This window comes from [Pseudomonas] carboxydohydrogena (assembly GCF_029030725.1).
Lineage (GTDB): Bacteria > Pseudomonadota > Alphaproteobacteria > Rhizobiales > Xanthobacteraceae > Afipia > Afipia carboxydohydrogena.
The window spans coordinates 115,123-171,647 of record NZ_CP113162.1 but is presented as its reverse complement, the minus strand read 5'-3'; the positions used below and the strand labels follow the sequence as shown (position 1 = coordinate 171,647).

The window sequence follows — 56,525 nt, the reverse complement described above, 5'->3', positions numbered from 1 at the left end:
TCATGGCCGTTCAGTATATCCATCTTCATGGCAAAAAAAACGGCGCGAGCCTCACAGATTCGTAAATCAGGGACAGGGACTGCAAAGTCCGTATCCCAGACCAAACCGAAACCTGCCGGTAAGGTTACGAAAAAACCCGCTCAAAAGCTCAAACGCTGGAGCGAAGCCGAGGTTCACACCGCCTTCGCGCGATTTCGCGCCGCCAATCCCGATCCCAGGGGCGAACTCGAACACCTCAACCATTTCACGCTGCTGGTCGCGGTGGTGCTGTCGGCGCAGGCGACCGATGCCGGTGTCAACAAGGCGACCCGAAATCTGTTTCCGGTCGCCGACACGCCGGAGAAGATGCTGGCGCTCGGCGAGGCGGGCCTGCGCGAACACATCAAGACCATCGGGCTGTACCGGGCGAAAGCCAAGAACGTCATCGCGCTGTCGGAGCAATTGATCGCGATGCATGGCGGGCAGGTGCCGCGCACGCGAGAGGAGCTTGAGGCGCTGCCCGGCGTCGGCCGCAAGACCGCGAACGTCGTGCTCAACATCGCATTCGGCGAGAAGACCATCGCGGTGGACACGCATCTGTTCCGCGTCGGCAACCGTACGTATCTCGCGCCGGGCAAGACGCCGCTGGAGGTGGAACTGGAATTGCTGCGCGTGGTGCCGGACGAATTCATGCGCCACGCCCATCACTGGCTGATCCTGCACGGGCGCTACACCTGCATCGCGCGCAAGCCGCGCTGCGAGGTCTGCATCATCAACGATCTGTGCCGCTGGCCGGAGAAGACCACGTTCATGGAAGCCGCAGAAAGCGTCTAGGTCCTATTCGGTGAAGGTTTGCAGTCGCGCCTTGCGTTCCGGCTCCAGCAATTCCGGGCGCGGCCCGGACAGCCGCTTGTGGATGTGAACCATGAAGGCCATGCCGAACAAGGGCGTCGCGAGGTTCACGATCGGGATCGACACGAACGCGGCGATGAACAGTCCCGCGATAAACACCTGCGTGCCGTGATGCTTGCGCATCGCCTTGGCCTCGGCGGGCGAGCGGAAACGCATCGCGGCCAATTCGAAATATTCGCGGCCGAGCAGCCATGCGGTGGCGAGGAAGAACACCACGAGGCCGATGCCCGCGAAGAACAAAAACGGCAGCGCCACCAGATAGACCAGCACCGTCAATCCGGCGGTCTTGCCGCCCTCGATCAGCGCGCGCACGATCGGCAGCGCCTTGCCCGGCATCTCGGCGGGATAGTCCTTGCGCTCGACATGATCGGCGACGTCATCGACGAACACGCTGGCGACCAGCGAGGTCACCGCCGGCATCAGGAACACCGCGCCGAACACCACGCCAAGACCTGCCGCAATCGACACGACCCACGACAGCGTTTCCAGCAGCCCGTGAAAACTTCCGCCCGCCATCTGCTCGGCCCAGGCTTCGCCCGTACCCGCGAGCCAGTTCAGCACGCGCTGAAGCGCAATCGCACCGACCACGATCAGGATCAGGGCCAGTCCGATGGACTTCCACAGGATCGCGCGCATCGGCTTTGAGAAAATCTCCGCGAGCGCGCGGACGGCGGCATCGAGCATGGCTGTCTCCTCTCCTCGCGGAACAAGATGGCGACGCGCATGCGCGAGGGCAAGCCTTCAGGCGGGCTTGCGGTATTCTGCACGATGGAATTCTTGCGAAGATGTGGAGGCGACGTTACTCGGCCGCCTCGGCGGGCACGGTCCCGTTCTCGTTCGCCGGGACCAGCGTGGCGAGATGGCCATCTACGGCAAGCCGTAGGGCGAGTGCGCCCTCGGTGCCCTCGAAGACTCCCTCTGGAAAGGGATCGTCTTCAGCCGCCACCTCCCGGGGCGGTTTTGGCGTGTCCGCCCAATGCAGCCTGGTGTAGTCGAAACCGTATTCGATGGTCGGCTTGATGATCTCGAAATAGGGCGAGATGTCGAAGTCGCGCGGCGTATAGAGCGAGGAATCGCGGATATAGAGAATCTCGCGCCGGGCCTGACGGCTGCCCGCGCGGGTGATGCGCGGCAGGATCGGATAGCGCACCGCGCCGAACGCCTGCGCGATCAGCGCCGAGCAGATGATCTTGGTCGGATCGCCGGAGCCGAGCGCCAGCATCCGCCGCCGCCAGCGCGCCGGAACCGGCAGCGGAAACAGATAGCGCAGCAGGTCGACGATGTTCTTGGTGTCGTAACCGAAACCGATGCGATTGATCGCGTAGCGGCACACCGTGTTGCGGTCCTCGAACGACAGCCCGATCGGGCGGCAGATCCGGGTGTGATGGGTGAAATATTTCGACAGCGGCGCGCTGATGACGCCTTCGCCGACATAGGCCTCGATCAGAACGTGCGGCTCGCCATCCGGCTCGGAGGCGCCTTCGATCGGCCCGACATACAGCGCCGAGTGCGACCAGGTCGATTGCGTGAGATACTTGATGATGCCTGCGATGCGATTGTTGCCCTCGATCAGCAACACGTCGCCTTCCTGAAGGAGATTGCGCAGGCGCTCCGGATCGCTCGACGTGAACGGCTCGTAGTCGGGCGCTTCCTTCATCAGGTAGCCCGCGAGCATCTTGCCGACGGTATCGAGCACGAAGCCCATTCTGGTCTCCCCCGGGCATGGTGTGCGCATGCCAGCCAGTTTCGGTCCTAAGTGTTGCGGAAAGCGATTGCAACTTCGTTGATGGCACAGGGCCCGGGGTTCACGCACAATTCACCATGACCGTTGCGAAAGCCGTGTCATTGCGGCAAGTTGCCGCCAGACTTCCCCGCGCGATTGAAGTTTCGGAAACCATGACAATGAAATTGACGCGCCGCGAGCTGATGGCCGCGGCGGCCTTGCTGGCGGTGACAGCGCCACGCCGTGCATTTGCCGCCGGTCTGCCGCGCGAGGTCGATGTCGCCATTATCGGCGCGGGAGCCGCCGGAATCGCCGCCGCGCGAAAGGTCGCGGCCGCGGGCCGTTCGGTTCTGGTGCTGGAAGCGGCATCCCGGCTCGGTGGTCGCTGCGTCACCGATGCAACGACCTTCGGTGTGCCGTTCGACCGTGGCGCGCGGTGGCTTTACGGCAGTTCCTCCAATCCGCTCGCCGGGCTCGCGCGCCTCGAACGCATCGAGGTCGCGCAGGCGGCGCGCGGGCAACGCATCCGTGTCGGTCGCCGGAATGCGCGCGCGGGCGAGACGGAAGATTTTCTGGCGCTGATGGTGCGCGTCAATCGCGCGATGAGCGACGCTGTGCGCGGCAAGGGGGACCTCGCGGTCGCGCAAGCGCTGCCGCAGGATCTGCGCGAATGGCGCGGCACCGTCGAATTTCAGTTCGGTCCGCTGGCCAATGGCGGTCAACTCGACCGCATATCGACCGCGGATACATTAAGTTTCGCGCCGCGCGATCCGGCGATGGTCTGCCGTCAGGGGCTCGGCACGTTCATGACGCACCTCGCGGGACAATTGCCGGTTGCGCTCCAGACGCCGGTGACGAGCGTGCGCTGGAACGGTCGCGATGCGGAACTCGGAACGCAATCCGGCACGCTCACCGCCCGCGCGGTGATCGTTACCGCGTCGGTGAATGTGCTCAACGCAGGCACGATCAAATTCACGCCCGATTTGCCGAAGCGGCAGGCGGACGCGCTGTCGCATCTGTCGCTCGGCAGTTGCGACCGCATCGCGCTCGATCTGCCCGGCAATCCGCTCGGGCTTGGCCGTGACGAGGTGTTCATCGAGCAGAGTAGCGGGCCGCGCACGGGGCTTTTGCTCGCCAACACCGGCGGCTCATCCTTGTGTCAGGTCGATGTCGGCGGCGCGTTCGGCCGCGAATTGTCGGCGCAGGGCGAGGCCGCGATGGTGGACTTCGCGCAAGGCTGGCTGCGCGATCTGTTCGGCGGCGATATCCAGAAAGCGGTGACGCGCTCCAGCGCGACGCGCTGGAACGCCGAACCTTATGTGATGGGCGCGATGTCGGTGGCGTCGCCCGGCGGGCAACCGGCACGGCGGATTCTCGCCGAGCCGCTGGGGCCCTTGTTCTTCGCCGGCGAGGCGCTGCACGAGCAGCTTGGCGGCACCGTCGGCGGTGCATGGATCTCGGGCGAGCGGGCGGCGGAGGCCGCATTGCGCAAGGTCACGAGCGGCAAGGCGGAGCGGCCCGCGGCCGCAAAGCCTGCGAAGAAGCGTTCATCGAGTCCGAGGCATCAGTCGGCGCCCGCGCATCCCGCGCCATCCGGCGGCATGCGCTGGCCGGGCTTTGGCCGCTAGGTCCGTTCAATTGATGTGAAGAACTCCCGCACCGCCTGATTGAAGACATCCGGCGCTTCCAGATAGGCGGCATGGCCGACGCCCGGCAGGCTGACGGCGCGCGCGGACGGCAGATAATCCATCATCGCTTCGGAGCGTTGCGGCTTCACCACGGGGTCGCGGTCGCCGGTGATGATCAGCACCGGCAGCTTGAGCGCGGGAAGGAACGGGCGGTTGTCGGTCCTCTCGACCATCTGTCCGCCGTTGAGCAGCCCCTCGCGGCGCATCTCCGAGGCGACACAGGCGACCTGATCGAACACGTCAGGCTGTGGCGAGGACGGCAGCATCTTTCCGGCGCGGACCTTGCCGTATTCCTCCGCTGGCATGTCCTCAAGCTCTTGCAGCCGCCGCGCATATTTGGCGGCGAGCGGCGCGCCTTCGGGTGCTGCGTTGCCCCAATGCGTGCCGGACAGCACGAGCGATGTCGCGCGATCGAGATGACGGGCGCAGAACCGCTCGGCGATCACCCCGCCCATCGAATGGCCGACGACATGCGCCCGTTCGACCTTGAGGTGATCGAGCAGATGCGCGGCCTGCGCCGCATAGGCGTCGGCATCGGGCGCGACCGGATCGGACAGGCCGTAGCCCGGCGCATCCCACGCGATGACCCGATAGGAATCCGAAAACCCTCGAAGCTGCGGCGCCCAGCTTCGGGAATTGCCGTTCATCCCGTGCAGCAGAAACAGCGCCGGCCCGCGCCCGGCCTCGCGATAGCTGACGGCGCCGCCCGGCGTCTGAACCGTCTTCCGCTCCGGAAGCGGCTGCTCGACAACGCCCATCGTGACCTGATTCATGTCATCCCTCAAAATTAACGCAACAAACCATTGTGATCCTGCAAGCCCGGCGCATGACCGGCGCGCGCCTTCAGGGCAGGCATATCGATTTTCAGAACGGAGCCGAGCAGCGTCCGCGTATAGGGATCGCGCGGCGTCGAAAGAACATCGTTCTTGCTGCCCGTTTCGACGATGCGGCCGCGATGCATCACCGCGATCCGCGTCGCCACGCAGTCCACGACCGCGAGATCGTGAGTGATGAGCAGATACGACAGCCCCAGCTCGTCGCGCAGGTCGAGCAGCAGATTGAGAATCTGCGCCTGCACGGAAACGTCGAGCGCCGAGGTCGGCTCGTCGCAGATCAGGAGTTTGGGCTTGAGGATGATCGCGCGCGCGATGGCGACGCGCTGGCGCTGGCCGCCGGAGAGTTGCGACGGATAATTGTTGAACAGGCGTTTCGGCAGGCCGACCAGCTCCATCGTCCGCTCAACGATTTTCTCACGTTCGGCGGGCGAATCCTGCCCGTGCAGTTCGAGCGGGCGGCCGATGCTCTGGCCGATGGTCTTGCGTGGATTGAGCGACGAATACGGGTCCTGAAACACCGGCTGAACGAGTTTCGCGCGCTCGAACGGCGGCACCGACTGCACCGGAGTGCCCGCGATCAGCACTTCACCTTTGTCGGGCGCTTGCAGGCCGAGCAGAATCCGCGCCAGCGTGCTCTTGCCGCTGCCCGATTCACCGACCAGCGCCACGATCTCGCCCTCGGCGATGTCGAGCGAAACGTCATCGACGGCGGTGAGCGTACGGCTCTTGGCAAGAAGTCCTGTCCGGATCGTGAAGGTGCAGCCGACATGGCGCGCGGAGAGCAGCGCGCCGGATGCCGCTTTCGATGCGATGGCGTGCGCGGATGGTGGAGTTGCGAGAGAGAGGCGGTGCGAGTCCGGCGTCATCACGCAGCGATAAAGATGAGTCTCGCCCAGAGATTGTTCCGGCGGACGCGAGGTGCGGCACTCGGCCTGCACATGGATGCAGCGTTGCGCGAACACGCAGCCCTTCGGCTCGGCGAACAATGCGGGCACGGTGCCGGGAATGCTCGGCAGCCGCGCGCCGCCATCACGGGCGGCCGGGATCGAGGCGAGCAGTCCTTGCGTGTAAGGATGTTGCGGCGCGCCGAGCACGTCCGCGACCGGCCCGGTCTCCACGAGTTCGCCCGCATACATCACCGCGATCTTGTCCATGCTCTGCGACACGACGCCGAGATCGTGGCTCACCAGAATGAGCGCCATGCCGAGTTCCTTGCGCAGCTCCATCAGAAGCTTGAGGATGCTCGCCTGCACGGTGACGTCGAGCGCGGTGGTCGGCTCGTCCGCGATCAACAGATCCGGCTCGTTCATCAGCATCATCGCGATCATCACGCGCTGGCGCAGGCCGCCGGACAATTCATGCGGGTACTGCTTGAGGCGGCCCGCCGCATCGGGAATGCCGATCCGCTCCAGCAGATAGACGGCTCGGTCGCGAATGTCCTTCGCGGTTTTCGCAAGGCTAGGCGCCGTCATTTCCATGATCTGCTGGCCGATGGTGTAGACCGGGTTCAGCGATGTCATCGGCTCCTGAAAAATCATCGCCATGCGCTTGCCGGCGAGCGAGCGGGAGAACTCCTGCCTGTCCATGGCGAGAAGGTCTTGCTCGCCGAGCCGCAGCACGTCTGCCTCGCGGATCGCATTGCGCGGCAACAGATTCATCAGCGCCAGCGAGGTCATCGACTTGCCCGAGCCGGATTCGCCGACGACGCCAAGCGCCTCGCCGCGCTCCAGCGTGAAGCTGATATCGCGCACGGCGTAGAGCTTGCGCTCGCCGACCGGCAGCGTGACGCAGAGATTACGGACTTCGAGAAGCGGACGATCCGGGGTCATCATCTATCTCCGGCTCTCGGCGCTCAACAGGTCACGCAGCCCGTCGCCGACGAGATTGGCCGCGAGCACCAGCAGGAAAATGAACATGCCGGGCAGGATCACAAGCCAGGGCCGCAGGAACACCGAAATCTTGCCCTCCGCGATCATCAGGCCCCACGAGGAGGTTGGCGGCTGGATGCCGACGCCGAGGAACGACAACGCCGCTTCCGCCAGCACCGCGACGCCGACTTCCAGCGAGAAGATCACGATGATTTCGCTGAACAGATTCGGCAGGATTTCCGTGACCATGATCTGCAACCGGCTGGAGCCGATCGCGCGGGCGGCGGTGATGTATTCGAGGTCGCGGATCTTCTGCGTCGCGGCGCGCGTCACCACCAGATAGTAGCTCCAGTGCAGGAAGCCGATCACGCAGATCACCACGCCGACCGACGGGCCGATCAGGAACACCAGCGCCATCGCCAGCAACAGGCCGGGCAGCGCAAGCTGGCAGGTCAGGATGAAGGAGACGATGCGGTCGATCACGCCGCCGAAGAAGCCCGCGCACATGCCGAGCGTCACGCCGATCACGCAGCCGATGCTGGCCGCGCCGAAGCCGATCAGCAGCGAGACGCGCGCGCCGAACAGCAGGCGGCTCAGATAATCGCGGCCGAGATGGTCGGTGCCGAGTAGGTGCGCGGCGCTGCCGCCATGAACCCAGACCGGCGGCATCAGCCGCTGCGCCAGATGCTGGTCGTAAGGGTTGTAGGGCGAAATCCACGGCGCGAACACGGCGACGATCATCAGGCTCGCGAGCACCGCAAGCCCGATCACGAGGCCGGGATGGCGCGGGATATTCCGCCACAGCGCTTTTCTCGCGGGCGCGGCATCGAGCAACTCGCTGCCCGGCTCCGCGCCGACTGCCGCCTTGAACTGAAGGTCCATCTCGGTCATCGCGGCCTCACGCCAGCCGGATGCGCGGATCGAGCCACGCATTGAGGAGATCCGCGAGCAGCGTCAGTCCGATGAATGTCATCGCGAACAGCACGACCAGCATCTGCACGGTCGGGATGTCGCCGCCGACGATGGATTGCAGCGCGAAGCGGCCGAGCCCGTTCATCGCGAACACAGTTTCGGTGACGACCGAGCCGCCGAGCTTGTAGCCGAGCTGCACGGAGAGCACGCTGACGACCGGCAGCAGCGCGTTGCGCATCACCTGCCGCGACAACAGCCGATAGCCGTAGAAGCCTTTCGCGCGCGCGGTGCGGATGTAGTCGGACGCCATCACGTCCATCACGCCGACGCGCGTCAGCCGCATCACCGCGGGCACGGAATGCGCGCCGAGCACGATGGCGGGCAGCACGTAATTCCAGGCATGGGCGTCGCCGGAGATCGGAAAAATCGGAAGCATCACGCCGAACAGGATGATGAGCACCAGCGCCAGCCAGAATGATGGCATCGCCTGCGCCGACACCGCGATGCCGAGCGAGAGGCGGTCGATCAGCGAATTCGGATAAAGGGCCGCGATGGTGCCGAGCGGGATCGCGACGATCAGCGTGACGAAGATCGCGGACAGCGCCAGCGTCAGCGTCACCGGCAGATGATGCAGGATCAGCGTGCCGACCGGCTGGTGCCAGTAATAGCTGGTGCCGAAATCGCCGTGGAAGACATGCAGCAGCCAGCTTCCATATTGCACGAGCAGCGGGCGATTGAGCCCCAACTGCTCGCGGATGTGCTCGATCACCTCGGGCTCCGCGCCTTCGCCCGCGATGGCGGAGGCGGGATCGGTCGCGACGCTCAACAGCAGGAACGCCGCGAACGAGACCGCGAGCGCCACGAGGATGGCGAGGACGACGCGCTTGGATGCGTAGCGAAGCATCGAATGGTCCCTTACGAGGCTTTGGCTGGTGAAGTTTTGGCTGGGCGCCAGTGCGCGCGGAACAGCCGTGGCAGTCCGTCCTTCGGCACCGGATAAGCGAGGTCCTTCGAGACGAGATAATTCTGCGAATAGGTGTAGAGCGGAATCCAGTAGGCCTGATCGGCGATCCGGCGCAGCGCCTCGCTGTAGAGCCGCTTGCGTTCATTCGGATCGATGGTTCTGGCGGCGGCTTCCATGTTGCGCGCCACGGCGGCATCGTTCGAGAAATTGCGGTCCGACTTCAGCGACCAGTGCGTCTCGGCGATGGTCGCGGTGTCGGCGGTGCTGCCGGATTCCCAGCTTGCGAAGAACGCCGGCACGCGGTGTTTCTTGCGCGCCTGATTGAGCGTCGTCAGCGTCACGAACCGCAGCTTCGCGCGGATGCCGACCTTGGCGAGATCGGCGGCGATCGCTTCCGCCACCTGACGCTCGCGATAGGCCCACAACTCGAACTCGAATCCGTCGGGATAACCGGCCTTGGTGAGCAGGCGGCGGGCTTCGGCGGGATCGTAGGGATATTTGCGCACATCCTGCTCGCAGCCGAATTGCAGCGGGTGGCAGGCGGAATCGATCACCTCGGCGTCGCCCTGCACCAGATATTTGACGATGTCCTGCCGGTTGATGGCGTGGATCATGGCGCGGCGCACGTCGAGTTTGGTCAGCGGATTGTCGGCGCCGGTGAGGCCCGCGGCATCGAGCGGAATGAAATTCACCCGCAGCGTCGGCCCGGTGAGATGAACCGCGTAGCCGGTCGCGCCGATATTGGCCGCGACATCGGCGGGCACGTTGTACATCCAGTCCACCGCGCCGCTGACAAGCTCGGCCTGCTGCGTGGAGAGATCCGGAATGGTGCGGAAGACCACGGTTTTGATCGCCGGGCGGCCCTTGGGACTTCCGGCGTAATAGCCGTCGAACCGCTCGAGCGTGACGCTCTTGCCGGGCTGGAAATCGGCCACTCTGTAGGGGCCGACACCGTTGAGCTTCAGGGATTCCGCGTTGGGGTCGGGTTTGCCGTCTGCGCCTTGATAAGCGCCGACTTTGCGCAACTGGACGCTGAAGGCCATGTCGCGGATCGCCAGCGGATAGGGGTGCTTTAAATGAAAGCGCACGGTCATCGGACCGGTACGCTCCACGCTGCCGAGCCAGTTCGCGATCAGGCGGCCGCGATTGGTGTTGGTCGCGGGATCGATCACCCAGTTGTAGGTGTAGACGACGTCGTCGGCGGTCAGCGGCGAGCCGTCGTGAAAGCGCACGCCGGGCCGGATCGTGACGTCGATGGTGGTGTCGTCGACCTGCACGTACGATTCCGCGACGAGCGGCACATAGGCCAGCGTGTCGGGGTCGACATAGAACAGCCCGTCATCCGTCAGTTCGGAGACGACGATGGTGTCGCGCGCGGTGGTGTAGAGATGATCGAGAGTCGGGATCTCGCCTTCGATGGCGACGACGAGCGTATCGTCCGCGCGGCCGGCATAAGCGGCCTGCACGCCGATGATCGTCAGGCACGCAGCGACAATCGCCGCGCGCAAGCGCTCCCTGGTTTTGCCTCTCCGCATGGTGTCCGCTCTTGTTGTCGGGCTTCCTCCATGTTAGCGGGCCGGATAAGAAACAAAATGTGAAATAACGAATGAACGGTTTCGTGTTTATGATGATTCGAATGCTTATCAAGTAATATCAATATCTTGATGGTGTTGAGGCGGCATGAATATCAAGTCGTTGAAGGCTTTCCGGCTGATTGTCGTGAACGGTTCGCTCGCGGCCGCCGCGCAATCCATGCATCTCAGCCAGCCCGCGGTCAGCCGTCTGGTCTCGCTTCTGGAGCATGAAGCCAAGCTGCAACTGTTTTATCGCACGCGGCGTCGCTTGACATTGACGCCGGAAGGCGAGGCTTTCTACCGGCAGGCCGAACATCTGCTCGCGGGGTTCGATGAAATTCCGCGCATCATTGAAGACATCAAGGCCAAGACCGGCGGCAATTTCCGTCTCGTCACCGCGCCGCGCATCGGTCAAGGACTCGTCTCGCCCGCGCTCGCCTTGATGCAGAAGGAAACGCCCGGCGTCCGCTGCATCGTCGATATCCAGTCGCGCTTCGATCTGGAAAACCGCATTGGCACGCGGCGCTATGATCTCGGCATCGTCTCGCTCCCCGTGTCGCATTCGCTGATCGAAATCGACAACAAGCCCCTGATGCGCGTGCGCGCCGAAGCGCTGCTGCCGGAAGACCATCCGCTCGCTGAAAAAGAACAGCTCACCGCTTCCGATCTCGCGCCCTACCCAATGCTCGGGCTGTGGCCGAACCAGATCTGGCGCCAGCAGGTCGATGATTTCTTCCGCTCCGGCGGCGCGGTGCCGAGCTACACGGTGGAGACACGCTCGTCGCTGATGGCGTGCCAGATGGTGCGCGACGGCGCGGGCATCGCGGTGCTGGATCGTGTCTGCGCGCAGGCGATCGATCTGAAAGGCCTCACGCTGCGGCCGATCGAGCCCGCGCGCTGGATTTCGTTCGGCTGCATCTATCAGCGCGGCGCGACGCTCTCGCCGCATGCGCTGCATTTTCTCGATTGCCTGAAGCGGATCGTCGCGCAATTGCGCGCGCGCGGTCCGGACTACGCCAATTCCATCGAGGCGCTCGATTGAGGCCCGGGTGGATGCCGATTTGTGACAGCCCGAGGCCGCCATTTACAGTTCGGCAATATTTATCGCTCCAATCAAATCATTGATATTATTATATATTATTGCAACTATTCCGCTTTTCGCAGCAAGTCTTGTCTTATTTCAAATTTTCTTTTGAAAACCCGTCACGGAAGATGACCCCAACAAAAGAACGCTTCGGGGGAAGCGGGTGCCGTTTTAACAGGCATCCAGGGCGGGGATGAGGGGCATGCGTACCAGGGCAAAGTTCGCCGGATTTCGCGCAAATTATCTGTGTGGCGTCGCCGCCGGCAGTCTGGTGGCCGTGCTCGGTCTGCTGAATTCGGTGAGTGCCGCGAACGCGGAAGATGGTGCGTTTCTGCCGCCGTCCTGGTTCACGCTTCCGACGCTGACATTCGACGCCGCGGCTCGCCCCGGAGTCGATGTCGCCTATAAAACCCCCAAATCGTTCTGGACCGAGAATCCGTCCACCAGGCTGCGGATCGAATATCTGATGCTTCAGCGCAAGGGGCCGGGAGGGACCGCGCTGACGGTGGCGAACGGCCCTTCGCGCTTCGTGCCGGTGTCCTCGTCCATCGTCGACAGCGGAAGCAAGACGACGCCCGGATTTAGAGCGACGATCGACGCCGAGCTTTTCGATGCGCCGGTCGAGTTCTCCGGGTTCTACACCGCGCCGTTCCGGAACGAGGTGACGTTGAGCGGACTCAGCACCGGCAGCGGCACCTCAGCGATCCGCACCAACACGACTTACGCCGATTCCAGCCTCAATCCCGGCGGTGCGCCGTTCAACTATACCAACTCGCAGACGATCAACAGTCTCTATCTCAACCACAGCAGCCAGTTGTTCGGCGCCGAGGCGAACGCGAAATCCGTGTTCGGCATTCCCGGCCTGATGCTTGGCGTGCGGTCGATCTATTTCGGCGACGAACTCAGCTCGGTCGCCACGAAATTCAATTCCACGACCGCCATCGACGCCGTCTCCGTGCAGAGCCGCAACTTCCTGCTCGGCCCGCAGATCGGGTTTGAGGGCATGTTCGATATCGGCGGCGGCATCAGGATCGGCGGCAGCGCCAAGGTCGGGCTTTTCGCCAACATGGTCGAGCGCGAACGCTCCTACATTTCGCGCAACCAGACACAGTCGCGCGCCTTGCAGAATTTCACCAATGACACCACGTTCGCGCAAGGCTACGAACTCAATCCGCGCATCGAAGTCCCGCTGATGCAGGGCGTGAAGCTCACTGCGGGCGGCACCTTCCTCTGGCTGAACAATGTCAGCACCGCGTTCCCGCAATATGCGACCGTGACGGATGTCAGTGACCGCAATGTGCGCGCCAAGGATCGTATTTTCTATTACGGTGTGCAGGCGGGCGTGAGCGTCGATCTCGATACGCTGGCGAAATTCTCGCCGCCGCCGATGAGCAGGCGCTATCTGGAAGCGAAGATGCTGGAGAGCCAGGGCGCGACGCCGCTGCCCTTCATGGTCTACGGTGAAATCAACCGCATGGCGCTGTCGTGGGACGACGGCGTTCAGAGCAGGACCCGTGCCGTCGACAATTATTCGGCTCCGTCCATCTTCGGTGCCCGTGTCGCCGCCGAGATCGCGCGCGGCTGGACCACCGGCGGTCACGCCGAGATGGGCTTTCTTCAGGCCCGCTCCATTGCCGTCAGCCAAGATCTGCCCGGCGGCGAAACCGGTTGGGCACCCGATCTGCGCTACCTCGACTGGTTCATCCGCAGCAATCGCTACGGCACGCTCACGGTCGGTCATACCTCGACCGCGACGGACGGAATTGTCCTAAATGATTTCAGCGGCACCAATGCCGCCGCTTCGGCGAATATCGCCATGATCGGCGGCGACCTGATGCTGCGCGCGGCCGATGCGCTCGATACCGGCTCGGGCAGCCTCATCACCCGCACCTCGATCGGCGATTTCGTCGGCGGTGCGACCATCGACACGCTTCGCCGCAACGTGGCGCATTACGAGACGCCGGTCATCAACGGCTTCCAGTTCGATGTCGCCGCGCGCGAGAAATTCTGGGACGCGGCGCTGAGCTATCGGGCCGATCTGCCGAACTGGCGCTTCCGCGCCGGCGTCGGCTATGTGCGCGATACCGAGGGAACGCGCGAAGATCTCGGCTTCAGGAAGGATCGCCGCGAGTGGAAAGGCAGCGCCAGCCTTCTTCACAACCCGACCGGCCTGTTCGTGACCACGGCTTTCGTCAATCGCCAGTTCCGCGGGTTTGACTCATCGAATCAGGCGGTGTTCGGCGAGAACATGGTCGATGTGCTCGGCAACGTCATTCCCGGCACCCATCGCCCCGACATGCGCTACGGCTATCTCAAGACGGGTCTGCGGCGGCAGTTCAATGCGCTCGGCGACACCAAGTTCTATGCGGAGACGGCGCTCGCCAAGAACGGCCTCACCGGCCTGCGCGAGGGCGGGCCCAAGGTCGTCACCGCGAGCCAGTTGAATATGGTCGGCGCGGGCGTGATGCAGGATATCGACGCCTACAACACGCAGGTCTATCTCGGCTATCGCCACTATTCCTTCAATATCGAGGGCCTGCGCGACAGCAGCAGCGCGCCGGGCGGATCGATTGCATCGCCGGCACCGATCAAGGACATCAATCTTGTGTTCTCCGGCATTCGGATCAAATTCTAATTGGACAATCTCCGGCAGCGGCACCGTTCGAGTCAGGGCAGAGACATGATCAAGACAAAGAAGTTGGTTTCCGTCTTCTGCGCCGCCGTGCTGGCGTCATGCATCGGCGGTATGGCGCAGGTGCGCAGCGCGAGCGCGCAGACAAACGATGCCTTCGCGCAGGAGAACAAGACCATTCCGGTCGGCGAGGGCGAGTTCAGGCTCATCGTCAAACGCGGGCCGGTGAATGTCTTCACCTATCGCCCGAAATCCTTCACGCCGAACAGCCCGATCTGGGTGGTGATCCACGGCCAGAAGCGCAACGTCGCCGAGCACAGCGCGTTCGATTATTACGATGTCTGGGCGCCGCTGGCGGAGAAGGCCGGTGCGCTGCTGCTGGTGCCGGAATTCGTCGAACAGTCGTGGCCGACCTCGTGGCAATTCCAGTTCGGCAACGTCATGACGAAATCGCTGAAGCCGGTGCCGTGGCAGGATTCAGGTTTCGCCGTGGTCGAGATGGCGTTCCAGCGCGCGGTCGCGATGACCGGCAGCCATCGCCAGCGCTTTTCGATTTTCGGGCATGGCGGCGGCGCGCAATGGGTGCAGCGTTACGTGCTTCATAGCGGCGGCCGCTATATCGAGCGCGCGGTGGCCGCGAATCCCGGCTGGTACATGCTGCCGGATGACGAGTTCACCTATCCCTATGGCATCAAGGGCACGTCGATCACCCCGGCGACGCTGCGCGGCGCGTTCGCCACCGACTTCGTGCTGCTGCTCGGGCAGGGCGACGTGCAGACCGGCGGCATCATCCGCAACAACAGGGAAACCAGCGTGCAGGGCGCGACCCGTTTTGCGCGCGGCCACTTCTACTTCAACCGTGCGGCTGCGGACGCCAGGCGCATCGGCGCGAAATTCGCCTGGCACCTCCGTGAAGTCCCCGGCGCGGGACACGAGGATGAGGACATGGCGCCCCCGGCCGCCGAAGCCCTGATGGAGCGGCGCTGAGCTTCAGGCGCTACTTTCCGTCACGCCCGGCCTTGATGATTGATAGCGTCTAACCGGCGCGAAAAGCCTTACTCCCGCAGCGTGCTGCCGGTTTTCTTCGCCACGTCCGCGACGATCTTCGCCGCCACCGCCTCGATGTCCTGATCGGTCAGGGTCTTCTCGCGCGGCTGCAAGGTCACCGCGATGGCGACCGACTTCTTGCCTTCGGGAATGCCCTTGCCGTCATAGACGTCGAACAGCGTCACCTCGGTGATGAGCTTCTTGTCGACGCCCTGCGCGGCGCGGATGATGTCGGCGGCCTTCACGGAACGATCCGCGAGGAAGGCGAAGTCGCGCGACACCGGCTGGAAGGCGGCCAGTTCGACCGGCGGCTTGGCGCGCGTCGCGCGCGCCTTCGGTTCGGGAAGGCGGTCGAGCAGCACTTCGAACGCGACCAGCGGGCCGTCGGCCTTCAGCGCATCGAGCGTGCGCGGATGGAGTTCGCCGAAATGGCCGAGCACGTTCTGCGGTCCGATCTGGATCGCCGCCGCGCGGCCCGGATGCAGCCATGCGGGCGCATTCTTCGCCTCATTCAAGGGGAGGATCTGCAACGCCTGCATCGGCGCGCCACAGGCGGCGAGCACGGCCAGCGCATCGGCCTTGGCGTCGAACGCATCGACCGTCCATGAGCCGGACCACGCGCGGCCAAAGCCCTTCGAGGACGCCATCGCGCGGCGCACGCCGGTCGCGGCGGTGAGCTGCTGTTCGGGCTGGTCGCCGAGAAACACCTGCCCGACTTCGAACAACGCGACGTCGCCAAAGCCGCGATCGGCATTGGCCTGCGCCGCCGCGATCAGGCCCGGCACCAGCGAGGGCCGCATGTCGGACAGATCCGAAGCAATCGGGTTGGCGAGCGCCAACTCAGGCTTGCCGCCGCCGAACAATTCGGCCTGCGCCTTTGAGAGGAACGACCACGTCACAGCCTCGACCATGCCGCGCGCCGCCAGCGCGCGTTTGGCGCGGCGGGTGCGCAATTGCAGCGCGGTCAGAACGGGCTTGCGCGGCGCATCGCCGCGGTCGAATGGCGTCAGCGGCACGCGATCGACGCCGATGATGCGGACGATTTCCTCCACGATGTCGGCCTTGCCGTGCACGTCCGCGCGCCATGACGGCACAGCGACCTTCACCACGGGCCCGGCACCTGCGACCATGAAGCCGAGATGGGTCAGGTGGCGCTTGATATCGGTGAGCGGCACGTCGATCCCGGCGAGGCGTTTCACCTCGTCGATCGGGAATTCGATCATGCGGTCGTCGCCGTAAGGCTTGCCGGTGAGGGCGATCTCGGACGGCTCGCCGCCGCAGATATCGAGCACGAGCTTTGTGGCAAGCTCCAACCCCGGCACCATGAAGGCCGGATCGACACCGCGCTCGAAACGATAGCGCGCGTCGGAATTGATGCCGAGCTTGCGGCCGGTCTGGGCGATGTTGATCTCGTTCCACAACGCCGATTCGATCAGCACGTCGGTCGTATTCTCGTCGCAGCCGGTCGCCTCGCCACCCATGATGCCCGCGAGCGATTGCACGCCGGTGTCATCCGCGATCACGCACATGGTGTCGTCGAGCGCGTAGGTCTTGCCGTCGAGCGCAACAAGGCTCTCGCCTGCCTTGGCGCGGCGCACGACGAGATTGCCCTTCACCTTGGCGGCGTCGAACACATGCAATGGGCGGTCACGGTCGAAGGTCATGAAGTTGGTGATGTCGACCAGCGCGTTGATCGGGCGCAGTCCGATGGACGTCAGGCGGCGTTGCAGCCAGTCCGGCGACGGGCCGTTCTTGACGCCGCGCACAAGGCGCAACGCGAAGCCGGGGCATAGCGTTGCGTCTTCGACCGTCACCGCCGCGGGTGCGGCGAACGCGCCCTTGATCGGCTTCGGTGCATCATTGTGAAACTTGCCCATGTCGGCCGCGCCGAGATCGCGCGCGATACCGTGCACGCCGGTCGCGTCCGCGCGGTTCGGCGTGAGGTTGATCTCGATTACCGCATCGCCGAGCCTGGCCCATTCCGCGTAAGCCTTGCCGACCGGTGCATCGTTTGGCAGTTCGATGATGCCGTCATGATCTTCCGACAGTTCAAGCTCGGCCGCCGAGCACAGCATGCCGTGGCTTTCGACGCCGCGAATGTTGCCGACGCTGAGGGTGATGTCCTTGCCCGGAATGTAGGTGCCGGGCGGCGCGAACACGCTCACCAGCCCCGCGCGCGCGTTCGGCGCGCCGCACACGACCTGAATAGGCTTCCCGTTGCCGGTGTTGACCATGCACACGCGCAGACGGTCGGCATTGGGATGCTGTTCGGCGGTGATGATCTTGGCGATGACGTAAGGCGCCAGCGCCTTCGCCTTGTCCTCGAGATGTTCGACCTCGAGGCCGATCATCGTCAGCGTCTCGGCGATCTTCTCGACCGGTTCATCGGTGTCGAGATGTTCCTTCAGCCAGGAGAGGGTGAACTTCATGACGACAGCCCTCCGGCCAGCGTGGGCACGTCGAGCGGCTTGAAGCCGTAATGGTTGAGCCAGCGCACGTCGCCCTCGAACATCTGACGCAGATCGCTGATGCCGTATTTCAGCATCGCGATGCGGTCGATGCCCATGCCCCAGGCGAAGCCCTGATAGACATCGGGATCGATGCCGCAATTACGCAGCACGTTCGGATGCACCATGCCGCAGCCGAGAATTTCCAGCCAATCCTCGCCCTCGCCGAAACGAATGTCGTTCTTGCCGCGCCGGCACTGGATATCGACTTCCATCGACGGTTCGGTGAAGGGGAAGAAGGAGGGGCGGAAGCGCATGTTGACGTTATCGACCTCGAAGAACGCCTTGCAGAATTCCGCAAGGATCCATTTCAGGTGCCCAAGGTGCGAGCCCTTGTCGATCACGAGGCCCTCGACCTGATGAAACATCGGCGTGTGGGTCTGGTCAGAATCGCAGCGATAGGTGCGGCCGGGGCAGATCACGCGGATCGGCGGTTTCTGCGAGAGCATCGTGCGCACCTGCACCGGCGAGGTGTGCGTGCGCAACAGCGGCCGCGAGCCGTCTTCCTTGGCGTTGAAGAAGAAGGTGTCGTGCATCTCCCGCGCCGGATGGCCTTCGGGGAAGTTCAGCCGGGTGAAGTTGTAATCGTCGGTCTCGATGTCCGGCCCTTCGGCGATCGAGAAACCCATGTCGGCGAAGATCGCGGTGAGTTCGTCCATCACCTGCGAGATGGGATGGATGCGGCCCTGTTCGGCGGGCGTCTCACGCACCGGCAGCGTGACGTCGATGGTCTCGGAGGCAAGCCGCGCATCGAGCGCCGCGTTTTTCAGAACGTCGCGCCGCGCGGTAAGCGCCGCCGTCACCTTGTCCTTGGCGGCGTTGATCGCGGCACCCTCGGTCTTGCGCTGCTCCGGCGTCATCTTGCCGAGCGTGGACAAGAGCGCGGAGATCGAGCCTTTCTTGCCGAGCGCGGCGACGCGCACGGCTTCAAGAGCGGCTTCGTCGGAAGCGGCTGCGATCTGGTTCAGGATTTCGGATTCGAGTGCGGCGAGATCGGACATGCGTAGCCCCAGCAGAACGGTTCATTTGAAACCGCCCGGCGGGGTACAATCGGCCCAGCCGAACGAAGCGGGACGCCTCAGGGCATCCCGGTCATCCCGGCCTCGTGCAAGAGGGGCAAGCCTTCAGGCTGACCTTGGCCGCGCACGGCCGAGGCTGCCTTAAGCCGCGAGAGCGGCCTTGGCCTTTTCGGCAATCGCCTGGAACGCCGCCGGCTCGTGGATGGCGAGATCCGACAGCACCTTGCGATCGACAACGACGCCCGACTTGGCGAGGCCGTTGATAAATCGGCTGTAGGTCAGGCCGAACGGACGAACCGCCGCGTTGATGCGCTGGATCCAGAGCGCGCGGAAATTGCGCTTCTTCAGCTTGCGGCCGACGAAGGCGTACTGGCCGGCCTTGTCGACGGCGGCCTTTGCGGCGCGGATGGTGTTCTTGCGGCGGCCACGAAAACCTTCGGCGGCCTTGTAGACTTTCTTGTGCTTGGCGTGAGCCGTCACACCGCGTTTGACGCGTGCCATGACTGATCTCCTAAATCTGAAAATGTGAGTGGTGACAGACCGCCGCGCGGACGCGGCGCAAGTGGATCAGGCGTTCGGCAGGAAGTACTGCTTGATGTTGTCGCCGTCGGTCTTGAACAGGGTGCGCGTGCCGCGCAACTGGCGGATCTGTTTCTTGGTCCGCTTGATCATGCCGTGGCGCTTGCCCGCATGGGCGGACACCACCTTGCCTGTTCCGGTCACTTTGAAGCGCTTTTTGGCGCCCGACTTGGTCTTCAGCTTGGGCATTTGGCTCTCCTTAAAAGCCGCTTCCCGCGCGCCGAAACGGCTCGCCGGGGCGGCTAAATGCTCGCTAGAGCGTTGAATTGCTTGGGGTATTTGCCCGTATGGCAAAGCCAGCAAAAAACATCGCCACGGCAGCCCTTGATCAGCCGGGCGATGAGATGGGGCTTATGGCAGAGGAAGGCCCGGTTTGCAACGTTAAACGGCGTCTGCCGCCATCCTGCCATGAGGCCCGCGCATGTTATGCCGCATTGGAGAATCGCCCCGAAACCCCATATTTCGGTGACACCGAGACGGAAGGATTTGAAATGCCGAAGACAAAGAGCCGTGCCAGGGCCAGGGCTGCCGCAATTCAAGCCGATACCACCCGTCTGGCCGTATGGCTCGGCGCTGGCGCGCTGGTGATCGGGGCGCTGATCGCGCGGGGCTTCTGAGCGAGCCGTTTTGAGTTTCCGAGACTGAAAAAGGCGCCCCGATGGGCGCCTTTTTGTGTCTCGTCGGCTTGAAGTCCGGTGCTCAGCGTGGCGCGAGCACCATCACGACCTGACGGCCCTCGAACTTCGCGTCCTGCTCCACCTTGGCGATATCGGCGACGGCGGCCTTCACCTTGTCGAGCAGCTTGGTGCCGATCTCCTGGTGAGCCATTTCACGGCCGCGATAACGCAGCGTGATCTTGACCTTGTCGCCTTCCTCGAAGAAGCGAAGCATCGCGCGCATTTTCACGTCGTAATCGTGGTCGTCGATCATCGGGCGGAGCTTGATCTCCTTGATCTCGACGATCTTCTGCTTCTTGCGCGCTTCGGCCGCTTTCTTCTGGGCCTGAAACTTGTACTTCCCGTAGTCCATAATCTTGCAGACCGGCGGGCTGTTGTTCGGCGAAATCTCCACGAGATCCATGCCGGCTTCCATCGCCATCTTCACGGCGGCCGAAGTTTCGGTGACGCCGACATTGACGCCGTGCTGGTCGATCAACTGGACTTCGAGATTGCGGATCTCATCATTGGTGCGGGGCCCGTCTTTGGCGACTGTGGGCGGGGCTCTGTTGGGACGGCGAATGGGAAGGTCTCCACGATTGTTGAAAGAAGCGGTGATTTTGAAGGAATTCCCGGGCGTGGGCAAGGCGACGAAGGGCGGCTCGGGCGAAAAACCCGGAGAGCCGCATTCCAGTCACGGTGCGCGCGCCTGTGTCAGTTCCATGTAGAGGCGAAGGGTCTGTTCGGCAACTGCCGCAGGCTCCTGCAAGTCGGAAACCCATGCCCGGCCGCGCGCGCCCATGGCCTGCCGTTCCGGCTCCGACAGGTTCAGAAGGCGCGTTAACGCTGTTGCCATGGCCTCGATGTCGCCGGAGGGGAAGCGCAGGCCTGTCATGCGGTCCTCGCCGACGGCCGGCGGCGACAGCATCAGACTGGAACCGGCGGCGAGATCGGAGGCGGCGACCGGGACGCCCATCGCCTGCGCCGCGAGGATGGTGCGCAACGCGCCTTCCGGCTGGGTCGAGGCGAATACCGCCGCCGCGGAGACCGCAAGCGCCGCCGGAAGATCGTCGCTGAGCCCGGCGAAGCGCACCACGTCGGTGGTCCCGGTCGAGAGCACAAGATCCCACAATTGCCCGGTGAAATGGGTGCGGCCCTGATCCTCGCCGGTGAAGGCGATCAGGAAATTCTTCATCCCGGCGGCCTTCATCCATGCGGCGGCCTGCACGATGTGGTGATGGCCCTTGCGGCGGACCATGCGCCCCGGCGCGAGAATAATGCGGGTGTCCGGCCCGGCGCCGAAGGCGTGGCGGATGCGGGCGATGCGCTCCGCCGTGACGCGGTCGGGGTCGAAGGTGGTCGCATCGAAGCCGAGCGGCAGCGTGGCGACCCGGCCGCGCGCGGCCGGGTAACGGTCGCGGATGAGGTCGGCGAGATCGTCGCTCGCGGCGATGATGCGGTCGCCGCGCACCATGACGCTGTTGTAGAATCGCTTGAGCCGGTTCTGCTCGCGGAAGCCCTTGAACCATGTGGTGACGAACGGACGCCGCTGCGCGCGCGCGGCGAGATAGGCGCTCCATCCCGGGGCGCGGCCAAGTGCATGAACCACGTCGCATTGCCGGTTCGCGATCAGCAAGGACAATCGCCGCATGCAGCGCAGCATGCGATATGGGTTGCGGCTCGCGACATCCATCTCGATGAACTCGCCGCCCGCGGCAACGATCTCGGGGACGAGGCGGCCGCCTTGCGACACCACGATCGGATGATGGCCGTGGCTGGCGAGATATTGCGTGAGTGTCAGCGCGTTGAGATCGGACGCGCCGGATTCCAGCGTCGGTACGGCGATCAGGACGGTGAGCGTGCGAGGAGGCGTATTGTCTCCGGGATGCAGAACCGTTTCGTTCCGATCCACCGCCTCGTCAGGTGAACTGGACAAAAACTGGTGTCTGGCCGTGGAAGGGTCCGGCATCGGAGGCGTGTCTCGTTCAGGCCAATGCGATCGGCGCGGGACGGGCGCACAGCGCGGCCAGCGGTGGATTGCAGCAATGTGAAGGGGATATGACCGGGGCGTTGACGAACATGATCGCACCATCAATAACACGGTCGATCATGATGGCACGATAGAAACCAACCGCAAAATTTTCATGACGGCCTCCAGATGACACTTTCTGTCGATTCTCCGCCTGATTTTATCGATGTCAGAACGCCGCATGGCGAACGCCGGATCGCGGTGCGTCGCCGCGAGGGGCGCGGGCCCGGCCTCGTCTGGCTCGGCGGATTCAAGTCGGACATGCTGGGGACCAAGGCGCGCGAACTGGACGCCTATGCGCAGGCTCGTGGCCGCTCCTGTCTGCGTTTCGATTATTCCGGCCACGGCGAATCCAGCGGCGACTTCAAGGACGGCACCATCGGCGCGTGGCTGGAAGAGAGCCTTGCCGTGATCGGGGCCTGCTGCGAGGGCGAGCAAATCCTGATCGGCTCCTCGATGGGTGGATGGATGGCGCTTTTGGCCGCGCGCGCGATGACGGCGCAAAAAGCCAAATCACGCGCGAAGCTCAAGGGCCTCGTGCTGATCGCGCCCGCGCCGGACTTCACCGAAGACCTGATGTGGGAGCGGTTCACGCCGCAGATGCGCGAGGAGATCGAGCGCAACGGCGTGTGGTATCGCCCCTCCGATTACGGTGATCCCTATCCGATCACGAAACGATTGATCGAGGAGGGGCGCGATCATCTCCTGCTCGGCAGCCTGCTCGAACTCGGTTGCCCGATCCGCATCCTGCAAGGCGTGCAGGACGAGGATGTGCCATGGCAGCACGCTTTCAAGCTCACCCACATTCTGCCGAGCGACGATGTGGTGCTGACGCTGGTGCAGGACGGCGATCACCGCCTGTCGCGGCCGCAGGACATCGCGCGCATTCTCGCGGCGGTGACGGAATTGGCGGAGGGGTAAGGTTCGCGTCATTCCGGGGCGCGAGCGTCTGCGAGCCGATCCGGAATGACGAAGGACGTCAAAAATCCAGATCGATGTAGTGCGCGGGCGCGGGCAGGCCCGCGAGCCATTCGTTCAGGAGCGGACGGAACGAGGGCCGCGACTTGATCCGCACATACCACGCCTTCGCGGCATCGTCCTCGGTCCACGGAACGTCGCCGAGATAATCGATCGCCGACAGATGCGCGGCGGCGGCGAGGTCGGCATAGGTCGGCCGGTCGCCAGCGAGAAAATTCCGCGTCCGCGCCAGCCAGCCGATATAGGCCAGATGATAGCGCAGGTTGGAGCGTGCCGCGCGCATCACCTCGGTCGAGGGTGCGCCGCCGCCCTGTTCGGCGGTCATGAAGCGCTTGTAGACGCGCTCGGTGACGAGCGGGCCGGATACCTCATCATAGAATTTGTCGTTGAACCACGACATCAGCCTCCGGACTTCGACGCGGCCGGCTGAGGTGGCCGGCATCAGGCGGCGCTCGCCGAGCCGTTCGCCATGCGTCTCGTCCAGATATTCGGCGATGATCGCGGCGCCCGGAATTGGCGGTTGGCCGTCGAGCATCATCACCGGCGTGGTGCCCGCGGGATTCATCGCCAGAAACGCCTCGTCGCGATCCCATATCCGCTCTTCGACGAGTTCGGATTCCAGCCCGTATTCGCCGAGCGCGAGACGGATGAAACGTGAATGGGGGCAGAAGGCGTGATGGAAAAGGGTAATCATAGGCACCGTGTTAGCCGGAAGATTCTTAAAGAGAGCCTTAAAAAAGGCTTTCTGCTCTCGCTTGGTGGCGGCCCGCGAGCAAGGTATCGAACCTAACCGAGCGTGAGCCGGGGGCAAGGCATCTTTGCGTGTTTTCCGCATTGCGGGGGGTCGGCGAATAAGTCACAAACGCGCGGGCCCTCCCGGCACGATGGATTTTCCCAATGTTGGCTGATCTTCTGAAGGCGCTGTTCCTCGGCATCGTGGAGGGCGTCACCGAGTTCCTGCCGGTCTCATCCACCGGTCACCTGCTGCTGGCGGAGCGCATCTTCAATCTCGACCAGGAAAATTTCTGGAAGACGTTCGCGGTGCTGATTCAGCTCGGCGCGATTCTGGCCATTCTGGTGATCTACTTCCAGCGGCTGTGGCATGTCGCGACCCACATGTTCACCGATCCCGCCGCGCGGCGGTTCGTGATCGGCGTGCTGGTCGCGTTTTTGCCTGCCGTGGTGCTCGGCCTGATCTTCGGCCATTTCATCAAGGCGGTGCTGTTCAACCCGTGGGTGGTGTGCTTCTCGCTGATCGCGGGCGGCGCGGTGCTGCTGTGGGTCGATCAGCAGGACGTCAATCCGCGCCATCACAACGCCATGACGTTCCCGCTGCCGATGTATCTCGGCATCGGTATCGCGCAATGTGCGGCGATGGTTCCGGGCGTGTCGCGCTCCGGCGCCTCGATCGTGGCGGCGATGCTGTTCGGCGCCGACAAGCGCTCGGCGGCGGAGTTCTCGTTTTTTCTCGCGATCCCGACCATGATCGGCGCGTTCGTCTACGATGTCTACAAGGATCGCGCCGACATGACGATGGATCACGCGCTGATCATCGTGGTCGGTTTCGTGGTGTCGTTCATCACCGCGATCATCGTGGTGAAGACGTTCCTCGATTTCGTCACGCGCAACGGCTTCACGTTCTTCGCCTGGTGGCGCGTGATCGTCGGCACGCTCGGCCTGATCGCGCTGGCGTTGGGCGCGTGAGACTTCAGGCGTTCTTGTGGGCGAACTGGCCGGTTTTGCGGTAGCGCCACAGGTAAGACGGCAGCACCGCCGTCATCGAGTCAGGCGCGATGCCGAGCCCTTCCAGCGTCAGGCCAGAGGCCTTCGCCGCATCCGACACCACATTGTCGAACTTGAGCAGTTCGACCTGATCGGGCGTCAGCTTGAGATCGCCCGGCGCGAATTGCAGGAACGCGGCCTTGAACTTCGCGAGCCCGAACGGCAGCGGCATCAGCGCCGGATGACGGTCGGCGACTTGCAGGATGTACTCGATCGCCTGACGCATCGTCACCACTTCCGGCCCGCCAAGCTCGTACGCCGCGCCCGGCCGGGTTTTGCCATCGACGGCATCGGCGATCGCGGTGGCGACGTCGCCGACATAGACCGGTTGCAGCTTCGTCTCCGCGCCGATCAGCGGCAGCACCGGGAGCAACCGCGCCAGCGCGGCGAAGCGGTTGGCGAAATGATCCCCGGATCCGAACACGACGGAGGGACGGATGATGGTCGCGCCGGGGACGGCATCCAGCACCGCCTGTTCGCCGAACCCCTTCGAGACGGCGTAACGCGAGGTGGAATTGACGTCGGCGCCGATCGCCGAGACATGCACCATCCGGGCGCCGATTTTCGCGGCGGCTTCCGCGATGGCGTGCGCGCCGTGGGCATGCACCGCGTTGAAGCGCTGGGCGCCGCTTTCCGAGAGAATGCCGACCAGATTGACCACGACATGTGCGCCGCGCATCGCCGCCTCGATCGAGGCCGGGTAGCGGATATTGGCCTGCACAGGGTTGATCTGGCCGACCTTGCCGAGCGGCTGGAGGTGACCGGCGAGTTCAGGCCGGCGCACGCCGACGCGCAGCCGGTAATCCCGCTGCGCCAGCGCCCGGACCACATGACGGCCGAGGAAGCCCGATCCGCCGAAGACGGTGACGAGGGTATCGATGGGGGCTGTCATGGTCGAATTCCTGCCTCGATAAGGGTAAGCCGCGCGGGTATTTGCGGATTTTGCGATACGCCATCGGTCATTGGCTGTACAGGGGCCATGGTGCCACCCGCCCGGGGAAATTTCCCCGGAATTTGACAAGCGTGCGGCCGATCCTTACTAACCGCCTCACGCCCAGGTGGTGGAATTGGTAGACACGCAGGTTTCAGGTACCTGTGCTGCAAGGCGTGAAGGTTCGAGTCCTTTCCTGGGCACCATTAGCTTGCTAAGCGCTTGAAACGCAGAGCATATCCGCAAAATCAGACACTTAGGGCTTCCGGCTTGGTACAATAGGCTGGTACAAATGCCCTTATCAATGTCTCGTCCGTGGCAACATCCAAATAGTGGTGTGTATTGGTTTCGCAGGGGCGTCCCTGCGGATTTGCGTGCGCTTGTCGGCAAACTAGAAGAGAAGCAGAGCCTCAAAACGAAAGACCCCGCAGTGGCGCGTCAACGCCACGCAAAGGTACTAGCGGAAGTCGAAGAGCGTTGGGCAAATTTACGCGCAGGCTCTTCCAAGCTAACCGAGCGGGAAGCGCACGAACTCGCAGTTACGTGGCACGACCGCTGGCTCGAACTATACAAGGACAGTCCGTCGTCACAGACATCGTGGCGTGTTGACCTTGCCGATCGATTGTTTATGCCGCCGCCCAGGACAAACAAACTCGACATCGACATTTTTGCGCCACTGCATCCTGATGTTCGAGCCATCATGGATATGGAGGCGGCCTGCCGCGACTGCGCGAAGGAAACATTGCAATGGCGCGGCCTCGCTGAGAGTCCGGAAAACATAAGGTTGGTCGCTCGAGCGATCGGTCATGCAGTTCAGCGAGCCAGCATTACACTTGCTCGATATGCGAAAGGTGATTTCGGGGCAGGATTGAGCAGTGATATTGTGCCGAGGCCTATCTTAGGAGCTAAGGTCGGCGTCAAATTCGATGAATTGCTTCGCGGCTGGTCTAACGAGCGTTTGCCAGCGAAGAAGACACTCTATGAATGGACGCGGGTTCTGCGAGCATTCGAAAAGTTTCTGGGTCACGACGACGCCGGTCGCGTTACAGCCGACGATGTTGTTCGTTGGAAAGAGGCGATGATCTCAGGCGGTCTTCGAACGCGTACGGTGCAGAACGCAAAGCTTGCGCCGGTCAGAGCCATTTTCCAGTGGGGCTACGAGAACCGGAAGCTCGCGCATAACCCGGCGGAAAAGGTTTCTGTCGAAATCAAAGTGATTGCCACCGAACGTAAGCGTAGCTTCACTGATGAAGAGGCGCGGCTCATTCTTTCAAATGCTCTCAGCGAGAAGGATTCTGTTCGGCGATGGGTACCCTGGCTGGGCGCATACTCTGGCGCTCGTGTCTCTGAGCTTTGTCAGTTACGAACAAGTGACATCATCCGAATCGATGGTGTTTGGTGCATGAAATTCGATCCTGAGGCTGGTCCTCTAAAAAATTCAAACTCCGAACGTGCAGTGCCGCTGCATCCAGCTCTGATTGAGAGCGGTTTCCTAAAGTTTGTTGAGGAGGCTAAACCCGGCCCGATCTTTCCCCATCTAAAGCCCGACAAGTTTGGAAAGCGAGGCGGTAATGGCACCAAAGTCATTGGCCGCTGGGTGAGGGCACTTGGCATCACTGATACTCGCCTTTCCCCAAGTCACTCGTGGCGTCACAGGATTAAGACGCTCGGTCGCAAACATGGATTGGCAAAAGACATCCTGGAGGCCATTACGGGTCACGGACAAAAGAGTGTTGCCGACAACTACGGCGAATACCCGATCGAAGCTCTCTACCGCGAACTCTGTAAAATTCCGGAGATTGATTTGAAATCATCTGTCGTGGCCAAATAAATGACGTGTGCTTTCGGGCTAGATCGGACGTGACCATCACTTAGCTGGTAAGATTTGGCTGCAAGGCTATCCAATATGCCCAAACTGATAAGCTTTCATGCGAAAGATTATCAGTTTTTACATGGGGATTGATTGGCGAGGAAAGAGCCTCAGCAAGTTCGTGACGATCAGCGTTTGAAGCGCTTACATAATAGCCAGCGAGGTGTGCCTGCGATCGTGGCCTGCTTGTTACCGGGGGCATTCGCTCACTAGCTTTGCGGTTGCGCGCTAGCTTGCATATCTTCCAGATAGTCGAGGAATTGCTTTAGGTCATCTTCCGGTTTCAGATGCAACTCTACCGCCCATTGCTTCGCGACTAACGCAGGATCGCCAAGCGCGGCTATGTCCGGCTGTCCATTAATGACGGGGAGTGACTTGAGCTTCTCGGCCAAGCTCTGGGCGGCCCCCTCGCGCGTGTCTCCAAAGATCGTATCCTTGAAGCCGTGCGAGAGGGCGCATCCCCTGAAGTTGCCGGCAACATCGCAGGGCTTAAGAAGCAGGCAACAGCGGAAGCCGCCGTCCAGCGGCTCAAGGGCAAAGGCTGGCTGCCAATGTCCTGCGGGCGCCCGCGATACCTGACGAGGGTGGGACGCAACAGGAAGCGGCTTAAAATCGGAGCGGCGACGGGGCACCGCTCCGTCGCCGCTCCTTATTTCTGATAGTAAAGGCGGCGCAAAAAAGTGCGACCCGTCACCAGCACCAAATGAAGGCGGAAAGTGCTGTGATCCTCATCCGAAAGGCCTGGGTGCGAGCCATCCGTGTGCAGCATCTTGAACAGGCCGTTGATGTAACCCCTTCCGTCCGCGTTTATTTCGTTGCGGTCCTCGGCCAGAAAGCCGATCTGCCGAAGTAACTGGCGGCGGTTCTCCGAGGTCAGCGCTACAGTTTTTTGCGGCCCTTCGATGTGCCGCGCGATATCGTCGAGCAGGCCTTCGAGAAAGGTACGGAACTGTGCGTTCGCCGCCGCCCAATCGCCCCGCGCATGGGCTTCGATCCCCTGATCGAGATGGCCAAGCGGCTTAACGAAACCGAAATGCCTCAAAAGCGTATGCAGCTCGTCATCCACCGCTGGCAGGCCGAGTTCGTCGGGGAGAGCGGCACGCAAGTGGGGATGATTATCTTCGTCAAACGAAACCACATAGCCATCTCTAGCCAATCCCCGAGCAAGTGCGATCTCGGATTCTTGCGCTAGCTCCCGTCGTATTTGTTTGACGGCCTCCCGGACAACAGCCTCCGCCAGAGACATGCTGCCCTCCAGTGTATCGATCGTATCGTGAGACCGCTGCAATACTTCCCGCCCGAGAAGGTTTGCCTTCTTGGCCACGGCCAATCCCATGTCGAAGGGGATTTCATTTTCGAGGCCTAGCCGGAGGGCGAGGTCATTGAAATGCGCTTGTCCCGACTTCCCGAGAAGCGCGACCGCGGCGACGATGGTTGGACGTGTGAAAGGAACAGTGCTCATCGCGGGCTATAGCTTCTTGAGATGATCCGCGAGTGCGTCGAGCGATATCATTGCTGTGGCGAAGTCCGGTTTGTCGCCATAGACCATGTCGCGCTGGAAGGTGGCGTAGCCGTCGATAAAAACCTTATCTTTCGGGATGCCTTCGATGGCGCGGAGCGTCTCGGCCAACGGGTCTTTCCGATAGGCCGGAAAACTCTTGCCGCGCGTTGCGGCGTCGTCCTTCATCACCTCGCGTGCGAGCGTGGCGACTTCCTTGGCGTCATAGGCCTCGCGCGTCATGTGCAAATCATAGATGTGCCGCACCAAGGTCGGATCGCGATCCTTGCGCAATCCAGCAAGCTCCGAGCCCGCACGCCATGTGAGGCCCGTGAGCTTTTCCGCAGCCGTCTCCAGTACGGACGAGCACGGAATCGAGGCGACCTCGGGGTCAAGCCCCTTCGCCTCGGCATAGAAAGACGCAATCGGCTTATCGATCGCAGGCCGGCGCAGGGGCCAGACGGAAAACTCGATCTGCACGCCGGGGCGCAACCCAGCGCCTTGCGCTACCGCTTCATAGGGCAACATATATTTCGTGTATTCGCCGCCATACATCACGCGGCGATGGGCTTCGTTAGCGGGATCGAACACGAAGCCCACCCCAAGCAGGGCATTGGTGATGCTTTGCCGGAACTTGCGAAGTGTGTTGGATGAGGGCTTATTGTCGCTGACAATCTTGAGATCGATGTCTTCCGACATGCGGTTAGTCAGTTTGTACGCTCGGCTCAAGGCCGTGCCGCCGCCGAACACAAGGCGAAGATCGCCCGTGTCGACAGCGGCAATGGCGGCTAGCGCCCGCGCCACGTGCCAGTCCTTCTCAACAAGGCCTGCGCTCGGCAAGCCAAAGTGATCCTGCACGTCGACGAAGTCGTCGAGCGACGGTTTACCGTTCAAGAACCAACTCCGCGTTGCGGTAACTTAAATGCCGGGAGAAACGGCCTTTGACGCGCACGACCGGGTTGACCGGGACTTGCGTGGAACGGCCTTCATTGTAGGCGCTCTGCGCCTCCGTTGGCTCCCACTCCACGCCGAGTTTATCAAGCGCCTGCTGGGCGACACCCAAGAAACCCTCACGGCTGCTCAAGACGGTCTTGCCACTCAAGCTGGACGGGCGCGCGCGGCCATAGATGCCGTAGCCGAGCCGCACGAGGCGGCCTTCGTGCACCATCTCGCGCAACGCGCGCAGCACTTGGCTCTCCCCGCCAAGCTTCTTGAACTCGCGGGTCAAAAACACTTCATCATTCACCTTGCGGGCGATGTGGTGTTCGATCTTGCCGCGCAGTGTTTTCTTCGGTGCAGACTTTCTTGCCGTATGGGCGGCCATAGCTGCCTCCTTTGCAAAAACCTGACATTCAATATAACAAAAACCTGACAACAATCAATGGAAATGTCAATATTATCAATAGTATATTTATTTCAATGAATTGGCCATCTATGTGAAGCCGTGGATCATTTAAAGAGCAAGCCCTTACCCTCTTCTCTTTTCTCCAAAACTGGCGGTCCGGCCGCGGTCCCGCGCGCCGGTCAGGGTCTATCAGACGAGTCGCGCAAGGCGTTCGCTTTCCCGGCGAATTTAGATTTGGTCAGAGCCGCGACATCAGTTGCTCCATTGCAGTGCGGTCGAGAACGATTTGGTTGGCCGAGATTTCGACCACAGCTGTGCCGGTTTCTTCGCCTTGATGAACTGTGCGTAGCAACCAGCGGATAATAAGTCGGCCGTTGGTGAGCGGGTCCAGCCGATTGCAGGTTAGGATGGTGTCGGTGTTGACGGCTTCCCAGCTCACCGTGCCGTTGGCTCGCGTGCAGACGTCCGCCAGATGCTGGACATCGTAGCCCATGCCGCCAAAGCCCGAGGGATAAGACAGCACGATCGGGCTCTTGAGGAAGGATTCGGAAGGTGTTTGAGCCAGAGCCGATGAGCTAATGGCAACCGCAGCCGCGCATCCAATCAGGAAATGTCTGAGGATCATTGATCGTCATCCTGGCTCATGAACTTTTTCAGCTCTGGCATCACGGCGAGGGTGCGGAAGGCGGTGCGATAGATAGCGCCTACGTCCTCGACCGGTCGTCCGTTCACGCTGATCCCGCCCAACAGAAACCTGGAATAGTTGTTGGGGAAGGCGTGGGTCGGTACGAACCGGTAGCTCAACACGTCGACTTGGCCATCCCGATCAGGAGCCATCTTGCAGCGCAGGACCGCTTCGCGATCGCTGACGTGATACCATTTAGATTGACCGCGACCGTAGACGCACAGCACAGCCAAGATCCGGACCTCGATGCCGACCTTGTCTTCTTTCCGCGTTTCGGGATTGAAGGCGTAAAGTTCGGCCTGAGCGATGTCATTGAGGTCGAGATCGCCGGATTTAAGGCGCTGCGCGTAGTCGGGAAGTGGCAGGACGGCTTTAACCGCGTTGGCATCTTGCATCCCGCCGGCCACGGGTGGTCGGGCCGGTAACGTAGAACGCGAGCCGACCTGGACATAGTAGCCAACCTGAATGGCAGCCGGAACGTTCATTGCAGGTGCGGCTTGGACAGTTTGATGGCATCCCATGAGTAACAAAACGATCGGCAGCAACCCTCGAATAACGAGCATCATTTCATAGGTCCTTTTGTGCAATCGGAGAGGAGTACAGATCGGACCTCATCGCGATGATCGAGAGATTGTCGGCACCGCCTGCTTTCATCGCAGCTCGTGCTAGCTTGCGAACAACTTCAGTAACGCCACCGGCGGCGTCGGTCAGAAGATGAGAGATGGCTTCGTCGTCGACCATGTCGGCCAAGCCGTCGCTGCAGAGCAGCAGGGTCTCACCGACTGCTAACGGCGGATGAACCGCGATGTGCGGGCTCAGCGGTAACTGGAACGGAACGCCACCCAGGCATTGGGTGATGGCATGCGATTGCCGATGCCCAGATGCATCCTTCGCGGTGTTTGCAACATCATCCAGGCTGAGTTGACAGAGCGCACCTTCACGGCCCCGATAGCAGCGACTGTCGCCAACATTGAAGACAAGCAGTGATCCGGCGAAGAGCACGGCCCCCACCAAGGTGGTTCCCATCTCCTCACTCTCAGGGCGCTCTGCCATCACGGTATAGAGCCGTGCGTTGGCTGCATCGACTGCGGCAGCGGCACCCTCAGGTTCGAGTAGTTCATCAGCGTTCGCAATCAGATGATCGAGCACGGTCCTGCTGGCCAGCGCCCCATGGGTGTGGCCACCCATCCCGTCCGCGACCATCAGAAGGCAATTGCCTCCATCGACATGACGATGATGAACATGGTCCATATCGCCGGTCAGGAGCTGACCGGCGATGGCCATCGCATCCTCATTGGAGGATCGAACAAGACCGCGATGAGTGAAGGCCGCAACAGACCAGGACATTGGGACGCTGCTACCGGTCGGTCCCGATCAGGATGGTACCGATCACGAAAAGGGCGATCCATACAAAGCCATAGTACGGCGTCTGCTTCAGCCGCTTGGCCCGCAGAAACAAATACGCGGGCGCAAGCAGGATGCCGGACACGGTTAGCCAATTGTTGGCATACCCGGCCCGTTTTAGCTGCCGTTCATCCAGTAAACAGAGCACGGCATTGATGACTGCCGGGACGAGGAATGTCGCCAGTTTAATGAAGGTGTGGTCTTCATAAGGGAATTGGACGAGTTGAAGGTCGCGATAGGCGGCCAGAAACGTGTATGGGATCGGTGCCAGCGCGATCGTCCAGACCAAGCCGTTGTTGATCTCGGACGATGCCACCGGCGGGGGAGCGTCTTGAAGATGAATGGCGAGATCGGTGGCCCTCAAAAGACTCCACTCCGACATCCCTCTTCGCCAAACCGGCGTATCGCCATTGATCTTTTCGGCCCCTAGCAACTCGACTAGGGCCGACGCTGAAACCGGGCCCTTCCGCTGGCCGTTCTCCGTGAAAAACCATTCTCCGACAGCCGTTCCGGCCCCCTGCATCGTATCGCTCACTTTAACCCCCAAATTTTCTAATGGATCGACGCGGATGTCCGCGACGGGAATTCACTGGAGCGGGGCCGATATTGCGGCCTCGGACCAGAAATCAAGAAATAGGGACATTATAGTGCGTGTTTTTATGGACCGCCAAGCCGTTTGTTGGGTCCATGAAGGCAACGGCTCTCGTGGCTTGGAATCTCAGACGTCTCCGCGTGAAATGTGCCATCTCTCAAGAGGCATTGGCGGTAGACGCCGGCGTGGACCGCTCTTACGTCGGGCGGATTGAGCGCGGCGTAGAAAATCCCACGGTTGAGACATTGGATCGACTAGCTGGCGCGCTGGACGTTGCCGTCTCCGAGATGCTTACCGTGCCTAAGCAAGGAGAAAAGCCGCCGTCCACTCTTCGGAAAGGCCGGAAAAAGAAGTGATTATTCCACTTCGAGGTTAGGCTGAGCATTCTCACTCTTTGTCGGCGACACGTGCCGAGCTCCGCAATGCGGACAGTCGTCGTCACAGGTCGCCGACCAGGTATCCTGCCAGTCGTAGTCGCACCGGTAGCAGGTGTAGAAATTCCGAAACAACGGCATTGGTCACTCCCGAATCAGAGAAAATGGCGGCAGCCTTGGAAGGCCACCGCCGATTTGTCTTTAGGCGCTGATCCGACCCTTAAGCCTTGCCTCTTCAGCGTAAGCGGAAAGCGGTTTGTCGGCGATGAAGTGCAGATCACGTTCGATCGGTAGCCCGAGCAACCCGCGAAGAGCGGTGAGCTCGGCCAGAGAAACGTAACCGATCTCTGGCGAGCCAAGACCAAGGTCGCACAACCCGAATAAACGATCGGGATCGTCAGGGTCGGACTCGGTGAGAAGCCAAGTCGCCTTGCCATCCGGCGTAAAGAGTTTCAGAACCGGCTCGTGGTCTTTTTCGTCGGCCAGCGCGTTCACCAGAAGGCGAACGCGATCTTCCACTGAAAGAAGGTCCCTCTCAGCCATGGGCAGCCTCCATCGGCTCCGAATTCTGGGCCGTGGGAGTCCGGCGCGTCGAGCGCTTGCCCCGAGGAGAAGCCTTTTGCCTTCCGCTTTCGGCCGGAATGTTTTCACTGGCTGAGATCGAATTTGAAGAGTCATCCGCTCTGGGAGCGATGACAGCCATCGCGGCATCGTAAACTCGCCGGAAGTCGCAGTAACGCGTCCAGAGCTTGTCAGCGATCTCTTGATCGCCGGCAACATCGATGGCGTCGATGAAAGCTTCCAACGTAAAATGCTGGAAACGAACCCGGGTTGAGTCACTGTCGTCGACGGGCAGCAGTTCCTTTTCGTAGACGCGGAACGCCGCCTGTGCACGACGATTCAAGCGCGGCCCGATCGCGATGAACATGGCGCGAGGTGTGATACGGTGGTCGACCGCAAGTTGAGCGAGCATGTGCTCGCGCATCAACTGTTCGATCGGCGGTGTACGAAGCATCGCGCTGTCGGGATTTTTATAGAGCGCGACTTCTTGCAGAGCTTCGTCGTAGCGATCTCGCCAACGAGCGCATGGCCCAGCCATATCCTCGCTATACTTGACCTCGCAGTACACGATCCCGAGCTCGCCTTCGGGCGTTACGACGTAAATGGCAACGTCGAACGCGGAGCGGTCGGCTAGAAAGCGCTCGTCACGGCGGCCAGGAGAATGTTCGAAGGCGATCCCCTCGACCGAATGAACGAAGTCGGGCAGCAACTGGCGGAACACGGACGTCGCAAGCTTCGTGTCGAGTGCGAGTGGGCCGAACGCGTTGAATACCAGCGGCATCGAACTCAGGGTGTTGGTGATCAGGCGGTCTTCGTCGATCGCGGCATCTTCCTCACGAAGCAGAAGCTCACGAAGCGCGAGCAGATGAACCTGAGGTGAGATGAAGTTAAGGCCATCCTCGGCGGCATCGGCGCGCAGATAAGAGCCGAGGTGGGCGCCACGTTCTTCTTCTGCCGCGTTAGGAATGCTTTGATCGCGCATCCAGAGGATCTGGAGAAGGCGCGCTGCCCGACGGAAGCGCGAATCGATCATGCAATGCGAGTCGTAGTGTTTGGCCACGGTGTCGCTGACGAAGGGCGTGCGAAGAAGAGGCGGTGGCGCCCCTTTGCGAGATGATCGTTCAGAGGATGAAGTCTTGGTCGACATTTTGGTCTCCGGGTTATTGACGCCGGAGATTCAGCGAAGACCGATCGAAATAGACAGTGTGCGTTAACGAGTATCCTGCAGCCGAATAAGTTGCTCGATAGGCTCCATCGCCTTTGGGCCGAGGTATTGCCAAAGCCACCCTAAACGGATCCGGTCGATGTAGGCGCCAGGTTCTGGCTTCGCAGTTAATGTCAGATTATTTATATTAGATATTGACTTTGTCAGATTTATATATTTATCTCCAGACATTGGAGGGGCGTCATGACCGATGGACCGTTCAGAAACGCGAAGCTACCTAGCTGCTGGAAGCGCTATGGCCAGCAACTGGTTAGCGACGCTGCGAGCCAGGAAGAGCGCGTAGCGCAAGCATGCCTTAGCATGATTGGCGATGCGGAGATGGAGACGTTCAATCCTCTTCTGAGAGAGCTCAAGGCGCACCTTGAGCGTCGCCAAATGGATCTTGATCCCATCCCGGCGCTCGAAACGATTTTTGAAAATCATTCGACGGCGACTTTAGCTGACGCTTTGCAACGGCATTTGATTGCCAACTTCGGAGATCAAGTCTCTCCTGAGAACGCGCTCGATAAAGCGCTCGAGAGCACGGCAAGAGAGTGGATCGGCACCACTAAGAACCGAATCGATGAGGAATGCATACGCGCTCGCGAACTCGGCGATATGAGCCGCGAAGATTACCAGACGGGAATCGACCGCAATCGAGAGACGTTCAGTGCCATCAAGTCCAGCGATCTGTGCGACGCTTTGGTCACCGGTAATAAGCGAGCTTTTAAGCAAGCTGTTCAGAAAAAAGACGGCGTGGATGAAGGGCCTGAATAGTGAGCGCTAACCCGAAAAAACCATCAATGTCCAACAAAAATCTACACGTCATCGAAAAGGGGCAGAAGTCGGCTCGTATCTCTTCGAAGTATTCCGCGACCGCGGAGATCGGGGAGCATATTTACTTCGACCCGGCGGTTCTAGATACCTTTGACGTGAAGGGATGTGAGTCGCTGCATTACGATATGCTGGTTCTGAGTGCCGCCGTTGAATTCGCTGACCGTCGCTGGAAGCGTCCGCTAGGTTGGCGCCGCAACTTGAATGTAACGCTGCCTGTTGTAGATCTTAAAACTTGGCAAAAGCCGGAGGTATTGAAGAGCCTTCATGGCGTCTTGAACTACCTGACCGGGGATACGTGGCGATTTACCTTTATAAAGGCGAAGAACCTATCGCCAATCGGCTCGCGGCAGATGCTGTTGGACTTCGGCAAGACTAAGACCTTCGCCATTGCCTACAGCGAGGGGCTGGACTCGCGGGCGGTGTCCGCTCTGAGTGGTAACGAGAGCGAAGCACTATGCATTCGAGTGGCTGGCAGTCACCAGAATCGAAGGAATGGCGACAGGTTCTTCACGCAAATTCCATTCAAAGTTAAGAGGTGCCCCAGTAACGAGAGTAGTTTTCGTTCGCGCGGATTTCAGTTTGCTGCACTGACGGCAATTGCTGCACAGCTCTCCAACGTGTCACGTATCATCGTTCCGGAAAGCGGTCAGGGTGCGCTCGGGCCAGTGCTCCTGCCGCTGCATAACATTTATGCCGACTATCGTAACCATCCGACTTTCTTCCGGAAGATGGAGCGCTTTATTAAGTCGCTGCAGGGCTATCAGCTTCGATTTGAACAACCGCGCCTGTGGTCGACGAAAGGTCAGACATTACGAGCATTTCTGGGTGTAGACGGGAAATCCAAAGCGCATTTAACGGATACTCGCTCCTGTTGGCAGAGCCGCCGGGTTGTCAATGTAGGCGATAGGAAGCACTGCGGTCTGTGCGCTGCCTGTTTGCTGAGACGCCTCAGCCTGCACGCCGCTGGCGTTGACGAGGTGCCAGGCGCGTATGTCGTATCCGACCTTACCGTCTCCACAGGGAGCGATGCCCTGTCGGTCATACCTCAAAAGGCTGATCGAGACATCATGGTGGAGTACGGGAGCGTTGGTGCTCGTCACCTGCAGCATCTCGCGGACATGAGCGATTGGCCCGATGACGATCTTCGCGCTCACGCCTCGCAAATCGCGCGGGCGATAGGTGAAAGCTACGAGGACACTCTGAAGAAACTAAGGACGATGTTGGTAACCCATGCTCAGGAATGGCAGACTTTTTTGTCTGCACAAGGAGAACAAGGCTTTTTGAAAAGCTGGATGGATGGAGGACGCTATGTCCAATCTAAATGAGCTCAGCTCACATGAAATAGGACGCCGCCTCCGAATAGCACGGGAAAATGCAGAGATTCGCCAGGATGACGCAGCTCAAGTCATTGGGATGTCGCGTCCCACGCTGGTGTCCATCGAGAAGGGCGTCCGTCGTGTGCGCATCCAGGAAATCCAGATGCTCGCGCGCCACTACGGCGTATCGGTGAATTCAATTCTCCGCCGGGAAGCAGTGCATACCGATCTTATGCCTCGCTTCCGTAAGTTGCGAGAAGCCGAGGGCGTTCATGCCGCCGAAGCCGTTCAATTATTCAACGATTTGATCAAAGCCGACGTTGAAATGGAGAACGTTCTTGGGGTTCAACGTCGGCGAAATTACCCTCCCGAACGTGGGATCAATGAGGGTGACGTTGTGGCTCTCGCCGAAAGGCACGCCAAGGAATTACGGGATTGGCTGGGTCTTGGATCAGGACCGATCCCAGACATTTTCTCGATCATTGAACTTGGTCTCGGCATCCGGCTGTACCAGCGGCGCCTTTCTTCGGGTTCAAAGGTCGCAGGTCTATTCACTTACGATGAAAGCGTGGGAGCGTGCATTCTGCTTAATGCCAATCACCCACTGCCGAGGCGTATCCAATCCGCGGCTCACGAAGTTGGGCATTTCTACGGCACTCGCCAGACTCCTGAAGTATTGGAAGTGGATGAGAAATTTCTGTCACGGGATGAGCGCTATGCCAACGCTTTCGGCCGGGCATTCTTAACGCCGGCTGAGAGCTTTTCGGAAAGCTTCCGCCAGCTAAAGGAAATCACCGGCAGAATCACCCGACGGCTTATCATTCTCCTAGCTCGGCAATATAATATTTCGCGCCAAGCATGCGGACTTCGGCTGGAGGAGTTAGGGCTCGCGAAAAAAGGCACGTGGGCATGGTTCGAGAACAACGGCGGGATTACCGAGGAGCATGTTCGGGAGGTTCTCGGTGAAATGCCCGATAATCTCGATCTGGGGAAGAATGATGCGAACCGAGCAATCTCTCATCGCTTAAGTTTGATGGCACATGCCGCCTGGAAGCGGGGGCTTATGTCAGAAGGACAACTGGCGGAATTGCTCAAGGTTGGCCGAGTAGAGCTTCGCGGCATCATCGATCAAATAGAGTTGGAAGAAAGGGAGATTGATGAGTTACTCAAGCTCCCTGATTGATGTTGCAGATTCACTGGTTCTCGACACGAGCGTTTTGATTAATCTTCACGCTTGTATGTATGGCGAACGGATTCTCTCGGCCCTCCCCAATCACATCGTCATTTCGGACGTCGTAGCCGGAGAACTAGAGCTCGAGGCGAGTCGCAGGGATGGAGAGTACAGTTTTCTAAATTCTCTCATCACGAATGGAATCGTAACGCTCGTCAGTTTGACGGAGACGGAGTTCGAGGTTTTCCAAACGCTAACGTCAACCACGCCGTCACTAGACGATGGCGAGGCAGCGACGATCGCTGTTGCCGCTTGCCGCAACTATCTTCCGGTCCTGGATGAGCGGAAAGGACGGTCACGGGTGCCAGCAAATTGCGATGGCAACTTGCCGTGCTGGTCACTAGACATTTTTCAACATCCGCAGGTCATAGAAATCCTCGGTGTGCCAGACTCGACCGAAGCTCTCTATCTCGCCCTTCGCAAGGGGCGTATGCGCGTTCATGAAGATCATTGCGACCACGTCGTTGGTCTTATTGGCGTGCAACGCGCACTCGAGTGCAATAGCCTGCCGGGATACAAGTTTCGACAACAGGAATGGCAGGCAGTCACACTTCTTGAGCGAAGTCTTACAACGACTTCAGAATAGCCGATTGGGCGGTCGTCGATGGAACGGGAGTAGTCCTCTATATTTCTACGATCACCGGAGACGTAGTCCCATTCCAGGCGAAGAGATAAGTCTTGGCTTTTCGAACATTTCCGACCAAAGCGGGCCGGAAGCATGCGAGGCAAGTCCCGCCAGTGTGCCGAACGCTTGGGTAGATAATGCCAAGGGCTTCATTTTTGAGGAGTGTCTCGGCAAGGTCTTGTGATGCGAGATAGCTGTCGGGATTGAGGCAGTCGACATATTTGGCGTCGCCACGAATGTCGTGAAAGTTGGAGCTGAAGTCCGCGAGGTAATCGTCGTAGGTGATCTCTTCGGTGAGCCAATCGACCTCCGCGAGCTCCACCGACTTATGAAATGCGACTTCGGCTTGGGAAGTCTCAAGGTCAAAGCCGGCATACCACGCGCCGCGGTCGGGGCTGTTGAATCGGCTTCCGCTCGGATGCGCATGGCAGAAAGCGGCATTCACAATCCGGAAGTAGGGAATGCCGAAGACGAGCTCGTCGATGCCTATTCCAGGAAGCCGGTTGTTCTCGGCAAGAAGCCGGTCGTTGGTCGCGTTGTCGAGCTCGAAGATGGCTTCCAAGTGATCATCGTCATCCGCGATTCGGACCAGAACGCTGTCGCCGTTAGCGCTGTATTTGGACGGGATCAGGCGGTGGGTGTCGTTTTGGCGGACAAGCTGTACCCTTGGTGTCACGCGGCGCCTCGTCGTGCGTCGAGCAGGCGACGAACGGTTTGCATGGCCGGCAGACCGCCTTCAACCATGTAGCTGAGAGCCGTCCGGCCGCCAAAGATCGGATTGGTGTTCGGCCGCTGAATCCAGACGTCTGCGAGTTTTTCCGAGTACAGGATGTTGAGCGCTTTAAAAATGCCGATGAGAAAGGACACGCGCGTGAGGGTATCCGCGTCAAGCGTGCGCTCCGGATCCTTTTTCATTCCATAGAACTGGCCGTTGGACACGCCGCCCATAAGGGCGCGCGCGTCCTCGTCACGAACGGACCATTTGTCCATGATGTTGAAGAACGCCTTGACCGCGGCCGGGCTCAATTTCTCGCGCTCGGATTTCTCTGAGAAGTTCACGAGGGCGGACGGCGCGTACCGGGAAGCCGGATAGTGGGGCAAAGCACCCATAGCTCTCTCCATATTTGGAGTATAATAACTCCAAAGCTGGAAAATTCAAGTATTCACCAGAATAGGTAAATAATCCTAAGATTAGAATCTAGGGAGTTCTTAAATAAGCGAGGACACTCGGGATTTAAGAGCGTCGCATGCCGCGCTTAAATTCCTCCTGCAGACGAAAATCCCGTTGTCTTCTTTTTTGAGAGTTCTCGAGACTTCGGAGAATAACGGTGGCGGCGTCCGGCAATGGCCGTGGAGTTGAAGTGGCACGATCGGGTGGCGAAGAGGTTACGGGCTTTTGCGGAGATGGCTCGGGCCTAGTTTCCGCCGATCCGACACTTTTTAGGTCGATAGGAGCAAGACCTGCCGGCGGGATCTTCCGTGGAGAGCGACCTGCAACTGGCCGGGCCCCCGCCCGTTTGTTCTTTTGGGCGAATGTCTCGCCTCGATTAAGAATATTAAAAAGCCATTTGGCCGCAGAGTCTGAAATCAAAGTGTCGGCGCGGTATATGCCGATCTTTTCCGAAAGCTCCTGAAGAAATGATGCCTCACGGAGATTTAGCCCGGGACTTTCAAGGGATTGGGTGATCCGCTTCTCCAGACGTGAATAATTAGATCCGACGTGCATAAGCCTCATCTCGTTCAGTTGAAAGATATAGCGGTCAGCGTGGAGGTTTCGGATAACCCAAGGCTTGTTTTTCTTTGAACCGAAACTTGGTGGACGTTTGAGGAAGGGGTCTGTGTCCGAAGGCACAGCTTCGCCTGCGAGGCGAAGCTGCTTTCCTAAGGGGGCCGAAACTGTGGAGCCACGCCGTCGGTCGGGATTTGGATAAGCGCACCCTATTACGGGTAGGCCGGGGTCATCCGGTCGGCCTTTACGCGCCGCTTCTTATGGCGGGGCTATCACGCGGCACATCCATCAACCGCGCGACTGCTGTGGGTCGGGAGACACCGGAGCCCACTCCTGCGTTGAAATGAGTTTATCTCAACGCTTTTGCCGATGCCCTTCGGCTTGCGATCCGCAGTCTCTTCATAGCCTGGCTAGCCTGAAGAAACGGAGCCCATCGGGGGCTGGCTATTTCAGAGCAACTTTCATTGCTCTGAAACCTCGCCAAGAATCTGTATCCAAGGTGTCACTTAGGAAAGTAGCGAATCCGAGCGAATGTCAGGCGCGAAATATATGGGTCCCGCTGATTGATGATTCGCGCTGAAGAAAGGCGCTCTTTATTTATCCGTCAACTTGAACGAATTGGGCCTCCGGCTGCTTTTCGCGCCGCGGTGCAATGAGCGTCCGATAGCTTTCTTTGTCGTGATCTTGGATAAACGAAACAGCATTTTTGAAAACGGCAATTTCGACAACTGTCTGAATCTCGACGTCAAGTTTTTCAAAGAGGTAGTTGAAAAATTTAAGCGACGTGGGCGTAAGATCACCCGTCCCAGCAGTGACGTTCGCTGCGACGCGGGCCACACCGCCATTGACTTCGGTTGCAAACGTCAGTGTCTGGTCGTCTGGCGACAGTACCATTTCGACAACGACATCATCAGTCCGTTTTTGATTTTTGATTTGGGCGCGTATCCGCGTGAGCGCTTCGTCGAATACAAAACCGTCCGAACGAATTTGCGCAACCGGGTTCTGTAGTTTTGGCAACGCCGGCACATATTCGCCTTGCTTAACACTGATAGTCATCTGACCGTCAGTCAGCTTTTGTCTTTCTTCATTTGAGCAAAGGGTTGTGCGTTCCGGCGCTAGAATGCCCAACAGCGTATTGATTGACCCTGCGAGTTTTCGTTCGACGGAAAATGAGATGTCCTTGATCTCGGTGGAGATTATTTCGCATCCCGCACCATGGATGCCTGCCCTGGCAGCTCCACCACCCACCTGCACTGCGGTATAATCACTTCCCATCACGTTTTCTTCCGCCGTAAAATCACGAAGTCGGCTGATGACTTTTCGAAGGACACGAGGATCAATCGGACGCCCCTCCTCTGAAACATCGGAAGGCCGTTCATCAGGCGGCTGACCTACGGGCGTCGCAGCTGTCAGAACGTAATCCCAGTTGACGGTGAAGGCATCCGCGACCGTGATGATGAAGGCGCCAGTCGAGCCCACAGCCAGATCGATTTCCGGAAATTTGAAAGTTACATCTCCCTCGGTGTCGATGACCCCGAGTGCCGCCAGACCCTTCGTTTCGATATCAAAACTAAGCTGGGTGGCGCCAAGACGCGGCTTCAGAGAGGGATCAAGCTTATATTCTACATCGAGGCTTTCTCCGTTTGCTGCTGCGCTGAACCGTATGCAGTCCTCTGAGACGAACAAACAAAAGTCGTCGCGATCTTTGACCGCTGCGACAGCACGCCAAGCATCTCGAGCTTGTTTAGCTGGCAAAGTAAACCCCACGTTCGAAAACGAAGTCGGGAGGGCCTTCACGCTCAATGTATCTACGTCTGTGACGCTCTCACTGCTTAACACCGCGCTCTCTGCGTTTGAGGAGCTCTCCATCGGCAGGATAACTTCGGCGTTAGTTTCATCGGCGCTTGTATGTGTGCTCATTGTTTAACTCCAGCGCAAAGAAAGAGGTATTCGATCTCCTCCAGCTTCTCTGTGAAACGCACCCCAATCCCGTTTTTTTCAACGATTTCCATTACCACGTTGGGCGACTCGAATTGTCTGAGTGCATGGAAGAGATGTTTGAAATCGAGTCTAGACTTAAAAGAAGATTTGATTTCACCCTCAAAGGCGCAAACGGCGTCGAACAACATCAAGCGCTGGGGCTTTTCGCGCTCGTAACAGCGCAGATGGAGTCTTCGGGAGCCAACCTTCTCGTAGTCGAGCTCAATTAAAGTGTCTTCTTCACCGAATGTCCGCGCCGCCGCTAAAAGACATTTTATCAATGGCTGTCGTGGCAGCAGCACGATGCCATCTGCCTTCATTTTAGGTGTTTCAGGAAGGGCAGCTTCGATGACCTCAAAGCCGAAAACTTTGTGATCGGAGAGAGCAACGCAAAAATTACTCGCATGAGTGAAGCGATAGCCCGGACTAAGCTTCAGGGCAGGCAAGATCAGCCTTAGAAAATACGGGCGAAAGCTAAAATCGAGATCTTGAAATAATTTTGACGCTGCGGTTGCTGCACCCGCCGACGATATTGATCGACAGACACCGTTTTTCAGTTCGACGACCTCGAAGCGTTGCTCCGCAGGATGATTAGTTGCTAATTTCCCCACGAACGTTAAAGCGGAATGTAGCGTGTCCGAGGGTACAAACTCAGATGATTTTACATCATCGAGCAGAGCGAGCCGCTTATCGGTCGGGAATGAAAACTTTCGGTCATGCGGATCTTTGGCGAGAGCCAAGGGACGACTAAAACCCTCAGACGTGAATTCGATCGACCGATCTTTCTCTTTTCCGGTAATTCGAAACGTGCCGAGACCTTTTGTTGCCGCTGCAGCTGCGACGAAATCAGCGAAGTCAAATGCAACGACATGAGGGGCCTCTTGTCTAGGCGTAATGTTCCCATCGAAGTCGTGCGAGATATATTCGATGAAGGCATTGCCATAGTTCGCATGCCAAACAAGCTTTTGATTACCAATCGTCAGACGGCAACGTCGGCTTTGATTGGACAAATGGCGAAACAAAACATCTAAGGTCGCAACAATTTGATGGAGCTCTGTCTCGGGAAGCGCGAAGGCAATTTCGGACTCCTCTAGTGGAGCAGTCAATTCGGGGCGTTGGACACCGGTTGAGGCTTGCGGGATGAAATCGGTCGATAACTGTCCAAAATTGTTTGCTTCGGCGCGGTCTTCTAGGTCGACCAAATCGATCGATTCAAAGTCAAAAATCTCACTGGGATCAAGTCGGGGCCCAAGATCTATATGCGACTGAGCGTCCTGGAAGAGATCTGGCCCGGTATTTTCACCTTCAGCCGAAGGCATTTCAGTTGAAGCATTTTCCGTCATGTGTTTTCAGCAATCTCTGAGTGGAAGTCAGCGATATATAGGTCATTCTCTTGATTCGTTTGGAAAACAGCGACCTTTCTTCACGCCTCAGCAAAGCATCATGAAAACCCTGAGTTTGGCGGAAAAATACCGACCGGAAACGTTCGGTGACGTTTTTGGACAAGAGGCAGCTTCGTCTTATCTTCTCGACCAGGTGCAAGCCGATGCAGGTAGAAGCGTGCTTCTGTTTGGACCTGCGGGGTCTGGCAAAACATCGTTGGCCGAAGCGTATGCGGCTGCTCTTCTGTGTCCGGCGTTGAATAATCGACCATGCGGGTCGTCTGAATGTGAATCCTGCCAATATCTGCGGACGGGCAATCACCCGAATCTGAAAAGGCTGAGACACGGCCATATAGATGATGTCGAATTTGCCAAGCGCGTCGATCGCAGTGTTCGGCTAGAATCGTTCGGGAGTGGACGGCTTGTCGTTTTAGTCGAGCAAGCACAGCTGATGTCGATGCGGGCCTTCGATATCCTGCATGAAGAGATGGCCAGACCTTATCTAGGTGTGACCTTCATCCTTTGTTGCGAGGACCAAGATCAGGTTCCTGCCAAGGCACGCGCTCTATTTTATCCGCTCCCTCTGCACGCACGAACCGCCAAAGCGCAATCGGATTACCTATCGTTTTTGTGCCGCGAGGAAAAAGTGTCTTTTGACTCAGGAGCACTCGAATTGCTGTCTGAGTACACCGGAGGCTCATTTCGGGACTTAGCACGCGATTTGGAAGTCCTGATGAACGAGGGGAGCATTACCCTCCAATCGGTAGAAAGGCTCTTTGGCCGAAAGTTGCCTTCTCGATATGTTAGCCTCGTCTTCGAACGAAAGCCATTTGCTCAACAAGTTGCATTTTTGGACGAATGGTCGGCGCCTGCGCCAGACAAGGTGCGGCAGGTGGGAGACTATCTGAGTACGGTTTTCAGGACGCACATCGGTAGCAGGGCAGATCGCATAAGCTTGGAGCAGCGCGCCGAGTTCGCGACGGATCTGAACAGATGCCTGTCTAGCCTAAAGGAGCAGCCCACTCTGTTTGCTCGCAAATTGCTGCAAATATGGGATCCAGAGCCCGCGATGGGGCCAACGACGCTCCTTCGCAAAGCCAGTGAATTTGAGGACCTGGTGAGTGGTGTATCCATCGGAGACCACGAGCGTGCGAGCGATATTGTCGATCGTTGGCAAGTCACTGCAGAGCGACGACAAAGGTATAGCCGTGAGACAAAACGGGAAGCAAAAGTAAGCTCAGTGCAGAGCGTGGAGACGCCGGAAACCAAATTCTTGAATTTGGACGAGGCAAAGGAGCTTTGGCATTCCGCCTCCTTCATGGTCCAAGCCTATGGTGCGCTCCTCAATACCCGCATTTTGATCCGCCACGAGCATCTTCGGCCGCATAAGAAGGGCGGGTCCGAGCAGCATCTGACTGATTTTGGCAGGGAGCTTCGTGATTTCGTCAACCGAGCGAAGTTATCGGCAGACGATCATCTTCATTGGCTTTATGTTCACCAGAACGATCCGAAGGATGGGCTTATTACTCGAATAGCTGCCCATTTCCCTCCTTGTGCGACGGACGTTTCAAACTGGATTCTGAATAAATTCTTCAGACGGCGCGCTTTAGCGATGAATCCAGAAACTCCGGTTCAAATCGAGTTGTTCCCGAAGAGTCAGCCGTTGGCTGTCCATCTGAATCTCATAAGACAATTATGTGCTGGTTTGGCCCCATCCGATCGAGCCAATCTAGCCTTTTTCAACCGTACGCAGATCGATCATCGCTTAGGTTGGGTGCCAGGTGATAAAATTACGTCTCAGAGAAAAGGTGTTTCGCGGCTTATCGACGTAGATGCTCAGAGGAAAGCCGGAAACGACCTGAAAGTAATTTTCGCAATAGAAAAGCGCGATGTGGATGCCTGTTCGGGGTGGGAATTAGAGCAGTACGAATATCGAAAAATGCTGATCGATGAACGTAACGGCCTTGAAAAGGTGGCTATGCAACACGCAGATCACGAATTGCGTCTTAGGGCTCTCCGTGAACAATGGGCCAAAGGGGAAAAGCTCCGAGAAGCAGGAAGGCCGTTATTTTCATAATATGGATTTTAAAAGGCCCAAGGGGTACAGAGGCTCTGTCGTCGATAAAAGAAATGTTAAATCATATACCTAATTAGACATCGAAGCGCCAAATCATCATTCTGCCCTGAGAATTAAGCACGTCAGTTTTCATAATTTATGATTTTTTATTTTCAGAATACTGACGATGCGTCATTTCCAGTATGTCTGCGGCTGGATTCTAAGACCATTTGGTTCACCACGGTTCATCTCGGTCCAAAATCTCCCATCTGTGGTTCATCCTGATTTGTCGGTTCGCCCCGCCTCCGAGGCGAACTTCAATAAGTCGAGACTAACCGATTTAAATGCGCAATTCGACCTTATGACATAATATGTCGGTATTTCTAACGGCATAGAAGCGCAATTGGCCAATCCCGAAGGGATGCCCGATGGTGTCACCTGCGCCTCGCTCAAACAGGAGAGGGCCAGTGAAATTCACAAAGGTTCTAGTGCTGTCGGTTTCGCCGTTGCTTCGGCGGTCCCAGCATTCGCGACCGACATCTCGGGGCCCAGTTCGACCTTCGTGTAACCCAATTCTTGCGAAATGGGCTGATGCCTACAAAAAGGAAAATGGCATTGGCGTGAACTTCAAGACGCCACGTTGATATCCAATACTTGGAATTCCGCGTGCCATAACATTGCTCTCTATGTCTGCCACTCAAGACCACCTCTACTCAGCGACCCGGCTCGGAACGAACGCGCGGTCGGGTTTTGCCTGATTTTCAAACGGCACGAAGTAAGAATAAAGCGCCGGCAAAACGAGCAGGGTAAGTAGCGTTGCGCTCAACAGACCGCCGATCACCACGGTGGCCAACGGCCTCTGCACCTCCGCCCCGGTACCCGTCGCAAGTGCCATCGGAACGAAGCCGAGTGAGGCGACCAGCGCAGTCATTATGACCGGACGAAACCGCGTCAGTGCCCCTTGGCTGATGGCCGCGCCTGTGTCCACACCTTCCGAAATCATTTTCCGTATCTGGGTGATCATCACCAATCCGTTCAGCACCGCGACGCCGGACAGCGCAATGAAGCCGACAGCAGCCGAGATCGAGAATGGCATTCCGCGCAGCCACAGTGCGGCAACGCCGCCGGTAAGCGCGAGGGGCACCGCGCTAAAGACAAGAAGCGCGTCGCGTGCGGAACCGAGGGCACTAAACAGCAGCAGGAAGATCAGGAGAAAACAGCCGGGGACCACGAACATCAGACGCTGCCGAGCGACGGAGAAATTCTCGAACTGCCCGCCCCAGGAGAGCCAAGTCCCCGGAGCTAGTTTGACCTTCTCTCCAACTGCTGCCTGCGCCTCGGCAACCAACGATCCGATATCCCGCCCACGGACTTCAGCTGTCGCGACGACACGCCGCTTGCCGTTCTCGCGGCTGATCTGGTTGGCACCCTCGGTTTGCTTGAACGTCGCCAGAGTGCGAAGAGGGACAGACGCCATTGCAGCGTTCGCGGTTAGGCGCGGTAATTGAACCGGCAAATTTTCGAGTGCTGCGATGTCGTTGCGCAGATCGTCGTTCAGTCTAACGACGATCTGGAAACGCCGATCGCCCTCGAAGACCAGTCCAGCAACCCGGCCGCCGACCGCGGCCTCGATCACGTCCTGGATTGCGAGCAGGCTAAGGCCGCGGCGTGCGATTTCAGCCTTGTCTATCTTTATCTCCAGGAAAGGAAGACCGGCGGTCTCTTCCACCTTCACGTTCTGAGCACCGTCAATGCGCCGCAGCACATTTGCGATGCTGCCAGCGGTCCGCTGCATTTGCTCGAAATCATCGCCGAATACCTTCACCGCTAGATCCTCGCGTACGCCGGCGATCAGTTCATTAAACCGCATTTCGATGGGCTGGGAGAAGCCGAGTTTGTTGCCCGGCAGTTTGGAGGCTTCCGCTTCGATCTGCTTGATAAGGTCGTCCTTCGTCATCGATGGATCGGGCCACTCGGCCTGCGGCTTGACGATAATATAGGTGTCGGACGCGTTCGGCGGCATCGGGTCGGCGGCGAGGTCCGGCGTTCCGGTGCGGGAGAATACGAATGCCACTTGAGGAAACTTGCTAACGAGACTCTCGATCTGGAGTTGCATCGCCTGCGATTGGGTTATCGACGTACTCGGGATGCGCTTGACCTCCATCACGATGTTCTTTTCGTCCAGCGTTGGCGTGAACTCCTGCCCTAGTCGGGTGAACAGCAAACCCGCAGCGATGAACAGCACTGCAGCGACGGCGACCGCCGGTAGCGGCGACGCGATCACTCGCGTCAACAGCGGCGCATAGCCGGCTTTCAGCTTGCGGATGATGGCATTTTCCTGCTCGTTAACGGGTTTGGTGACGGTCAGTGCAATCATGGCTGGGACGAACGTCAACGAGACAACGAAAGCCGCAAGGAGTGCGATGATGACCGTCAGCGCCATCGGCTCGAACGTCTTGCCTTCGACGCCAGTGAACGTCAGCAATGGCACATAGACGAGGATGATGATGAGTTGGCCGTAGACAGTCGGCCGGATCATTTCGATGGCAGATTCCTTGATGGTCTGGAGCCGTTCGTCCAGCCCGAGCGCTCGCCCCAACTCACGCTGACGTTCAGCGAGATGACGGAGACTGTTTTCTGCGATGATCACGGCGCCGTCCACGATCAGCCCGAAATCCAAGGCGCCCAGGCTCATGAGATTGGCGCTTATCTTGCCCTGCAGCATGCCAGTTGCAGTCAGCATCATGGTGACTGGGATGACGCATGCAGTCACCATTGCGGCCCGCAGGTTGCCCAACAGGAGGAAGAGCACGACAATGACGAGCAGGGCACCTTCCGCAAGATTGGTGGCTACGGTCTCGATCGTGGCATCGACCAATTGCGTCCGGTTAAGCACGGTATGGGCATAGATGCCGGGCGGAAGCGTGCGGCTGATTTCTTTGATCTTCGCATCCGCCGCCGCTGCGACCGTACGGCTGTTGCCTCCGATCAGCATGAGAGCCGTTCCTAGAACGACCTCTCGGCCGTTGACGCTTGCGCTGCCGGTCCGCAACTCCTTTCCGATCACGACCTCGGCGACATCTTTGACGCGGATCGGGACGCCGGCCCGCGTGGCCACGACGATTTGCGAGATGTCTTCGATGTTTTCGACCCGGCCACTGGCGCGGACGACGTAACCTTCGCCATTTTGTTCGATGTAGTTGGCGCCGCGGCTGACATTGTTGGCCTCAATCGCCTCGATGATTTGATTGAGCGACAGTCCAAAGCTGATCAGCTTTGAAGGGTCGGGCTGCACCTGAAACTGCTTGACGAAACCACCGATGGCGTCGGCTCCGGCCACCCCGGGGACCGTCTTCATCTGCGGGCGAATAATCCAGTCCTGCACGGTGCGCAGATACACCGTCCTCTGAAAATCGTCGGTCAGGCGCTCACCTTCGGGCGTCAGGTAAGTGCCGTCGGACTGCCAGCCCGGCTGCCCGTCGCGCACCGGCGTAGTTGCGCCCGGCTTGGCGTATTCGACCGCCCACCAGTAGATCTCACCAAGTCCGGTCGAAATCGGCCCGAGCTTGATGTCCACGCCGGGCGGCAGATTGGCCTTGGCCTCGTTGATGCGCTCTGAGACCTGCTGGCGCGCAAAGTAGATGTTGGTGCGATCGGTGAACACGGCGGTAATCTGGGCAAAACCGTTTCGCGAAAAGGACCGCGTCGATTCCAAACCGGGCGTGCCGGCCAGCACCGTCTCTAGAGCCACGGTGACCTGCTTCTCGATTTCTACGGGCGTCAGTGCCGGGGCCACGGCGTTGACCTGAACCTGGACGTTGGTGACGTCTGGAACCGCATCGATCGGAAGCTTGGTTAGCGACCAGAGACCTGAGGCGACCGCCGCGAGCGTGATCAGTAGGACGAGCCATCGGCGCCGAACCGAAAAATCGATGATGCGTTCAATCATCGCTCAGTCCTCGTCCCGCAGCTTCGAAAGCTCGGCCTTAAGCGGGAACGTGTTCGTCGCCGCGATGGCCTCGCCGGGCGTCAGACCGGATACGATCTCGACGGCCTGATCCTCGCTCTCGCCGACCACGACGTTGCGCTTCTCGAAGCCGTCTTTCGTCCGGACGAACACGATCGGTTGGCCGTCCAGCTTCTGAATTGCGGTCGCTGGCACCGCGACAGCTACGGTCTGCTCATCAAGGACGATCCCCGCCGTGACGAACGATCCCGGACGCCAGGCCTGGTCGGGATTCGAGATTTCAGTCACAACGCGCGCGGTGCGCGTATCCTTGTCGACCAGCGGGCTCACGAAGACGATCTTGCCGATGGTTGTGTCGGCAAGACCTCGCGCAGAAATTTTGACCGATTGGCCTTCCTTGATCAACGGGAGGTCGGAGGAGGCGACAGACAATTCGACCCAGACGCGGCTCAGATCGACCACGACGAACAATTCGGTCTCCAGACTGTCCCGTCCAACGGCTGTGCCCAACTCCACCTTGCGTTCGGCCACCCGCCCAGAGATTGGCGAACGTACATCCTGGCGTCGAAGCGAGGCCTCTGGAGCCTCGGGCACCGCGGTGATCTCCCTTTCGCCGAGGCCCAACGCGAGTAATTTCTGCCGCGCGATCTTGACGCGCATTTCGGTTTGCGCCGCTGCGTTGCGTGAGCGTAGGTATTGCTGTTCGGTGCCTACACGGCTGTCCCAAAGCGTCTTGTCACGCGTGGACAAATCCTGTTGCAGATCGTTTGTGAGCTTGGCTGCTAAGTATTCGCTCTTGGCATCTGCGACCTCGCGACTTTCTAGGACGGCGACCACTTCATCCTTTGCGACATCTTCACCGATATTCTTGCGCAGCTCTGCGACCGTCCCGGATAGCTTGACTGAGACATGCGCGACCAGGTTCGCGTCGGGAACGACCGAACCCGGAACGACGAGACGCTTGGCGATTGCTGCCGGTCCGACATCGACCAGATCGATCTGCGCGAGCTTGATTTGCTCATCGCTCATAGAAAGAAAGCCGGAGATCGGCTCAGGTGCCGACGGCTTCGTCGAAATTGCTCTCTTCGACTGGGGGCCTATTCCGACCGCTCGTTGGGCGATCGTCGACAGCCCCGGAGTGAACGCGAAAATCGCGGCTCCTGCCGCGAACGCAAGCGCAACGATTGTCGAGCGACTCATCATGATACTCTTCCGACGTGCTGCCAGCGCGGCACCGTCACAGATATTTGGAAATGGCCTTGAACTCGTCGACGACGGTTCTTGTCGATTTGCCGGGGCCGCTCACGGCGAGATCGAGGCAGTGGTCCACGTGGTCGTGGATCAGCGTTCTCTTCGCCTCGCCAACGGCCTTCTCGACGGCATGAAGCTGTTGAGCCAGATCCAAGCATGACCGACCTTCGTCGAACATGCCGATGACACGGCGAAGGTGTCCCTCGGCGCGACGGAGTCGCTTGACGATATTGGGATGAGTTTCGTGCACATGAACTTTTGCCATCCGTGGACCTTATCCTCCCCGGGGGGATAAGCCAATCCGGAGCGCGGAGGTTGCTAAGGTTAGGGGAGTAGGCTATATTGTCGCATGAGTCACACCGTCCGAGAGAAGAAGAAACTGCTTGCTCGCGTTCGTCGTATTCGCGGTCAGGTCGAAGCCATCGAACGCGCTCTGGGCGACGAGGCCGAGTGCGAGCGCATTATGCATATGATCGCCGGCATCCGCGGCAGTGTCGCGGGTCTGATGGCTGAGGTGGTCGAGGATCACATCCGCACTCATCTGGTCGATCCCCAGAAGAACCCCGGCGCGCTCAATGCGGATGCGACGGATCAATTGATCGAAGTCGTTCACACCTACCTGAAGTAAGTAAGGGCACGCCATGACCGCCGACCGAACGATCGATCCTCTCGCTGTGCATGATCACATTTTTTTGGGAGAGGACCACGACAAGGCAGCGCGCCGGACTTGGGCGGTCATCGCGCTGTGCACGGCCATGATGATCGCTGAGATCGTCGGCGGTGCATTATTCGGATCGCTGGCTCTGATCGCCGACGGTTTGCATATGTCGACACACGCCGGCGCACTTTTACTGGCGGCGTTGGCCTACACGTATGCACGCCGATATGCGGGCGATCGGAATTTCACTTTCGGCACCGGGAAGTTCGGGGATCTCGCCGGATATAGCAGTGCGATCATATTGGCGATGATCGCCTTGCTGATCGGTTACGAGGCGGTCTCGCGTTTTCTCTCCCCGGTCGCCATCAGTTTCAACGAGGCTATCCCGATTGCCGTGCTCGGTCTTGCGGTCAATCTGGCAAGTGCGTGGCTGTTGTCCGGCGGTCATCACGGGCACGACCACGGGCACGGGCACGGCCATGAGCATCCACACGATCACGGTGATGATATTCGCCGGATAAATCTCGGGTCCGGAGCCGGCGTGATCGAACTTGAGATTTTTGAAAGCGGTGTGCCGCCTCGTTTCCGATTGCGGCTTCCGGATGGCTCGCGGTTGCAAGTTTCACACGTCGCCGTTGAGACCATAAGACCCGCCGACAGCAGACAGACATTCACGTTCGCGGATCGTGGAGATTATCTGGAATCGCTCGATGAGATTCCGGAACCTCATGAGTTCATGGTCAAGCTTCGTCTGAAGCATGACGATCAGTTCAAGGAATTTGAAGAACGTTTCGCAGAGCACGATCACAATGCGCCTGCGGGCGCCCATCATCGTGACAACAACATGCGCGCCGCGATCGTCCATGTCGCGGCCGATGCCGCCGTGTCGGTGCTGGTCATCGTCGGGCTTCTCCTCGCGCGCACCTTCGGATGGCTTTGGATGGATCCGCTCGCCGGCTTAATCGGCGCTGTCGTCATCGCGAACTGGTCATTCGGTTTGTTGCGCGACACCGGCGGTATCCTGCTTGACCGCAATCCGGACCCGCGGATGACGGAAAAGGTCAGACAGACGATCGAAGGCGACGGAGACCGGGTGACTGACTTGCACCTCTGGCGACTGGGACCCGGACACCTTGGCGCCATCGTGTCTGTTTCGACTACGAAAGCGCGTGATGTTGGATACTACCGCGAGAGATTGGCCAGATTTTCCGATCTCTCGCATCTAACAATCGAAGTCCAACGGTAGATCAGGGGCCAGAGCCTGATTGATCGTCTTCGATCATGGCGCTGTGCTTTGAGCCGAAGGAAATCCATAACGGCATGGTGACGAGCAGAAATCCCCCGAGGAGATTTCCGAGGGCAGCAGGGAGGATGCTCCAACCCATTGCCACCCCCCATCCGGGTCCCATTCCAGCCCCGGCAGCAAGCGAAAAATACGCCATGTTTGCCGGGCTGTGCTGAAATCCCGCAGCGACGAACAGCGACACAGCGAGGAACACGGGGACGAACCTGTCGATGATCGTACGTCCCATTGTGGCGAAGAAGGCTGCTAAACCCACGAGCCAGTTTGCGAGCATCCCGGATAGGACGGCCTGAATCCATCCATTGATACCGCCGATTTCGCGATACGCCATTTTGGTCGAGACAATTTCCGCCAGCCGCGAAGCCATTTCGGGCGGGTAGGACTGCACTGTCGGCACGAGATAACCAATTGCCAGCGCGCCAACCAGATTGGCGACAAACGCCAATACCCAGAATCGTCCCGCTTTCGCCAGGAGAGCTCCTTTGGAGTAGTGAAGTAAGGTCACAGGCATGACGACGTTGATTTCGGTGAACAGCGCAGCTTGCGACTGAATCACGAAAAAGAATCCGGCACTAAAACCGAGGCCCTCAAGCAACCGCCGCGGGCCCTGCGTGTCCACCCCTGCGGAGAGAAGTACCGAGAACAGCGCTCCCAGGGCAATCAGTGCGCCAGCATATGCCGCCATCACGCAGACATGAGTGAATGGTGCATCCAGCATGCGCCGTCCGCTGGACATCGCTATTGCCTCGATGGCGTGCCTTGCATCAAGATACTGGGCCGGCGGCACGTTGGTCGTCCGGCCGGATGTAGGTTGTTCCGCGCCCATGGACTGTCTCCCTTGGTCTTGCGTCCAAGACGTCCAGCTTCACGTTCTTGACGGGCATCGCAGTCAAAGAGCGGATTCAGCAGATATCAAAATTGACTGGAAGCGATGTCGATTGTCAATCGACATCGGTTCGGAGCAGCTTCAAAAACGAGGTGACATCTGAATGCGTCTCCCCGTGAACAGATATGGTCAAGGCTCGGATATGAACATCTTGGGGCTCGATCATCTTCGAACTCAGCGAGTACTCAATCGCAGATCCGCTAAGTTCGAGCAGCCACACCTCACAAGTTCACGGACTTCAATCGGAGCGCATTGCCCACGACGCTGACTGAAGATAGCGCCATCGCCGCCGCGGCAATGATGGGTGACAGTAGCAATCCGAACGTCGGATAGAGGACGCCGGCCGCGATCGGAATTCCGGCAGCGTTGTAGATGAACGCGAAGAACAGGTTCTGCCGGATGTTGCTCATCGTCGCTTCGGAAAGACGGCGAGCGCGAACAATTCCCATCAAGTCGCCCTTAAGAAGGGTTACTCCCGCGCTTTCCATCGCGACGTCGGTGCCGGTGCCCATCGCGATGCCGACTTCGGCTGCAGCAAGGGCAGGGGCATCATTTACACCGTCGCCGGCCATTGCGACAATGCGACCCGACTTCTGCAGATCGCTAACGACTGCACTCTTCTGATCCGGCAACACTTCTGCCTCCACATCGGGGATGCCGAGCCGTTTCGCGACCGCATTTGCCGTCGTTCTATTGTCGCCGGTCAGCATAATGACCTTGATGCCTTCTGCCGCCAGCGCCTTCAAGGCGTCGGGCGTCGATTGCTTCACTGGATCGGCGATTGCAAACAGGCCCGCCAACTTTCCATCGAGTGCGATATTGATCACGGTTGCACCTTCACCGCGCAGGATTTCGGCTTGTGACTCCAACGTTTGTGTCTGGACACCTAACGATTTCAAATAGGCCGCATTACCAAGCAAGACCGATTTGTCCTCCACCCTGCCGGTTACACCTTTGCCTGTTGGCGAGTCGAATTCCTCCACATTAATCAATGTCAGATTGCGCTCTTTGGCCGCCCGTACAATGGCATCGGCCAGCGGATGCTCGCTGGAGCGTTCGACACTGGCCGCCAATCGCAGGAGTTCATCTTCTTGAAATCCCGCAGCGGCAACGATGGAGACGACCTTTGGCTTGCCTTCGGTGAGCGTACCCGTTTTATCGACCACCAGGGTGTCGACCTTCTCGAGACGTTCCAGCGCTTCAGCGTTCTTGATCAACACGCCAGCATGGGCACCACGCCCGACGCCAACCATAATCGACATCGGCGTGGCCAGCCCGAGGGCGCACGGACATGCGATGATCAGAACGCTGACAGCCGCCACGAGACCGAACGCCAGGCGCGGTTCGGGCCCGAAAATCCACCAGGCGGCGAAGGCGACAAGCGCCGCGACGATGACTGTTGGAACGAACCATCCGGCAACCTGATCCGCGAGCCGCTGAATCGGCGCGCGCGAGCGCTGGGCCTGCGCCACCATCTGCACGATCTGGGACAACATGGTATCGCGACCGACCTTCTCGGCCCGCATCACGAAGCTGCCGGATTGATTCAGGGTGCCTGCGATGACCTTGGCATCGGCCTCTTTGGTGACGGGCATGGATTCTCCGGTCACCAGGGACTCATCGAGCGATGAGCGCCCCTCAAGGATAACGCCGTCGACCGGCACCTTTTCGCCGGGCCGGACGCGCAGTTTGTCACCCACGTTCAGGCCGTCGAGCGGGACTTCATGATCGGTGCCGTCCTCTGCAACGAGGCGCGCCGTCTTCGGAGCGAGGTCGAGCAGAGCCTTGATCGCTCCCGACGTTGCCTCGCGGGCACGCAATTCGAGCACCTGGCCCAGCAACACCAGAACGGTGATCACGGCCGCCGCTTCGAAATAGACGGCAACGGCACCATCGTGTCCGCGAAACGCGAGCGGAAAGATCTGCGGGGCGACCGTGGCGACGACGCTGTAGACGTAAGCGACGCCAGTCCCCATCGCGATCAGGGTGAACATGTTGAGGTTGCGGGTCACCAGCGACTGCCAGCCGCGCACGAAGAACGGCCAACCCGCCCAGATCACGACCGGTGTCG

General features: G+C 59.7%; 53 protein-coding genes and 1 tRNA gene (2 of these 54 only partly in view). 18 read left to right on the top strand and 36 right to left on the bottom strand.

What is annotated here, in order from left to right; all coding sequences use genetic code 11:
• Positions 1-4 carry the 5' portion of a DUF2244 domain-containing protein gene (locus AFIC_RS00775; RefSeq protein ID WP_275247298.1) on the bottom strand. The gene continues 515 nt to the left of window position 1, outside the view, so the window shows 4 of its 519 coding nt (coding positions 1-4); the start codon lies at positions 2-4; the stop codon falls past the left edge of the window.
• Between the two features lie 23 nt (positions 5-27).
• Here AFIC_RS00775 and nth point away from each other — a divergent pair, with 23 nt between their 5' ends.
• The gene (gene nth, locus AFIC_RS00770) at positions 28-813 is read left to right on the top strand and encodes an endonuclease III (RefSeq protein WP_275247297.1); all 786 of its coding nucleotides are present in this window, start codon (positions 28-30) and stop codon (positions 811-813) included.
• A gap of 3 nt (positions 814-816) precedes the next feature.
• Here the strand turns inward: nth and AFIC_RS00765 are convergent, their stop codons facing one another.
• Positions 817-1,575, bottom strand: coding sequence for a sulfate transporter family protein (locus AFIC_RS00765; RefSeq protein WP_275247296.1), 759 nt, complete (start codon positions 1,573-1,575; stop codon positions 817-819).
• Between the two features lie 115 nt (positions 1,576-1,690).
• The gene (locus AFIC_RS00760) at positions 1,691-2,596 is read right to left on the bottom strand and encodes a YiiX/YebB-like N1pC/P60 family cysteine hydrolase (RefSeq protein ID WP_275247295.1); all 906 of its coding nucleotides are present in this window, start codon (positions 2,594-2,596) and stop codon (positions 1,691-1,693) included.
• Positions 2,597-2,793: 197 nt separating this feature from the next.
• Between AFIC_RS00760 and AFIC_RS00755 the strand changes: the two genes are divergently transcribed.
• Entirely contained in the window at positions 2,794-4,242 is a 1,449-nt protein-coding gene (locus AFIC_RS00755) for a flavin monoamine oxidase family protein (RefSeq protein ID WP_275247294.1), read from the top strand.
• On the opposite strand, the gene AFIC_RS00750 is transcribed toward AFIC_RS00755, so the two are convergent.
• The 5 genes from AFIC_RS00750 to AFIC_RS00730 are packed head-to-tail and all read right to left on the bottom strand — an operon-like array spanning position 4,239 to position 10,417.
• Positions 4,239-5,075, bottom strand: a complete 837-nt coding sequence (locus tag AFIC_RS00750) for an alpha/beta fold hydrolase (RefSeq protein WP_275247293.1) — start codon at positions 5,073-5,075, stop codon at positions 4,239-4,241. The genes AFIC_RS00755 and AFIC_RS00750 overlap by 4 nt on opposite strands.
• A 14-nt stretch (positions 5,076-5,089) precedes the next feature.
• The gene (locus tag AFIC_RS00745; protein WP_275247292.1) at positions 5,090-6,970 is read right to left on the bottom strand and encodes a dipeptide ABC transporter ATP-binding protein; all 1,881 of its coding nucleotides are present in this window, start codon (positions 6,968-6,970) and stop codon (positions 5,090-5,092) included.
• Positions 6,971-7,897, bottom strand: a complete 927-nt coding sequence (locus AFIC_RS00740) for an ABC transporter permease (RefSeq protein WP_338063159.1) — start codon at positions 7,895-7,897, stop codon at positions 6,971-6,973. It lies immediately after the preceding gene.
• Positions 7,898-7,904: 7 nt separating this feature from the next.
• Positions 7,905-8,822, bottom strand: a complete 918-nt coding sequence (locus AFIC_RS00735) for an ABC transporter permease (RefSeq protein WP_275247290.1) — start codon at positions 8,820-8,822, stop codon at positions 7,905-7,907.
• Between the two features lie 11 nt (positions 8,823-8,833).
• Positions 8,834-10,417: an ABC transporter substrate-binding protein gene (locus AFIC_RS00730; protein ID WP_275247289.1), complete on the bottom strand. Its 1,584-nt coding sequence runs from the start codon at positions 10,415-10,417 to the stop codon at positions 8,834-8,836.
• Between the two features lie 145 nt (positions 10,418-10,562).
• Between AFIC_RS00730 and AFIC_RS00725 the strand changes: the two genes are divergently transcribed.
• The 3 genes from AFIC_RS00725 to AFIC_RS00715 all read left to right on the top strand — a co-directional run bounded on the left by AFIC_RS00725 (position 10,563) and on the right by AFIC_RS00715 (position 15,159).
• Positions 10,563-11,498 (top strand): LysR family transcriptional regulator, encoded by a 936-nt coding sequence (locus tag AFIC_RS00725; RefSeq protein WP_275247288.1) that lies wholly within the window; start codon positions 10,563-10,565, stop codon positions 11,496-11,498.
• A gap of 244 nt (positions 11,499-11,742) precedes the next feature.
• Positions 11,743-14,175 carry a porin gene (locus AFIC_RS00720; RefSeq protein WP_275247287.1) on the top strand — a complete coding sequence of 811 codons (2,433 nt, stop codon included), beginning with the start codon at positions 11,743-11,745 and terminating at the stop codon, positions 14,173-14,175.
• A 45-nt stretch (positions 14,176-14,220) separates the two neighbouring features.
• A complete protein-coding gene (locus AFIC_RS00715) occupies positions 14,221-15,159 on the top strand; it encodes a hydrolase (RefSeq protein WP_275247286.1) in 939 nt (312 codons plus the stop codon).
• A gap of 68 nt (positions 15,160-15,227) precedes the next feature.
• Here the strand turns inward: AFIC_RS00715 and pheT are convergent, their stop codons facing one another.
• The 4 genes from pheT to rpmI form a co-directional block, all read right to left on the bottom strand.
• The gene (pheT, locus tag AFIC_RS00710; RefSeq protein WP_275247285.1) at positions 15,228-17,648 is read right to left on the bottom strand and encodes a phenylalanine--tRNA ligase subunit beta; all 2,421 of its coding nucleotides are present in this window, start codon (positions 17,646-17,648) and stop codon (positions 15,228-15,230) included.
• A complete protein-coding gene (gene pheS, locus AFIC_RS00705; RefSeq protein WP_275247284.1) occupies positions 17,645-18,727 on the bottom strand; it encodes a phenylalanine--tRNA ligase subunit alpha in 1,083 nt (360 codons plus the stop codon). Before pheS ends, pheT begins: the two co-directional genes overlap by 4 nt.
• A 159-nt stretch (positions 18,728-18,886) precedes the next feature.
• The gene (gene rplT, locus AFIC_RS00700; RefSeq protein WP_009338696.1) at positions 18,887-19,246 is read right to left on the bottom strand and encodes a 50S ribosomal protein L20; all 360 of its coding nucleotides are present in this window, start codon (positions 19,244-19,246) and stop codon (positions 18,887-18,889) included.
• 66 nt (positions 19,247-19,312) lie between these two features.
• The gene (rpmI, locus tag AFIC_RS00695) at positions 19,313-19,513 is read right to left on the bottom strand and encodes a 50S ribosomal protein L35 (protein ID WP_012561618.1); all 201 of its coding nucleotides are present in this window, start codon (positions 19,511-19,513) and stop codon (positions 19,313-19,315) included.
• Between the two features lie 98 nt (positions 19,514-19,611).
• On the opposite strand from rpmI, the gene AFIC_RS00690 reads away from it, so the two are divergent.
• Positions 19,612-19,941, top strand: coding sequence for a hypothetical protein (locus AFIC_RS00690; protein ID WP_275247283.1), 330 nt, complete (start codon positions 19,612-19,614; stop codon positions 19,939-19,941).
• 82 nt (positions 19,942-20,023) lie between these two features.
• Here AFIC_RS00690 and infC read toward each other — a convergent pair whose 3' ends face one another.
• The 3 genes from infC to AFIC_RS00675 all read right to left on the bottom strand — a co-directional run bounded on the left by infC (position 20,024) and on the right by AFIC_RS00675 (position 22,091).
• Entirely contained in the window at positions 20,024-20,563 is a 540-nt protein-coding gene (gene infC, locus AFIC_RS00685) for a translation initiation factor IF-3 (protein ID WP_275248770.1), read from the bottom strand.
• 111 nt (positions 20,564-20,674) lie between these two features.
• Entirely contained in the window at positions 20,675-21,892 is a 1,218-nt protein-coding gene (locus tag AFIC_RS00680) for a glycosyltransferase (protein WP_275247282.1), read from the bottom strand.
• Positions 21,893-21,965: 73 nt separating this feature from the next.
• Positions 21,966-22,091 (bottom strand): hypothetical protein, encoded by a 126-nt coding sequence (locus tag AFIC_RS00675; protein WP_275247281.1) that lies wholly within the window; start codon positions 22,089-22,091, stop codon positions 21,966-21,968.
• A gap of 47 nt (positions 22,092-22,138) precedes the next feature.
• On the opposite strand from AFIC_RS00675, the gene AFIC_RS00670 reads away from it, so the two are divergent.
• Positions 22,139-22,930, top strand: coding sequence for an alpha/beta hydrolase (locus AFIC_RS00670; protein ID WP_275247280.1), 792 nt, complete (start codon positions 22,139-22,141; stop codon positions 22,928-22,930).
• Positions 22,931-22,988: 58 nt separating this feature from the next.
• On the opposite strand, the gene AFIC_RS00665 is transcribed toward AFIC_RS00670, so the two are convergent.
• Positions 22,989-23,681, bottom strand: coding sequence for a glutathione S-transferase family protein (locus AFIC_RS00665; RefSeq protein ID WP_275248769.1), 693 nt, complete (start codon positions 23,679-23,681; stop codon positions 22,989-22,991).
• A gap of 203 nt (positions 23,682-23,884) precedes the next feature.
• Here AFIC_RS00665 and AFIC_RS00660 point away from each other — a divergent pair, with 203 nt between their 5' ends.
• The gene (locus AFIC_RS00660) at positions 23,885-24,691 is read left to right on the top strand and encodes an undecaprenyl-diphosphate phosphatase (protein ID WP_275247279.1); all 807 of its coding nucleotides are present in this window, start codon (positions 23,885-23,887) and stop codon (positions 24,689-24,691) included.
• A gap of 4 nt (positions 24,692-24,695) precedes the next feature.
• On the opposite strand, the gene AFIC_RS00655 is transcribed toward AFIC_RS00660, so the two are convergent.
• Positions 24,696-25,661 carry a complex I NDUFA9 subunit family protein gene (locus AFIC_RS00655; protein WP_275247278.1) on the bottom strand — a complete coding sequence of 322 codons (966 nt, stop codon included), beginning with the start codon at positions 25,659-25,661 and terminating at the stop codon, positions 24,696-24,698.
• Between the two features lie 160 nt (positions 25,662-25,821).
• On the opposite strand from AFIC_RS00655, the gene AFIC_RS00650 reads away from it, so the two are divergent.
• Together AFIC_RS00650 and AFIC_RS00645 are read left to right on the top strand one after the other, a co-directional pair.
• A tRNA-Leu gene (locus AFIC_RS00650) sits at positions 25,822-25,906 on the top strand.
• A 164-nt stretch (positions 25,907-26,070) separates the two neighbouring features.
• The gene (locus AFIC_RS00645) at positions 26,071-27,531 is read left to right on the top strand and encodes a site-specific integrase (RefSeq protein WP_275247277.1); all 1,461 of its coding nucleotides are present in this window, start codon (positions 26,071-26,073) and stop codon (positions 27,529-27,531) included.
• Positions 27,532-27,779: 248 nt separating this feature from the next.
• Here AFIC_RS00645 and AFIC_RS00640 read toward each other — a convergent pair whose 3' ends face one another.
• The 8 genes from AFIC_RS00640 to AFIC_RS00605 all read right to left on the bottom strand — a co-directional run bounded on the left by AFIC_RS00640 (position 27,780) and on the right by AFIC_RS00605 (position 33,037).
• On the bottom strand, positions 27,780-28,202 hold the full coding sequence (locus tag AFIC_RS00640) for a hypothetical protein (protein ID WP_275247276.1): 423 nt from the start codon (positions 28,200-28,202) through the stop codon (positions 27,780-27,782).
• A gap of 17 nt (positions 28,203-28,219) precedes the next feature.
• On the bottom strand, positions 28,220-29,032 hold the full coding sequence (locus AFIC_RS00635) for a hypothetical protein (RefSeq protein WP_275247275.1): 813 nt from the start codon (positions 29,030-29,032) through the stop codon (positions 28,220-28,222).
• A gap of 6 nt (positions 29,033-29,038) precedes the next feature.
• Positions 29,039-29,962 carry a nucleotidyl transferase AbiEii/AbiGii toxin family protein gene (locus AFIC_RS00630; protein ID WP_275247274.1) on the bottom strand — a complete coding sequence of 308 codons (924 nt, stop codon included), beginning with the start codon at positions 29,960-29,962 and terminating at the stop codon, positions 29,039-29,041.
• A complete protein-coding gene (locus AFIC_RS00625; protein WP_275247273.1) occupies positions 29,952-30,392 on the bottom strand; it encodes a DUF6088 family protein in 441 nt (146 codons plus the stop codon). The genes AFIC_RS00630 and AFIC_RS00625 overlap by 11 nt, the downstream gene beginning before the upstream one ends.
• A gap of 259 nt (positions 30,393-30,651) precedes the next feature.
• The gene (locus tag AFIC_RS00620; protein WP_275247272.1) at positions 30,652-31,038 is read right to left on the bottom strand and encodes a hypothetical protein; all 387 of its coding nucleotides are present in this window, start codon (positions 31,036-31,038) and stop codon (positions 30,652-30,654) included.
• Complete coding sequence (locus AFIC_RS00615) at positions 31,035-31,664, bottom strand: hypothetical protein (protein WP_275247271.1); 630 nt, start codon at positions 31,662-31,664, stop codon at positions 31,035-31,037. The genes AFIC_RS00620 and AFIC_RS00615 overlap by 4 nt, the downstream gene beginning before the upstream one ends.
• Position 31,665: 1 nt before the next feature.
• The gene (locus AFIC_RS00610) at positions 31,666-32,445 is read right to left on the bottom strand and encodes a PP2C family protein-serine/threonine phosphatase (protein ID WP_275247270.1); all 780 of its coding nucleotides are present in this window, start codon (positions 32,443-32,445) and stop codon (positions 31,666-31,668) included.
• A 10-nt stretch (positions 32,446-32,455) separates the two neighbouring features.
• Positions 32,456-33,037, bottom strand: a complete 582-nt coding sequence (locus AFIC_RS00605) for a DUF4339 domain-containing protein (RefSeq protein ID WP_275247269.1) — start codon at positions 33,035-33,037, stop codon at positions 32,456-32,458.
• Between the two features lie 152 nt (positions 33,038-33,189).
• Between AFIC_RS00605 and AFIC_RS00600 the strand changes: the two genes are divergently transcribed.
• On the top strand, positions 33,190-33,450 hold the full coding sequence (locus tag AFIC_RS00600; protein ID WP_275247268.1) for a helix-turn-helix domain-containing protein: 261 nt from the start codon (positions 33,190-33,192) through the stop codon (positions 33,448-33,450).
• Between the two features lie 219 nt (positions 33,451-33,669).
• Here the strand turns inward: AFIC_RS00600 and AFIC_RS00595 are convergent, their stop codons facing one another.
• Positions 33,670-34,011: a DUF2958 domain-containing protein gene (locus AFIC_RS00595; protein ID WP_275247267.1), complete on the bottom strand. Its 342-nt coding sequence runs from the start codon at positions 34,009-34,011 to the stop codon at positions 33,670-33,672.
• The gene (locus AFIC_RS00590) at positions 34,004-35,176 is read right to left on the bottom strand and encodes a PGN_0703 family putative restriction endonuclease (protein WP_275247266.1); all 1,173 of its coding nucleotides are present in this window, start codon (positions 35,174-35,176) and stop codon (positions 34,004-34,006) included. The genes AFIC_RS00595 and AFIC_RS00590 overlap by 8 nt, the downstream gene beginning before the upstream one ends.
• A 261-nt stretch (positions 35,177-35,437) precedes the next feature.
• Between AFIC_RS00590 and AFIC_RS00585 the strand changes: the two genes are divergently transcribed.
• From AFIC_RS00585 to AFIC_RS00570, 4 genes are read left to right on the top strand one after another with little or no spacing between them, the layout of a single operon-like run.
• The gene (locus AFIC_RS00585; protein WP_275247265.1) at positions 35,438-36,010 is read left to right on the top strand and encodes a hypothetical protein; all 573 of its coding nucleotides are present in this window, start codon (positions 35,438-35,440) and stop codon (positions 36,008-36,010) included.
• A 26-nt stretch (positions 36,011-36,036) separates the two neighbouring features.
• Positions 36,037-37,395, top strand: a complete 1,359-nt coding sequence (locus AFIC_RS00580) for a 7-cyano-7-deazaguanine synthase (RefSeq protein ID WP_275247264.1) — start codon at positions 36,037-36,039, stop codon at positions 37,393-37,395.
• On the top strand, positions 37,379-38,569 hold the full coding sequence (locus tag AFIC_RS00575) for an XRE family transcriptional regulator (RefSeq protein WP_275247263.1): 1,191 nt from the start codon (positions 37,379-37,381) through the stop codon (positions 38,567-38,569). The genes AFIC_RS00580 and AFIC_RS00575 overlap by 17 nt, the downstream gene beginning before the upstream one ends.
• Positions 38,544-39,203 (top strand): PIN domain-containing protein, encoded by a 660-nt coding sequence (locus AFIC_RS00570; protein WP_275247262.1) that lies wholly within the window; start codon positions 38,544-38,546, stop codon positions 39,201-39,203. Before AFIC_RS00575 ends, AFIC_RS00570 begins: the two co-directional genes overlap by 26 nt.
• Before the next feature lie 37 nt (positions 39,204-39,240).
• Here the strand turns inward: AFIC_RS00570 and AFIC_RS00565 are convergent, their stop codons facing one another.
• The 4 genes from AFIC_RS00565 to AFIC_RS00550 all read right to left on the bottom strand — a co-directional run bounded on the left by AFIC_RS00565 (position 39,241) and on the right by AFIC_RS00550 (position 44,294).
• Positions 39,241-39,918: an RES family NAD+ phosphorylase gene (locus AFIC_RS00565; protein WP_275247261.1), complete on the bottom strand. Its 678-nt coding sequence runs from the start codon at positions 39,916-39,918 to the stop codon at positions 39,241-39,243.
• Positions 39,915-40,352: an antitoxin Xre/MbcA/ParS toxin-binding domain-containing protein gene (locus tag AFIC_RS00560; RefSeq protein ID WP_275247260.1), complete on the bottom strand. Its 438-nt coding sequence runs from the start codon at positions 40,350-40,352 to the stop codon at positions 39,915-39,917. Before AFIC_RS00560 ends, AFIC_RS00565 begins: the two co-directional genes overlap by 4 nt.
• Before the next feature lie 1,216 nt (positions 40,353-41,568).
• Positions 41,569-42,891 (bottom strand): hypothetical protein, encoded by a 1,323-nt coding sequence (locus AFIC_RS00555; protein WP_275247259.1) that lies wholly within the window; start codon positions 42,889-42,891, stop codon positions 41,569-41,571.
• Positions 42,888-44,294, bottom strand: a complete 1,407-nt coding sequence (locus tag AFIC_RS00550) for a hypothetical protein (protein WP_275247258.1) — start codon at positions 44,292-44,294, stop codon at positions 42,888-42,890. Before AFIC_RS00550 ends, AFIC_RS00555 begins: the two co-directional genes overlap by 4 nt.
• 100 nt (positions 44,295-44,394) lie before the next feature.
• On the opposite strand from AFIC_RS00550, the gene AFIC_RS00545 reads away from it, so the two are divergent.
• Entirely contained in the window at positions 44,395-46,410 is a 2,016-nt protein-coding gene (locus tag AFIC_RS00545) for a hypothetical protein (protein WP_275247257.1), read from the top strand.
• Positions 46,411-47,098: 688 nt separating this feature from the next.
• On the opposite strand, the gene AFIC_RS00540 is transcribed toward AFIC_RS00545, so the two are convergent.
• From AFIC_RS00540 to AFIC_RS00530, 3 genes are read right to left on the bottom strand one after another with little or no spacing between them, the layout of a single operon-like run.
• The gene (locus AFIC_RS00540) at positions 47,099-50,338 is read right to left on the bottom strand and encodes an efflux RND transporter permease subunit (protein WP_275247256.1); all 3,240 of its coding nucleotides are present in this window, start codon (positions 50,336-50,338) and stop codon (positions 47,099-47,101) included.
• A 3-nt stretch (positions 50,339-50,341) separates the two neighbouring features.
• Positions 50,342-51,559 carry an efflux RND transporter periplasmic adaptor subunit gene (locus tag AFIC_RS00535; protein ID WP_275247255.1) on the bottom strand — a complete coding sequence of 406 codons (1,218 nt, stop codon included), beginning with the start codon at positions 51,557-51,559 and terminating at the stop codon, positions 50,342-50,344.
• A gap of 34 nt (positions 51,560-51,593) precedes the next feature.
• Positions 51,594-51,872: a metal-sensing transcriptional repressor gene (locus tag AFIC_RS00530; protein WP_275247254.1), complete on the bottom strand. Its 279-nt coding sequence runs from the start codon at positions 51,870-51,872 to the stop codon at positions 51,594-51,596.
• Between the two features lie 84 nt (positions 51,873-51,956).
• Between AFIC_RS00530 and AFIC_RS00525 the strand changes: the two genes are divergently transcribed.
• Positions 51,957-52,235 carry a metal/formaldehyde-sensitive transcriptional repressor gene (locus tag AFIC_RS00525; protein ID WP_275247253.1) on the top strand — a complete coding sequence of 93 codons (279 nt, stop codon included), beginning with the start codon at positions 51,957-51,959 and terminating at the stop codon, positions 52,233-52,235.
• A 13-nt stretch (positions 52,236-52,248) separates the two neighbouring features.
• On the top strand, positions 52,249-53,511 hold the full coding sequence (dmeF, locus tag AFIC_RS00520) for a CDF family Co(II)/Ni(II) efflux transporter DmeF (RefSeq protein WP_275247252.1): 1,263 nt from the start codon (positions 52,249-52,251) through the stop codon (positions 53,509-53,511).
• A 1-nt stretch (position 53,512) separates the two neighbouring features.
• On the opposite strand, the gene AFIC_RS00515 is transcribed toward dmeF, so the two are convergent.
• Both AFIC_RS00515 and AFIC_RS00510 read right to left on the bottom strand, forming a co-directional pair.
• Complete coding sequence (locus AFIC_RS00515) at positions 53,513-54,394, bottom strand: formate/nitrite transporter family protein (protein WP_275247251.1); 882 nt, start codon at positions 54,392-54,394, stop codon at positions 53,513-53,515.
• A 281-nt stretch (positions 54,395-54,675) separates the two neighbouring features.
• Positions 54,676-56,525, bottom strand: the 3' portion of a protein-coding gene (locus AFIC_RS00510; RefSeq protein WP_275247250.1) for a heavy metal translocating P-type ATPase. The gene runs 598 nt beyond the window's last position; the window shows 1,850 of its 2,448 coding nt (coding positions 599-2,448); its start codon lies off the right edge, out of view; the stop codon is at positions 54,676-54,678.

Excerpts from the sequence above, each read along its gene's own strand:
- AFIC_RS00740 (WP_338063159.1), bottom strand. The coding sequence starts at position 7,897 with ATGACCGAGATGGACCTTCAGTTCAAGGCGGCAGTCGGCGCGGAGCCG.
- AFIC_RS00655 (WP_275247278.1), bottom strand. The coding sequence starts at position 25,661 with ATGACAGCCCCCATCGATACCCTCGTCACCGTCTTCGGCGGATCGGGC.
- AFIC_RS00540 (WP_275247256.1), bottom strand. The coding sequence starts at position 50,338 with ATGATTGAACGCATCATCGATTTTTCGGTTCGGCGCCGATGGCTCGTC.
- AFIC_RS00615 (WP_275247271.1), bottom strand. The coding sequence starts at position 31,664 with ATGATGCTCGTTATTCGAGGGTTGCTGCCGATCGTTTTGTTACTCATG.
- AFIC_RS00515 (WP_275247251.1), bottom strand. The coding sequence starts at position 54,394 with ATGGGCGCGGAACAACCTACATCCGGCCGGACGACCAACGTGCCGCCG.
- AFIC_RS00635 (WP_275247275.1), bottom strand. The coding sequence starts at position 29,032 with ATGAGCACTGTTCCTTTCACACGTCCAACCATCGTCGCCGCGGTCGCG.
- AFIC_RS00675 (WP_275247281.1), bottom strand. The coding sequence starts at position 22,091 with ATGATCGACCGTGTTATTGATGGTGCGATCATGTTCGTCAACGCCCCG.
- AFIC_RS00750 (WP_275247293.1), bottom strand. The coding sequence starts at position 5,075 with ATGAATCAGGTCACGATGGGCGTTGTCGAGCAGCCGCTTCCGGAGCGG.
- AFIC_RS00525 (WP_275247253.1), top strand. The coding sequence starts at position 51,957 with ATGAGTCACACCGTCCGAGAGAAGAAGAAACTGCTTGCTCGCGTTCGT.
- rplT (WP_009338696.1), bottom strand. The coding sequence starts at position 19,246 with ATGGCACGCGTCAAACGCGGTGTGACGGCTCACGCCAAGCACAAGAAA.
- rpmI (WP_012561618.1), bottom strand. The coding sequence starts at position 19,513 with ATGCCCAAGCTGAAGACCAAGTCGGGCGCCAAAAAGCGCTTCAAAGTG.
- pheT (WP_275247285.1), bottom strand. The coding sequence starts at position 17,648 with ATGAAGTTCACCCTCTCCTGGCTGAAGGAACATCTCGACACCGATGAA.
- AFIC_RS00765 (WP_275247296.1), bottom strand. The coding sequence starts at position 1,575 with ATGCTCGATGCCGCCGTCCGCGCGCTCGCGGAGATTTTCTCAAAGCCG.
- AFIC_RS00730 (WP_275247289.1), bottom strand. The coding sequence starts at position 10,417 with ATGCGGAGAGGCAAAACCAGGGAGCGCTTGCGCGCGGCGATTGTCGCT.
- AFIC_RS00760 (WP_275247295.1), bottom strand. The coding sequence starts at position 2,596 with ATGGGCTTCGTGCTCGATACCGTCGGCAAGATGCTCGCGGGCTACCTG.
- AFIC_RS00735 (WP_275247290.1), bottom strand. The coding sequence starts at position 8,822 with ATGCTTCGCTACGCATCCAAGCGCGTCGTCCTCGCCATCCTCGTGGCG.
- AFIC_RS00670 (WP_275247280.1), top strand. The coding sequence starts at position 22,139 with ATGACACTTTCTGTCGATTCTCCGCCTGATTTTATCGATGTCAGAACG.
- AFIC_RS00600 (WP_275247268.1), top strand. The coding sequence starts at position 33,190 with ATGAAGGCAACGGCTCTCGTGGCTTGGAATCTCAGACGTCTCCGCGTG.
- AFIC_RS00715 (WP_275247286.1), top strand. The coding sequence starts at position 14,221 with ATGATCAAGACAAAGAAGTTGGTTTCCGTCTTCTGCGCCGCCGTGCTG.
- AFIC_RS00535 (WP_275247255.1), bottom strand. The coding sequence starts at position 51,559 with ATGATGAGTCGCTCGACAATCGTTGCGCTTGCGTTCGCGGCAGGAGCC.
- AFIC_RS00570 (WP_275247262.1), top strand. The coding sequence starts at position 38,544 with ATGAGTTACTCAAGCTCCCTGATTGATGTTGCAGATTCACTGGTTCTC.
- AFIC_RS00555 (WP_275247259.1), bottom strand. The coding sequence starts at position 42,891 with ATGAGCACACATACAAGCGCCGATGAAACTAACGCCGAAGTTATCCTG.
- AFIC_RS00590 (WP_275247266.1), bottom strand. The coding sequence starts at position 35,176 with ATGTCGACCAAGACTTCATCCTCTGAACGATCATCTCGCAAAGGGGCG.
- AFIC_RS00530 (WP_275247254.1), bottom strand. The coding sequence starts at position 51,872 with ATGGCAAAAGTTCATGTGCACGAAACTCATCCCAATATCGTCAAGCGA.
- AFIC_RS00745 (WP_275247292.1), bottom strand. The coding sequence starts at position 6,970 with ATGATGACCCCGGATCGTCCGCTTCTCGAAGTCCGTAATCTCTGCGTC.
- AFIC_RS00580 (WP_275247264.1), top strand. The coding sequence starts at position 36,037 with ATGTCCAACAAAAATCTACACGTCATCGAAAAGGGGCAGAAGTCGGCT.
- AFIC_RS00560 (WP_275247260.1), bottom strand. The coding sequence starts at position 40,352 with ATGGGTGCTTTGCCCCACTATCCGGCTTCCCGGTACGCGCCGTCCGCC.
- AFIC_RS00550 (WP_275247258.1), bottom strand. The coding sequence starts at position 44,294 with ATGACGGAAAATGCTTCAACTGAAATGCCTTCGGCTGAAGGTGAAAAT.
- AFIC_RS00595 (WP_275247267.1), bottom strand. The coding sequence starts at position 34,011 with ATGGCTGAGAGGGACCTTCTTTCAGTGGAAGATCGCGTTCGCCTTCTG.
- AFIC_RS00585 (WP_275247265.1), top strand. The coding sequence starts at position 35,438 with ATGACCGATGGACCGTTCAGAAACGCGAAGCTACCTAGCTGCTGGAAG.
- AFIC_RS00610 (WP_275247270.1), bottom strand. The coding sequence starts at position 32,445 with ATGTCCTGGTCTGTTGCGGCCTTCACTCATCGCGGTCTTGTTCGATCC.
- AFIC_RS00625 (WP_275247273.1), bottom strand. The coding sequence starts at position 30,392 with ATGGCCGCCCATACGGCAAGAAAGTCTGCACCGAAGAAAACACTGCGC.
- AFIC_RS00720 (WP_275247287.1), top strand. The coding sequence starts at position 11,743 with ATGCGTACCAGGGCAAAGTTCGCCGGATTTCGCGCAAATTATCTGTGT.
- AFIC_RS00690 (WP_275247283.1), top strand. The coding sequence starts at position 19,612 with ATGGCAAAGCCAGCAAAAAACATCGCCACGGCAGCCCTTGATCAGCCG.
- dmeF (WP_275247252.1), top strand. The coding sequence starts at position 52,249 with ATGACCGCCGACCGAACGATCGATCCTCTCGCTGTGCATGATCACATT.
- nth (WP_275247297.1), top strand. The coding sequence starts at position 28 with ATGGCAAAAAAAACGGCGCGAGCCTCACAGATTCGTAAATCAGGGACA.
- AFIC_RS00620 (WP_275247272.1), bottom strand. The coding sequence starts at position 31,038 with ATGATCCTCAGACATTTCCTGATTGGATGCGCGGCTGCGGTTGCCATT.
- pheS (WP_275247284.1), bottom strand. The coding sequence starts at position 18,727 with ATGTCCGATCTCGCCGCACTCGAATCCGAAATCCTGAACCAGATCGCA.
- AFIC_RS00575 (WP_275247263.1), top strand. The coding sequence starts at position 37,379 with ATGTCCAATCTAAATGAGCTCAGCTCACATGAAATAGGACGCCGCCTC.
- AFIC_RS00755 (WP_275247294.1), top strand. The coding sequence starts at position 2,794 with ATGAAATTGACGCGCCGCGAGCTGATGGCCGCGGCGGCCTTGCTGGCG.
- AFIC_RS00545 (WP_275247257.1), top strand. The coding sequence starts at position 44,395 with ATGAAAACCCTGAGTTTGGCGGAAAAATACCGACCGGAAACGTTCGGT.
- AFIC_RS00725 (WP_275247288.1), top strand. The coding sequence starts at position 10,563 with ATGAATATCAAGTCGTTGAAGGCTTTCCGGCTGATTGTCGTGAACGGT.
- AFIC_RS00660 (WP_275247279.1), top strand. The coding sequence starts at position 23,885 with ATGTTGGCTGATCTTCTGAAGGCGCTGTTCCTCGGCATCGTGGAGGGC.
- AFIC_RS00665 (WP_275248769.1), bottom strand. The coding sequence starts at position 23,681 with ATGATTACCCTTTTCCATCACGCCTTCTGCCCCCATTCACGTTTCATC.